This is a genomic window from Streptomyces sp. NPDC020875, from assembly GCF_040641415.1.
Lineage (GTDB): Bacteria > Actinomycetota > Actinomycetes > Streptomycetales > Streptomycetaceae > Streptomyces.
This window is the reverse complement of the sequence record NZ_JBFADP010000011.1, coordinates 1-56,537: the sequence shown is the minus strand read 5'-3', so window position 1 is coordinate 56,537 and position 56,537 is coordinate 1. Positions and strand designations below refer to the sequence as shown.

General features: G+C 71.8%; 54 protein-coding genes and 3 pseudogenes (1 of these 57 running past the window's edge). 44 read left to right on the top strand and 13 right to left on the bottom strand.

The window, feature by feature from the left end; translation table 11 throughout:
• From AB0G74_RS08685 to AB0G74_RS08670, 4 genes are all read left to right on the top strand, one after another.
• A protein-coding gene (locus AB0G74_RS08685; protein ID WP_361142112.1) for a hypothetical protein crosses the window boundary here: on the top strand, nucleotides 1–33 show its 3' portion. The gene continues 801 nt to the left of window position 1, outside the view; the window shows 33 of its 834 coding nt (coding positions 802–834); its start codon lies off the left edge, out of view; it ends in the stop codon at nucleotides 31–33.
• Between the two features lie 859 nt (nucleotides 34–892).
• A complete protein-coding gene (locus AB0G74_RS08680; protein ID WP_361142110.1) occupies nucleotides 893–1,042 on the top strand; it encodes a hypothetical protein in 150 nt (49 codons plus the stop codon).
• A gap of 217 nt (nucleotides 1,043–1,259) precedes the next feature.
• Nucleotides 1,260–1,466: a hypothetical protein gene (locus AB0G74_RS08675; RefSeq protein ID WP_361142109.1), complete on the top strand. Its 207-nt coding sequence runs from the start codon at nucleotides 1,260–1,262 to the stop codon at nucleotides 1,464–1,466.
• Between the two features lie 380 nt (nucleotides 1,467–1,846).
• Entirely contained in the window at nucleotides 1,847–2,833 is a 987-nt protein-coding gene (locus AB0G74_RS08670; RefSeq protein ID WP_361142107.1) for an aminoglycoside phosphotransferase family protein, read from the top strand.
• On the opposite strand, the gene AB0G74_RS08665 is transcribed toward AB0G74_RS08670, so the two are convergent.
• From AB0G74_RS08665 to AB0G74_RS08655, 3 genes are all read right to left on the bottom strand, one after another.
• Nucleotides 2,794–3,324 (bottom strand): hypothetical protein, encoded by a 531-nt coding sequence (locus AB0G74_RS08665; RefSeq protein WP_361142105.1) that lies wholly within the window; start codon nucleotides 3,322–3,324, stop codon nucleotides 2,794–2,796. The genes AB0G74_RS08670 and AB0G74_RS08665 overlap by 40 nt on opposite strands.
• 293 nt (nucleotides 3,325–3,617) lie before the next feature.
• Nucleotides 3,618–3,857 (bottom strand): DUF397 domain-containing protein, encoded by a 240-nt coding sequence (locus AB0G74_RS08660; protein ID WP_361142103.1) that lies wholly within the window; start codon nucleotides 3,855–3,857, stop codon nucleotides 3,618–3,620.
• Entirely contained in the window at nucleotides 3,854–4,744 is an 891-nt protein-coding gene (locus AB0G74_RS08655) for a helix-turn-helix transcriptional regulator (RefSeq protein WP_361142101.1), read from the bottom strand. Before AB0G74_RS08655 ends, AB0G74_RS08660 begins: the two co-directional genes overlap by 4 nt.
• Before the next feature lie 212 nt (nucleotides 4,745–4,956).
• On the opposite strand from AB0G74_RS08655, the gene AB0G74_RS08650 reads away from it, so the two are divergent.
• The 5 genes from AB0G74_RS08650 (at nucleotide 4,957) to AB0G74_RS08630 (ending at nucleotide 9,999) form a co-directional block, all read left to right on the top strand.
• Nucleotides 4,957–6,459, top strand: coding sequence for a transcriptional regulator, XRE family protein (locus AB0G74_RS08650; protein WP_361142099.1), 1,503 nt, complete (start codon nucleotides 4,957–4,959; stop codon nucleotides 6,457–6,459).
• A gap of 77 nt (nucleotides 6,460–6,536) precedes the next feature.
• Nucleotides 6,537–7,538 carry an asparaginase gene (locus AB0G74_RS08645; RefSeq protein ID WP_361142097.1) on the top strand — a complete coding sequence of 334 codons (1,002 nt, stop codon included), beginning with the start codon at nucleotides 6,537–6,539 and terminating at the stop codon, nucleotides 7,536–7,538.
• Nucleotides 7,539–7,556: 18 nt separating this feature from the next.
• Complete coding sequence (locus AB0G74_RS08640) at nucleotides 7,557–8,024, top strand: DUF296 domain-containing protein (protein WP_361142095.1); 468 nt, start codon at nucleotides 7,557–7,559, stop codon at nucleotides 8,022–8,024.
• Nucleotides 8,025–8,026: 2 nt separating this feature from the next.
• Nucleotides 8,027–9,259, top strand: coding sequence for a hypothetical protein (locus AB0G74_RS08635; RefSeq protein ID WP_361142093.1), 1,233 nt, complete (start codon nucleotides 8,027–8,029; stop codon nucleotides 9,257–9,259).
• The gene (locus AB0G74_RS08630) at nucleotides 9,256–9,999 is read left to right on the top strand and encodes a creatininase family protein (protein WP_361142091.1); all 744 of its coding nucleotides are present in this window, start codon (nucleotides 9,256–9,258) and stop codon (nucleotides 9,997–9,999) included. The genes AB0G74_RS08635 and AB0G74_RS08630 overlap by 4 nt, the downstream gene beginning before the upstream one ends.
• A gap of 91 nt (nucleotides 10,000–10,090) precedes the next feature.
• Here the strand turns inward: AB0G74_RS08630 and AB0G74_RS08625 are convergent, their stop codons facing one another.
• From AB0G74_RS08625 to AB0G74_RS08615, 3 genes are all read right to left on the bottom strand, one after another.
• Nucleotides 10,091–10,357, bottom strand: coding sequence for a hypothetical protein (locus tag AB0G74_RS08625; protein WP_361142089.1), 267 nt, complete (start codon nucleotides 10,355–10,357; stop codon nucleotides 10,091–10,093).
• 108 nt (nucleotides 10,358–10,465) lie between these two features.
• The gene (locus AB0G74_RS08620) at nucleotides 10,466–11,395 is read right to left on the bottom strand and encodes an aldo/keto reductase (RefSeq protein WP_361142088.1); all 930 of its coding nucleotides are present in this window, start codon (nucleotides 11,393–11,395) and stop codon (nucleotides 10,466–10,468) included.
• An 11-nt stretch (nucleotides 11,396–11,406) separates the two neighbouring features.
• Complete coding sequence (locus AB0G74_RS08615) at nucleotides 11,407–11,871, bottom strand: ATP-binding protein (protein ID WP_361142086.1); 465 nt, start codon at nucleotides 11,869–11,871, stop codon at nucleotides 11,407–11,409.
• A gap of 610 nt (nucleotides 11,872–12,481) precedes the next feature.
• Between AB0G74_RS08615 and AB0G74_RS08610 the strand changes: the two genes are divergently transcribed.
• From AB0G74_RS08610 to AB0G74_RS08535, 16 genes and pseudogenes are all read left to right on the top strand, one after another.
• A complete protein-coding gene (locus AB0G74_RS08610) occupies nucleotides 12,482–12,793 on the top strand; it encodes a hypothetical protein (RefSeq protein ID WP_361142085.1) in 312 nt (103 codons plus the stop codon).
• Between the two features lie 359 nt (nucleotides 12,794–13,152).
• Nucleotides 13,153–13,314: pseudogene (locus tag AB0G74_RS08605) on the top strand (DUF5999 family protein); the annotation flags it as partial.
• A gap of 36 nt (nucleotides 13,315–13,350) precedes the next feature.
• Entirely contained in the window at nucleotides 13,351–13,908 is a 558-nt protein-coding gene (locus AB0G74_RS08600) for a DUF6302 family protein (RefSeq protein ID WP_361142285.1), read from the top strand.
• Nucleotides 13,909–14,118: 210 nt separating this feature from the next.
• Nucleotides 14,119–16,449, top strand: coding sequence for a nitrate- and nitrite sensing domain-containing protein (locus AB0G74_RS08595; protein WP_361142083.1), 2,331 nt, complete (start codon nucleotides 14,119–14,121; stop codon nucleotides 16,447–16,449).
• Between the two features lie 14 nt (nucleotides 16,450–16,463).
• The gene (locus tag AB0G74_RS08590; RefSeq protein WP_361142081.1) at nucleotides 16,464–16,871 is read left to right on the top strand and encodes a roadblock/LC7 domain-containing protein; all 408 of its coding nucleotides are present in this window, start codon (nucleotides 16,464–16,466) and stop codon (nucleotides 16,869–16,871) included.
• Nucleotides 16,868–17,236, top strand: a complete 369-nt coding sequence (locus AB0G74_RS08585) for a DUF742 domain-containing protein (RefSeq protein ID WP_361142079.1) — start codon at nucleotides 16,868–16,870, stop codon at nucleotides 17,234–17,236. The genes AB0G74_RS08590 and AB0G74_RS08585 overlap by 4 nt, the downstream gene beginning before the upstream one ends.
• Nucleotides 17,226–17,780 carry an ATP/GTP-binding protein gene (locus AB0G74_RS08580; protein ID WP_361142077.1) on the top strand — a complete coding sequence of 185 codons (555 nt, stop codon included), beginning with the start codon at nucleotides 17,226–17,228 and terminating at the stop codon, nucleotides 17,778–17,780. Before AB0G74_RS08585 ends, AB0G74_RS08580 begins: the two co-directional genes overlap by 11 nt.
• A gap of 20 nt (nucleotides 17,781–17,800) precedes the next feature.
• Nucleotides 17,801–19,024, top strand: a complete 1,224-nt coding sequence (locus AB0G74_RS08575) for a cytochrome P450 (RefSeq protein WP_361142074.1) — start codon at nucleotides 17,801–17,803, stop codon at nucleotides 19,022–19,024.
• 128 nt (nucleotides 19,025–19,152) lie between these two features.
• The gene (locus tag AB0G74_RS08570; RefSeq protein WP_361142072.1) at nucleotides 19,153–19,575 is read left to right on the top strand and encodes an NUDIX hydrolase; all 423 of its coding nucleotides are present in this window, start codon (nucleotides 19,153–19,155) and stop codon (nucleotides 19,573–19,575) included.
• A 306-nt stretch (nucleotides 19,576–19,881) separates the two neighbouring features.
• A pseudogene (locus AB0G74_RS08565) lies at nucleotides 19,882–21,754 on the top strand (glycoside hydrolase family 15 protein).
• The gene (locus AB0G74_RS08560; RefSeq protein WP_361142070.1) at nucleotides 21,751–22,983 is read left to right on the top strand and encodes a helix-turn-helix transcriptional regulator; all 1,233 of its coding nucleotides are present in this window, start codon (nucleotides 21,751–21,753) and stop codon (nucleotides 22,981–22,983) included. The pseudogene AB0G74_RS08565 and the gene AB0G74_RS08560 overlap by 4 nt, the downstream one beginning before the upstream one ends.
• 224 nt (nucleotides 22,984–23,207) lie before the next feature.
• On the top strand, nucleotides 23,208–24,197 hold the full coding sequence (locus AB0G74_RS08555; protein WP_361142068.1) for an endonuclease/exonuclease/phosphatase family protein: 990 nt from the start codon (nucleotides 23,208–23,210) through the stop codon (nucleotides 24,195–24,197).
• Entirely contained in the window at nucleotides 24,194–25,489 is a 1,296-nt protein-coding gene (locus tag AB0G74_RS08550) for a hypothetical protein (RefSeq protein WP_361142067.1), read from the top strand. Before AB0G74_RS08555 ends, AB0G74_RS08550 begins: the two co-directional genes overlap by 4 nt.
• On the top strand, nucleotides 25,486–26,784 hold the full coding sequence (locus AB0G74_RS08545; protein WP_361142065.1) for an MFS transporter: 1,299 nt from the start codon (nucleotides 25,486–25,488) through the stop codon (nucleotides 26,782–26,784). Before AB0G74_RS08550 ends, AB0G74_RS08545 begins: the two co-directional genes overlap by 4 nt.
• Nucleotides 26,785–27,126: 342 nt before the next feature.
• Nucleotides 27,127–29,526, top strand: a complete 2,400-nt coding sequence (gene fxlM / locus AB0G74_RS08540; RefSeq protein WP_361142063.1) for a methyltransferase, FxLD system — start codon at nucleotides 27,127–27,129, stop codon at nucleotides 29,524–29,526.
• Nucleotides 29,523–30,086, top strand: a complete 564-nt coding sequence (locus AB0G74_RS08535; RefSeq protein WP_361142061.1) for a hypothetical protein — start codon at nucleotides 29,523–29,525, stop codon at nucleotides 30,084–30,086. The genes fxlM and AB0G74_RS08535 overlap by 4 nt, the downstream gene beginning before the upstream one ends.
• A 209-nt stretch (nucleotides 30,087–30,295) precedes the next feature.
• On the opposite strand, the gene AB0G74_RS08530 is transcribed toward AB0G74_RS08535, so the two are convergent.
• Entirely contained in the window at nucleotides 30,296–31,597 is a 1,302-nt protein-coding gene (locus tag AB0G74_RS08530; protein WP_361142060.1) for an XRE family transcriptional regulator, read from the bottom strand.
• 273 nt (nucleotides 31,598–31,870) lie between these two features.
• Here AB0G74_RS08530 and AB0G74_RS08525 point away from each other — a divergent pair, with 273 nt between their 5' ends.
• The 8 genes from AB0G74_RS08525 (at nucleotide 31,871) to AB0G74_RS08490 (ending at nucleotide 40,069) form a co-directional block, all read left to right on the top strand.
• On the top strand, nucleotides 31,871–32,020 hold the full coding sequence (locus AB0G74_RS08525; RefSeq protein WP_361142058.1) for a hypothetical protein: 150 nt from the start codon (nucleotides 31,871–31,873) through the stop codon (nucleotides 32,018–32,020).
• Complete coding sequence (locus AB0G74_RS08520; RefSeq protein WP_361142056.1) at nucleotides 32,017–33,264, top strand: class I SAM-dependent methyltransferase; 1,248 nt, start codon at nucleotides 32,017–32,019, stop codon at nucleotides 33,262–33,264. Before AB0G74_RS08525 ends, AB0G74_RS08520 begins: the two co-directional genes overlap by 4 nt.
• Before the next feature lie 126 nt (nucleotides 33,265–33,390).
• On the top strand, nucleotides 33,391–34,107 hold the full coding sequence (locus AB0G74_RS08515) for a uracil-DNA glycosylase family protein (protein ID WP_361142054.1): 717 nt from the start codon (nucleotides 33,391–33,393) through the stop codon (nucleotides 34,105–34,107).
• An 86-nt stretch (nucleotides 34,108–34,193) separates the two neighbouring features.
• Nucleotides 34,194–34,973, top strand: a complete 780-nt coding sequence (locus AB0G74_RS08510; RefSeq protein WP_361142052.1) for a nucleoside 2-deoxyribosyltransferase — start codon at nucleotides 34,194–34,196, stop codon at nucleotides 34,971–34,973.
• Nucleotides 34,974–35,140: 167 nt separating this feature from the next.
• Nucleotides 35,141–36,928 carry an AMP-binding protein gene (locus AB0G74_RS08505; RefSeq protein WP_361142050.1) on the top strand — a complete coding sequence of 596 codons (1,788 nt, stop codon included), beginning with the start codon at nucleotides 35,141–35,143 and terminating at the stop codon, nucleotides 36,926–36,928.
• Entirely contained in the window at nucleotides 36,925–38,061 is a 1,137-nt protein-coding gene (locus tag AB0G74_RS08500; protein WP_361142048.1) for a beta-ketoacyl synthase N-terminal-like domain-containing protein, read from the top strand. Before AB0G74_RS08505 ends, AB0G74_RS08500 begins: the two co-directional genes overlap by 4 nt.
• The gene (locus tag AB0G74_RS08495; RefSeq protein WP_361142047.1) at nucleotides 38,058–39,071 is read left to right on the top strand and encodes a beta-ketoacyl synthase N-terminal-like domain-containing protein; all 1,014 of its coding nucleotides are present in this window, start codon (nucleotides 38,058–38,060) and stop codon (nucleotides 39,069–39,071) included. Before AB0G74_RS08500 ends, AB0G74_RS08495 begins: the two co-directional genes overlap by 4 nt.
• Nucleotides 39,068–40,069, top strand: coding sequence for an alpha/beta fold hydrolase (locus AB0G74_RS08490; protein WP_361142045.1), 1,002 nt, complete (start codon nucleotides 39,068–39,070; stop codon nucleotides 40,067–40,069). The genes AB0G74_RS08495 and AB0G74_RS08490 overlap by 4 nt, the downstream gene beginning before the upstream one ends.
• A gap of 77 nt (nucleotides 40,070–40,146) precedes the next feature.
• Here AB0G74_RS08490 and AB0G74_RS08485 read toward each other — a convergent pair whose 3' ends face one another.
• Nucleotides 40,147–40,536 (bottom strand): hypothetical protein, encoded by a 390-nt coding sequence (locus AB0G74_RS08485; RefSeq protein WP_361142043.1) that lies wholly within the window; start codon nucleotides 40,534–40,536, stop codon nucleotides 40,147–40,149.
• 495 nt (nucleotides 40,537–41,031) lie between these two features.
• Between AB0G74_RS08485 and AB0G74_RS08480 the strand changes: the two genes are divergently transcribed.
• Entirely contained in the window at nucleotides 41,032–42,108 is a 1,077-nt protein-coding gene (locus tag AB0G74_RS08480; protein WP_361142041.1) for a phosphotransferase, read from the top strand.
• Nucleotides 42,109–42,800: 692 nt separating this feature from the next.
• On the opposite strand, the gene AB0G74_RS08475 is transcribed toward AB0G74_RS08480, so the two are convergent.
• From AB0G74_RS08475 to AB0G74_RS08455, 5 genes are all read right to left on the bottom strand, one after another.
• Complete coding sequence (locus tag AB0G74_RS08475) at nucleotides 42,801–42,986, bottom strand: hypothetical protein (RefSeq protein ID WP_361142039.1); 186 nt, start codon at nucleotides 42,984–42,986, stop codon at nucleotides 42,801–42,803.
• Nucleotides 42,987–43,292: 306 nt separating this feature from the next.
• Entirely contained in the window at nucleotides 43,293–44,417 is a 1,125-nt protein-coding gene (locus AB0G74_RS08470) for a hypothetical protein (RefSeq protein WP_361142037.1), read from the bottom strand.
• Nucleotides 44,418–44,466: 49 nt separating this feature from the next.
• Nucleotides 44,467–45,657: an MAB_1171c family putative transporter gene (locus AB0G74_RS08465; RefSeq protein ID WP_361142036.1), complete on the bottom strand. Its 1,191-nt coding sequence runs from the start codon at nucleotides 45,655–45,657 to the stop codon at nucleotides 44,467–44,469.
• A 191-nt stretch (nucleotides 45,658–45,848) separates the two neighbouring features.
• Nucleotides 45,849–46,385, bottom strand: a complete 537-nt coding sequence (locus tag AB0G74_RS08460) for a toxin-antitoxin system, toxin component (RefSeq protein ID WP_361142034.1) — start codon at nucleotides 46,383–46,385, stop codon at nucleotides 45,849–45,851.
• Between the two features lie 59 nt (nucleotides 46,386–46,444).
• Nucleotides 46,445–47,065 carry a helix-turn-helix transcriptional regulator gene (locus AB0G74_RS08455; protein ID WP_361142032.1) on the bottom strand — a complete coding sequence of 207 codons (621 nt, stop codon included), beginning with the start codon at nucleotides 47,063–47,065 and terminating at the stop codon, nucleotides 46,445–46,447.
• 712 nt (nucleotides 47,066–47,777) lie between these two features.
• Here AB0G74_RS08455 and AB0G74_RS08450 point away from each other — a divergent pair.
• From AB0G74_RS08450 to AB0G74_RS08405, 10 genes and pseudogenes are all read left to right on the top strand, one after another.
• Complete coding sequence (locus tag AB0G74_RS08450; RefSeq protein ID WP_361142030.1) at nucleotides 47,778–48,854, top strand: hypothetical protein; 1,077 nt, start codon at nucleotides 47,778–47,780, stop codon at nucleotides 48,852–48,854.
• Nucleotides 48,851–49,615, top strand: coding sequence for an ATP-binding protein (locus tag AB0G74_RS08445; protein ID WP_361142028.1), 765 nt, complete (start codon nucleotides 48,851–48,853; stop codon nucleotides 49,613–49,615). Before AB0G74_RS08450 ends, AB0G74_RS08445 begins: the two co-directional genes overlap by 4 nt.
• A gap of 139 nt (nucleotides 49,616–49,754) precedes the next feature.
• Nucleotides 49,755–50,426, top strand: coding sequence for a WhiB family transcriptional regulator (locus AB0G74_RS08440; RefSeq protein ID WP_361142026.1), 672 nt, complete (start codon nucleotides 49,755–49,757; stop codon nucleotides 50,424–50,426).
• Between the two features lie 104 nt (nucleotides 50,427–50,530).
• Nucleotides 50,531–50,944: pseudogene (locus AB0G74_RS08435) on the top strand (DUF2637 domain-containing protein); the annotation flags it as partial.
• 1,202 nt (nucleotides 50,945–52,146) lie between these two features.
• On the top strand, nucleotides 52,147–52,338 hold the full coding sequence (locus AB0G74_RS08430) for a hypothetical protein (protein ID WP_361142025.1): 192 nt from the start codon (nucleotides 52,147–52,149) through the stop codon (nucleotides 52,336–52,338).
• 86 nt (nucleotides 52,339–52,424) lie between these two features.
• Complete coding sequence (locus AB0G74_RS08425; protein ID WP_361142024.1) at nucleotides 52,425–52,661, top strand: hypothetical protein; 237 nt, start codon at nucleotides 52,425–52,427, stop codon at nucleotides 52,659–52,661.
• Between the two features lie 311 nt (nucleotides 52,662–52,972).
• Nucleotides 52,973–53,320: a plasmid mobilization relaxosome protein MobC gene (gene mobC / locus AB0G74_RS08420; RefSeq protein ID WP_361142022.1), complete on the top strand. Its 348-nt coding sequence runs from the start codon at nucleotides 52,973–52,975 to the stop codon at nucleotides 53,318–53,320.
• A complete protein-coding gene (locus AB0G74_RS08415; protein ID WP_361142020.1) occupies nucleotides 53,317–55,044 on the top strand; it encodes a relaxase/mobilization nuclease domain-containing protein in 1,728 nt (575 codons plus the stop codon). The genes mobC and AB0G74_RS08415 overlap by 4 nt, the downstream gene beginning before the upstream one ends.
• Before the next feature lie 82 nt (nucleotides 55,045–55,126).
• The gene (locus tag AB0G74_RS08410) at nucleotides 55,127–55,603 is read left to right on the top strand and encodes a hypothetical protein (protein ID WP_361142019.1); all 477 of its coding nucleotides are present in this window, start codon (nucleotides 55,127–55,129) and stop codon (nucleotides 55,601–55,603) included.
• A gap of 88 nt (nucleotides 55,604–55,691) precedes the next feature.
• Entirely contained in the window at nucleotides 55,692–56,414 is a 723-nt protein-coding gene (locus AB0G74_RS08405; protein ID WP_361142017.1) for a hypothetical protein, read from the top strand.
• Nucleotides 56,415–56,537 lie beyond the last annotated feature (123 nt).

Here is a 56,537-nt window from a genome sequence, read left to right as displayed (position 1 = left end):
CTGTTCGACGGCGTGTGGGATCCAGCAGCCTAACCACTATGAAAGCGATAGCAAGCAGTCCAAGCGGGGCCGGTCGCGCGGCCGGGGGTGTCACGAGATCGGCGGGACCGACGTTCCCTGGAGTATGACGAACGAGTCCCTGCCCCTGGCCCGGCACTTCTATGAGGTGCGCCGTGAGGTGCTGGCCGCGTGCGGTACGCGGATCACGCCCTGGTACCGGCTGAGCCGGGACGAGCGGGCCGCCGCGGTCGCGGAGGGTGCGATAGGCGGGCCACAACCCCAGCGTGCGCCTGTCACGGCTCGGCGGCATGTCGGTCACGTCGCTTTTCCTGGAGCACACCCGTGCTGGGCCTGAACCAGATCAACCTGGCGCGGCGGGCTTCGGCGGGTCTGCATTCGCGTGCCAAGAGAAATGCGGGACGCTCCCGGTATGACCGCTGCCAATGTACTGGGTCCGCTGACGCCGAACGAGGCTCGTGAGCTGACTGACAGGATCCGAAATGCGCTGGATGACGTGTGGGATTTGGTGCGCCGGGCGTATCTGACCCGGGCGTGGAAGTCACTTGGTTACCCGAGTTGGGCCGCCTACTGCGAAGCGGAGTTCGCTGGATCGCTTCGGCTGCCGCGCACGCAGCGGCGGGCTGTCGTATCGTCTCTGCGGGCCGCCGGACTGAGTACCCGGGCGATCGCCTCTGCGACGAATTCCCACCACTCGACGGTGGGGGACGATCTTCGAGGTGGAGGAAATCCGCCACCTGACCGACCGGTGCTCGGTATCGACGGCAAGAGGTACACGTCCTCCCCCGCCGCGCGGACGGAGCCGGCCCCGCTTCCAGTGCCCGCAGACGCCCCGCCGACGACGACGGCCCTGCCACACAGGGGAAGGCTCCCCATGGGCAAGGCCCTGGAGGCACTGCTGGAGGGTGTCCTGGTAGCCCTGGAGAGCACCACTGTTGACGACTGGCCGCTCCAGGTACGGCTGACCGTCGCGCGGACAGCCCGGGAGATCGAAGCCAAGGTCCGGCCGACCGGCAGGCGCTGACCGGCGCTCCATCGTTTCCACTACGTCCGTCGGTTCGGCATGCCCGGCAACCCGAGCCCGGCCCGTGGCCGCGACGGATCCGGGGCGGACCCGGGCAGGGATGCCGCCCGCGCGGATCCGACACGTGCGTCCTCCCGGCACACCACACGCCGGGGTTTCACTCAGCGCACGCCCCCGACGGCCGGGGAACACTGGCACGGTCCATGCCGTCAAGGAGTTGAGAAAGGTACGCCGTGGCCGACGCGCCCGTACTGCGCACGAGGGGATCTGGACGGCGCCGATCACCGACGTCCCCCTTATCGCTGCCCGGTGGTCCCTGCCGCAGGAGGCCCAGGACGAAGAGGAGGCCATGCTCCAGCGCCTGAGGAACGGCGACTTCACCGGCTTCACCGGCCTCGACGACCAGACGGGGAACGGCCAGTGACCTACCGGGTGCAGTACTCAAGCGAAGCCCAAGCGTCGGTCGACGCCCTGCCACAGCCCGTACGGCGGCACCGTGTCGATCCAGGCCGGGCCGGGACGACCTAGGGGCTTCGGGTCGGTGAACAGAACCTCACCGAGGCTGCCCCGGGGGGCGGCAGGCGGAGAGCAGCCGGGCGGCCCTGGCCGCGCCACCCGCGAGGGATACCGGCGAAGTGCCCCGGCGCGGCAGCGGGCCTGGTAGAGAGACAGTCGGGCTGCCGGGCTCCGGGCCGGGAGTAAGCGGGCGCCAAGGGCTGTGTCACCAGGCCGGATACGTTTCGGCCGGGCCGCCTAACGCGGTGTGCATGACGAACAGCCTCCGGGCGGGGCATCCTGAGCAGCATGGACTTCCATCCCGTTGAGCGTGCCTCGGAGTCGTTCCAGCAGTCACTGACGGCGGAGGAGATCGAACAGGTCTGCCGACGGGCCTTCGGCGGCGGCGCCGCGCCTGTGTCCGCTGTCGAGCTGGGCACAGGGATGTACAACAACGTCTACCGCGTCACCCTGGCCGGCCGGGCCCGGCCGGTGATCCTGCGGGTCGCGCCGCCGGAGGGCCGCCAGTTCCGTAGTGAGCGCCACCTGATGCGCAACGAGTTCGCGAGCCTGCCGTGGCTGGCGGTGATCGCGCCGTTGATGCCGCGGGTGCTCGCCGCCGACTGGTCGCACGAGGTGGTCGGCCGGGACTGGATGATCCAGTCCCACCTGGACGGCATCGCGGCTCCGGAGCACCTGGGAACGTATCCGCGTACCGCGTGGTCGGCGTTCTACCGGCAGATGGGCGCTGTCGCCCGCTTGGTGCACGACGTGCGCGGCCCGCGCTTCGGGCCTGTCAGCGGCCCGGGATACGCCACCTGGAGCGGGGCGGTGATCGCGTCGCTGGAGGAGATCGCCGCCGACCTGGACGGCGTCGGCCTGGACGCGGCCGACGTGCGGAAGGTCGCAGCGGTGGCCGCGCACGAGAGCGCCGTGCTGGACGAGGTCACCGAACCGAGGCTGCTGACCGGGGATCTGTGGACCGTCAACGTCCTGATGGACCCGGCGGCCCCCGAGCCGGTGATCACCGGGGTGCTGGACTTCGACCGCACGTGGTTCGGTGATCCGGCGGCTGGCTGGACCATCCGCATGGCGACGGCCAAGGCGGATGAGCGGACCGCTTTCTGGGAGTCCTACGGAGTGCTGGACCGCTCGTCCGCCGCGGTGTGGCGGGCGCGGGTGTACGAGGCCCGGCACTTGGGCGCGATCCGCCTGGAGCGCCACCGGCTGGCCAAGGCGGACGCGGTCCGCGAGAGCTACGGCGCGATGGCCGAGGTGCTCGCCGGCCTGACCTGACCGGACGCGTCCGCCGGTTCGACGTGGATGCGGATCTGCCGCAGGAGCGTGTCGGCCCGCTCCTCGACGCCGGCGGCGTCCGGGCCGGTGACCACGAACGACCCCAGCCGGTGGCCGTTGGCGTCCGGCTCGTGGACGAGAGCGCCGATCGCCGATCGCCGGCGGGCGAACGGTACGCCCGGTCCCACCGTCGGGAGCCCGGAGAGCGATGTCAGCCGTCCGGCGCGCGGGCTGGTCACGAACCGTACGGTCGCGTATCCGCGGGCGGTGGGGGTGAGTGCGGCCGGGCGGCCGAGGGCGACGTCGAGCAGAGCCGCCCATACGTCGACGCCCAGGGCGTGCTGGATCAGGAGGCCGATCTGCCCGGCGGCGAGGCGGGCGCCGATCTCGATGACCGCGCACCGCCCGTCGCCGCCGACGATGACTTCGGTGTGCGAGGCGCCGTGCCGGATCCCGGCCGCCCCGATGGCCGCCTCCGTCTCCCGGTACACGGCCGCCTCGACGGCCGGGGGCAGGTGGACGGGGAGGCTGTGCCCGCCGTGGTGAAGTACCAGGTCACTACCGGTCTGATCCTTATGGTGACCGCTCTGGAGATCGCCCACCTGTACTGACGACTCCACGTCCCGGACACAGGCCCGGTCGTGGCCGCGAGAAGAGGCCGGGATGACCACACCAGCGCGAAGACCGGGCGCGGGTCCGGGACGTGGAGTCGTCAGTACAGGTGGGGGCGTCGAACCCCTCTCGGCCGGGCGTAGTCCGGGAGGGGCGTGACGCGGTGAGATCCCTACGCGGTGGCCTCGGGCTGCTGGGCGGTCTCTTGGAGGAAGGCGTTCCAGGTGCTGCGGTGAATGGTGAGCGGCGGCTGGTGGGGCCGCTTGGAGTCGCCGAGCAGGATGAAGCCGGTCGTGGTCGGGTGGGGGGCTGCCTGGACGCAGTCGCCTCCGCCTCCGCTGTAGGAGGAGACCGTCCAGTGGACCTGGGTGAGATTGAGGTTGATGGGGTCGGGCTTGGGGTGGTGGGTCATGTCCGCAGCTCCTTGATCATGTGCTGGAGACCGATGCGCGGGTCGCCGGGCGGCAGGGCCCGGTCCCACAGTCCGGAGTGGACCTCGGTGTAGGTCCGGACATCGGCCTTTCCCTCGAAATACACCGAGTGGGTCATGGTTTCCACGCACACCAGGTCCGGGGTCGTGTCGTCGAAGTGGAAGACGACGAACGGCCCGGCGGCTCCGGGGTGGATCACGGGGTCAAACGGCAGAATGCGGATCTCGTGGCGTGGCGAGTCGGCGGCGGCCAGGAGGTGTTCGAGCTGTTCCCGCATGGCGGCGGGGTCGCCGACGGAGCGAGTGAGGGCGCGCTCGCAGATCAGTGCGCGCAAACGCTGGTCGCCCTGGGCGAAGGTCTTCTGCCTGCTGATACGCAGGGTGGCCAGGCCCTCGACCTCGTCCGGGGCGAGGTCGGGGCGCAGGAGGGCGATGAGGCGACAGGCGTAGCCGTGGGTCTGGAGCAGGCCGGGGATGAGGACGGTCTGGTAGCTGGTGATGTGGTCGGCGCGGCGTTCGAGGCTGAGGAACGGCTCGAAGTGCATGCTCGTGATGAGCGCGCTGTGGGTGCGCCAGAGGGCGGGGCGCCGGCGGCGGGTGGTGTCGACGGCGATGAGGCCAAGGACCTGGGCCGTCTTGTCGGGGCCAGCGCCGTAGTGGTTGAGGAGGACTTCGGCCAGTTCTCTGGTGACGCGGCGTTTGCCCTGTTCGATGCGGCTGAGGGTGCCCGTGTCGGACTTGATGCCGTGCGTCTGGAGGTGGGCGACCACTTGCGCGAGGCTGAGGTCGCTGGAGTCTCTCAGCTCTTTGAGCGCGCTGCCGATCTGGCTGCCCGGGAGGGAGGCGACGGGATCGTTGGTCTGCGGCATGAGCGGTAGTCTGCCCGGTCCGGCGGAGGTCGACAACCGGTCAACTGCGCAATTTGCAAGGCAGATTGCGCCATGTAGTTGCCAACTGCGAGGCGGAGGAGCATTCTAGCGAGGGTCACCGTGCGTGTTGTCACCATTGCCTCGTGTTGGCATATGCCGCTGATTGCCGCGCCGGTGACCGTTCCGGGCCCCTTGTTCGAGGAGGGCTGACGATGCCGCGCCCGACGCTGTTCCGTGTGCTGCTCCAGCAGCGGCACTGGGACGACTGGGGCGTGTTCGACACGCGTTTCCAGGAGACGGCCCGACAGGTGGGTGCGGAGCTCGGCTCGGCGGCGGTCGCGTCGGCGACGGTGCCGCAGCGGACCTTCACCCGCTGGTTCTCGGGCACCTGGTACGGATCTCCCCAGCGGCACGCCGTTCCGGTGCTGGAGCGGATGCTCGGCTTCCCGTGCACGATGCTTTTCCGTCCCGCTCCCGATGTCCTGCACGTGCCGGCCGCGGTCCACGAGCGGTGCGGGGTGGATGCCTCGGCGCGTATCGGCGAGCGGTGGGCGACATCGCGGGTATTCCTGTCACTGACCGCGAGCGCGGCAGACTCCTGGGAGCTGTGCGGCCGGGGAAGCCTGGACGGCACGACGATCGGAGTGACGTTCCACCCCGCCGTCCGGGACGGGACGGGCCGACTGCGGCTGCGCCCCGCGGACGAGGACGTGCTGCGCGGCTTCGTCCGCCCGGCTCGCCGCGGCGTCGTGGTGGGCGTCGAGGAGCGCGGCGACGGAGAGCTGGGCCTGTACGCGGTGGACGCGGTCTCGGCCCGGCGGACGCTCGCCGGGCCGAGCGGCAAGGACGGCGCGGTCGTCGTTCCCGGCGCGCACGAGCTCGATGACCTGACGTACGGGATTCTGTGGTCGCTGGTCCAGCTCGACGACGGACTCCTGGCGCACGACCGGGCCTTGGCCGAGGAGCAGCGGACGGTGGAGGCGTACCTTCCGCTGGAGCGGTCCGCGTTGAGCCGGGGTGCGTTGCCCGGTGTGACGGGGGCGGCGGCGGGGTGGATGGGGTCGGCGTTCTGTGCCCGGTACATCGGCCGGCGACTGGAAGGGGTGTCAGCGGCGCCGGTGTTCTGGACGCGGGAGCAGACCGGTGAGGAGTGCGCGCCGTGGCTGTTCTTCGCCCACAAGGTGGACTATCTGAGGGGTCTGGGGGCACGGTACGGCGGGATAGTGCGGGTGTTCGTGGTGCCGGAGGAGCAGGTGCGGCGCTCGCCCCGCTATGAGCGGGTGCTGCTGTTCCTGGCGGTGGCGTTGATGGAACGATTGGGCATCACGGTCCGGGTCGTGGTGGACCGGGAATTCGCCGGGGTGGACGGATTCGCTCTGGTCCCGGGCGAGCGGGTCGTGGTGGCGAACTGGGTCCGTACCGATGAGGTGTGGGCGGCGTGGACGATGACGGAGCGGCGGGAACTGGCGGCGTACCGGGACACCGTCGGCGAGGCGACGGCGCTGGACATCCTGAAGGGCGGCGAGGGTCCGGTCGGGCGGCTGCGGGCTCTGGCCGGTCTTCTCGGGCTGGAGTGGGGGTGGCTGGTCGGCCGCTGCCGGGACCTGGGGGCGAGCGGGGTTGCGGGCATGGTCGTACCCCGCAGCCGGCTGATCACCCTGGCCGCTCTGGAGGACACCCTCGACTTCGTCGGCGCCCTCGACCCGGCCCGATGACCACTTCTGTCCCGGTCCGTACGGCGCCGTACGGACCGGGCCTGACTTCTCTGCTTCTCGTGAAAGGCGGCGTGTTGATGAGTGACCGGTCGAGTCGTCCGGTGGTTCTGGTGCTGTCCCTGGGCGGCACGATCGCCATGACCCGTATCCCGGGGGAAGGCGGTGCGGTGCCGCGGCTGACGGCGGCGGACCTGCTGGGTGCGGTCCCCGACATCGGCCGGTTCGCCGACCTGGTGGCGGAGGACGTATCGCGTCTGCCCGGCGCGTCGCTGCCGGTGGAGACCGTGGTGGAGGTGGCCGGGCGGATCCGGGCCGCGGAGTCGGAGGGCGTGGCCGGGGTGGTGATCACGCAGGGCACCGACACGCTGGAGGAGACCGCGTGGCTGCTCGACCTCCTGTACGGGGGGCCGTTGCCGGTGGTGCTGACCGGGGCGATGCGCAATCCGTCACTGCCGGGCGCCGACGGCCCCGCGAATCTCCTTGCTGCCGTGCAGACCGCAGCGGCCCCCGGACTGCGGGGAGTGGGGGCGGTGGTGGTGTTCGCGGACGAGATCCACACAGCCCGCCGGGTGCGGAAGATCCACTCCAGCAGCGTCGCCGCGTTCGCCTCCCCCGGGGCCGGGCCGGTGGGGCATATCGTCGAAGGAGCCCCCCGACTGTTCACCACCCCGCCCCGGACCCCGGCCGTACCGACACCGGCCGGCACGGGAACAGGGGTGCGGGTGGAGGTCGTCACGGCCGCGCTCGGCAGCACCGGCGTCCTGCTGGAGGGCCTGGAGGAGCGGGTCGACGGGCTGGTGGTCGCCGCGTTCGGCGCCGGCCACGTACCCGCCGACTGGGTTCCGCAGCTGGAGCGGATCACCGGACGCATTCCCGTCGTACTGGCCTCCCGTACCGGCAGCGGCAGCACCCTGAGCGGGACGTACGCGTTCCCCGGCTCGGAGAGCGACCTGCTGGCCCGCGGTCTGATCGGCGCCGGAACCCTCGACCCGCTCAAAGCGAGGCTGCTTCTGCTCGCCCTCCTCGCCGGCGGGGCCGACCGTGCCGGGGTCGCCGGCGCCTTCCCCCGCTACCGCTGACTCCCGGGAGGACTTGCGATGCGCGCTGCGCAGTTCACCACCGGCCGCCGCTTCGTCCTGGTCATGGACCACGGCGAGGACTTCCTGCCCGCCCTGGAGAAGTTCTGCGCCGAACACGAGGTGACCTCCGGGCACATCCCGACCCTGATCGGCGGCCTCTCCCACGCCCGTCTGGTGGGTACCTGCGGGCCGCTGGAGCGGCCGGAACAACCGCTGTGGGACGCGGTCGAGGTCGAATACCTGGAAGCAGTCGGCGGCGGCACCCTCGCCCTCGACCCGGCGACCGGCCGCCTCGCCCCGCACATCCACCTTTCCACCGGCCTCAAGGGCAACGCCGCCCACGCCCGCACCAGCCACCTCCTGGGCGCCACCGTGCAGTTCGTCGCCGAACTTGTCATCGAGGAGATCCCCCTCGCCCTGACCCGGCCCCGCCACCCCGGCCTCTTCGACGTCCCGCTGCTCACCTTCGACCAGCCGCAGGAGTGACCGTGACGGTACGGGTGACGCTGTTCGCCGAGCTGGTGCGCGAGCGCGAGTGGACGCTGCTGGAGACCTTCAACCTCCACTTCACCAGCACCGCGAACGAGCTCGCCACGGCCACCGGCAACCCGCGGCTGCGCGGCATGGCCGTCCCGAGGCGCACCTTCGACCGGTGGATGACCGGCCGCCTCACCGGGCTCCCTCAGCGCGACACCCGCCTCGTCCTCCAAAAGCTGTTCGACGCACCGGCCGAACGGCTCTTCGCGACCGTCGAGACCGCCCCGCCGCCCACCTTCTATGCGGACGCCTCCCCGGCGGCCGGGGCGCGGGGGCCGGTGGACCCGCAACTCGCCCCACACTGGACCGGGCTCCTCGGCGTGCTCGCCGCCGCCGACAACACCACCGGCCCCGGTCTGGTGCACACCACGATCACCGGGGAACTGGTCGTGATCCGGGACTACCGCACCCGTGCGAGCGGTCCGGCCCGCGACGCGCTGCTGGGGGTGGAGAGCCGCTGGGCGGAGTTCGCCGGATGGACCGCCGACAACCTCGGCGACGGCAATGGCGCCCGGTGGCTCGGCCAGGCCCTCGGCCTCGCCCACGAAGCCGGAGACCGGCCGATGGAGGCGTACGTTCTGATGCGGCAGGCCCAGCGGGCCGCCGAACACAACCAGGCCCAGGTCGCGATCGACCTGGCGACCGCTGCCCTCGCGGTCGACGGCGCGGCCGACCGGGACCGCGCTCTTTCCGCTGTCCGGCTCGCCCACGGCCACGCCCTGGCCGGCGACGCCGCCGCGTGCGCGGCCACGCTGGAGTACGCCCGGCTGCTGGTGGAGCGGGCGGATACGACCGACACCGGCGACCCGACCGTCATAGGCCACCACTGCGTCCCCGCCTATGTGAAAGCCCACGCCGCGTACTGCCATCTCATGCTGAACCGCCCCGACCGCGCCGTGGCCATCCTCCAGCCACTCCTGTCGGGCTGGCCGGCGGCCTACCGGCAGGACGAACACCTCGCCCGTGCCTGGCTCGCCCAGGCCCTCCTCGCCCACGGCGAACCGGCCGAGGCCGCCGCCCAGGCCGCGTCCGTCCTCGCCCGCACCGCGGGCGGAGGCTCCGCCCGGCTCCTGAACACCCTCACCGTCCTGGAACAGCGGATGCCCACAGGACGGAGCGCACCGGGCGAAGTCGACCACTTCCGTACGGCCTTGGACCTCGCACGCGGCAGGATGAGCCCATGAAAATAACGACCGCGACCATGACCGACGAGGCCGAACGCGGCTCCGGCACGGCAGTGCTGCCCATCGGCAGCTTCGAACAGCACGCAGCGCACCTCCCGCTGACCACCGACACCCTCGTCGCCGCCGCCGTCGCCGAAGCGGTCGCCACCGAGTACGGGCTGTTCCTCCTGTCGCCGGTCACGATCAGCTGCTCGCACGAACACGCCGACTGGCCCGGCACGGTGAGCATCAGCGCCACCACCCTCACCGCCGTCATCAGCGACGTCGCCCGCTCCCTCGAAGGCTCCGGGATCCGCCGCCTCGTCCTCGTCAACGGTCACGGCGGCAACTACACCCTCGCCAACATCGTCCAGGAGGCCAACACCCACCCGGGTCCCGAAGGACCGAGGATGGCGCTCTTCCCCCGCCCCGAAGACTGGGACGCCGCCCGCGAGGCGGCAGGACTGCTGACCACCGCCCACGAGGACATGCACGCCGGGGAGATCGAGACCAGCCTCCTCCTCCACCTCCACCCCGAACTGGTCCGCGACGGCTACCAGGACGCCGACCACCTCGCCGACCGCCCCCACCTCCTCGTCCACGGCCTGCGCCCCTACACCCCCACCGGCGTCGTCGGCCGCCCCTCCCTCGCGACCCCGGCCAAGGGCAAGACCCTCCTGGCCGCCCTCACCACCGCGTTCCAGGACACCCTCACCGCCCTCACCACACCACCCCCCGCCCCCGGGGCACCGGGCCGCTGAGCAGGCAGTCTCCACGGGCGTGCAAGGCCCGTCCCGTACAACGGAACCAGCTCGCGAGCGGCCGGACTTGCTGTGCCTCGGCCGGGGCTGGCTAGCCGTGGAAAAACTTGCGCACGGTGTTGCGCGACAGGCCGGTCAGCCGAGCGGTCTCCGACTCGGAGATCCCGGCGCCGGCCGAACGGGCCAGCAGCCCGTCCCGCCCGCGGGCGGCGGTTCCATAGGCCGCCAGATCGCGGCGGACCACTTCGCGCACGCGCTCGGTGAACGCCGGACAGTCACCCCGTGCCAGCTCCCCCAGAGCCGACATGGGGTACCCGGCCGCCTCCAGGAATGCCTGCACCCGCTCGGGCCAGCACACATTGACATCGTGCTCGTCGCTGACGGCCGGGAGCAGCGCGGCGCATCTCGTCGGCAGGGTCGCCGTCAGGACCGCGCCCGCCGCCGCACCGCAGGACGCTCACCCCGTTCACCATGGCGCCCCGGCCCGCGCGGCAGCCTGGTCCCGGTCGGCGACGGCCGACCGGAGCGCGCCGTACGTCTCGTCCAGCAGCAGCAGATCGGCCCCGCTCAAAGGCTCCCCCAGCGGCACGCGGGTGCCGATCTCCAGCACGGCGACGCTTCCCGGGACGCGCGCGAGGCAGTACCGCAGCACCGCCCCCTCCAGCTCACCGGGCCCGTCCCCGAACCGCTCCCGCAGCACCCCCCACCCGGCCGCCTCCGGTGAAGGCCCCGGCAGGACGGCGGAGCGGGGAAGGCCGGGAGGGGCGAGCACCAGCCCGACCCCGTGGCGGCGGGCGAAGGCCAGCAGATCCTCCCCGCCCGCCCGCACCAGGGGAGTCAGCGCGGTCAGCCGACACCAGATCACCTCCGGCCGCACCGCGTCGAAGACCTGTACGAACCCTGGACCGTCCGCGGGGCGGGCCGCGCCGGGGTCCGGCGCGACCAGTCCGACCGCCCCGACCAACTCCATCTCCCGCAGGACCCGCATCTGGTCCGCGACACAGCCCAGATAGCGCCCGCCCGGGCCGAAGTCGAGCGACGCGAGGGTGTGGAGCGCCAGACGCTCGACGTAGAGGTTCTCGAGCGTCTGCTGGAACTGGAGCCTCACCCGCGGGCCCGCGTACGGGTGCGGCGCCGTGCCCCGCAGTGTTCCCACTTTGCTGCCCATCTCCAGCCCGGCGTCGGGGTACTCGCGCAGCAGACGGCCCAGCAGCCGCTCGCCGTGGCCATCACCGCAGGAATCGGCGGTATCGAAGAACCGCACCCCTCGCTCGACCGCCTCGCGCAGCCCGTTCAGGAGCCGGATGTCATCACGGGTATCTCCCGGCCAGGTGTCCGGCAGGGTGCAGTGCACCCCGATCCGAGCGCCGGGCCACCGATCCGGCCAGGCCGGCATCGTGCCCTCCATCAGCACGGGGCCCCCGCCGTGCGGAACAACGCGACCACGTTCTTGCCCTCCATCGTCGGCTCGACCCAGTACGAGGAGCTGACCGCCGCCACCAGCGCTATCCCCCGGCCGCCCTCCTCCTCAGACCCCGTCCCGGCCGCCAGGGCAAGCTCGGCAGCGGAGCGGATCAGGGGAACGGCGTCGATGTCCGCGCCGGTGTCCGCCACCACGACGAGCACCGCGCACGGGAAGAGGTCGACGGTCAGGGTGACCGGGCCGCCTACGTGGCGGACCGCGTTCCCCACGAGTTCGCTCGCCACCAGGAGGGCGCCGTCGAGCTGGTCGTCGGAAACCTCTCCGTCCAGGACCTCGCGGACACGGCGCCGGGCGACCGACGCGGCAGCAAGCCCGGCGAGCGCGACCACTATGTGACGCATCAGCACACCCAGGTCTCCGGGTCGCTGACCCGTATCCGTCGGCACCATCCTCGCCTCCACACGGTCACGACAACGTCCAGCTAGAAAGCTGCCGCACCCCACACTCCCCTCCCCGCCACGGCATCTCCACGCCAAACCATGGCCAAACCATGGCCACTTTGCCGCCGCGCCTCAAACCCCCCAGGCCGGACGCCAACTCGCCCCGGATCGACAGCGGCACCCCGCCCGGCCGCGCACGACCACGAAAACCCAGCTCAGAGAGTTGACACAGCCCTTCACCACAAAGACACGGCCCCTCGCAGCACCCGGAGACCGTGAGCGGTCCCGGACCCGCCATCCGGTCAAAGTGGCCATGGTTTGGCCATGGTTTGGCATAGAGATGCCAGCGCCCATCCGGAAGTCTCGTCACCACGCAGGAACGGCCGACCCGACCTGTGGACCAGCCCTGACTTCTGGAGTACCCGCCATGCCCGCACCGACCGCGCCCTACCCGGTACGCCGGTTACCCGCTGCTCCCCCGCAGGCAGCCGGACGGTTCGGTGCGTCCCCGGCGACCCGGCGCCGGTTCGGTACGTCACCGACAGGGAATGATCAAGCCCTGCGGAACCTTCCCGTACCGGCTCTGTGTGACCGGACTCTGGTTCTGATCAAGCGGATCATGGCCGACGACGAGCCTCTGCCCCCGGACGGGGGCGCGCTTGCGGCGCTTCGCCGGGACCTCGCCGCCTACACCCGGGCGCTGACCCGAGCACTGAAGGCAGAACGGGCGTTCACGGCGGAGGCTGAGGCCGCTTCGCAGCGGGCTTGGAAGTGCCTCCGCCGTTCCGGCGAGGAAACGGGCTTCCGCGCGGTGATCGCGATGCTCATGGCCGCCGAGTCGGTACACGAACTCGCCGCCCTGGCCCGACCCGCTGCCCCGGCCCCTCGACCGGTCCACCCGCCCGTGATCATGCCGGGAGGAACCCGATGAACCGTCCCGCTCCTCGCTTCGAGGGCCGCCAGCAGGTGCGCCCCGTCGCGCGGCCGACCGCAGACCACTCCAGCATCGTGTTGGGTCCCTCTCTGGAGCTAGCGGCTCGCGCCCTCGGGCCACAGGACCGGCCTGCCGGTTTGGCGGGCGTAGGCGACTACATCCGCTGTGCCGCCGTAGCCGCAGGCCGGGAGGCCGTCCCAGACGGCTACGAGCTCGTCGGACCAGTCGACGAGGTTCTCGCTCCCCCGCAGCTCCGCCTTCCGCTCTTATCGAAGGAGTCCGCCGTGCCGATGCCGTCCCGGCTCCCCGCCAGTTCCCCGACCGCTGAGGACGCCGGACCGGTCGGGTGCCCGCATCTGCCCCCGTGCCCGGCCGCCGACTCGACCGACCGGGGAGCTGCCCGTACGGTCGCTTTCCGCCCGGAGCAGGGGTGGAGCCTGCTCTGTAACGGCGTACTGCTGTTCGAGGACCAGGGGGAAGTCCTTCCGGACGGAGGATCTGTCGCGCCCCGCCGGGCGGCCTTCGCGAGGTGTGGTCCGTTCGGGCCGTTGCGGGTGTCGGTGCTGCCGGCGGCGATGGCGTACGACTACGAGTGGGTCGCGGGCCGGCTGCTGGATCCGGTGGTGCTGGGCGGGGCGGTGGCGCTCGCGTTGTTCCGGGCGCCGCTGCTGGCGGTTCCGGCGGGCGGGTGCCGGCTGGGAGGGTACGTGGACGCCGTCGACGAGCGGACCGCGCACGAGGTCGTCGCGGTGCTCGGCGGGCGTCCGGGGTTTTCCGGGTTGCGCCTTCGTACGGTGTCCGGCCCGGTCGCCAAAGTGCTGGTCGAGTGGGGTGAGCGGGTGCCGGAGGGCCTGGACGCGCGTGCCCGCGCCCGGTTCTACGGGTTCAGGGCACCGGCGGCCGGTGCTGGTGTTGCGCCGGGCGGCGGGCACCTGGGGTCCGGGCCGTCCCGGGCCGTTCGTGACCGGCTCGCCGGTGTCGGCCGCCGGAGGGGTTCGCCCGTCCGATTCCGGCGCCGCCCCCTGCCGGGGTCTTCCACGGGGGCGGTCCGGGATGAGGGCCCGGAGCGGAGACCGGAGGCGGCGGCGAGCGGAGCAGCCCCTGCCCGGTAGTCGCCGCTTTCTCCCCTGACCGGCCGCCGGGGTGCACGGACCACCCCGCCCCCGCCGCCTCTCCCCGTGGGCGCGGGCCCGGGGCGCACCCCGGCGGCCACCTCTTCCCTTTTGCTGCGCGTGTCCTGCCGTGTTCCGGGCCCGGGCCGGCGCAGCCCTGCCCCAGAGCTAGAGCTTTTGCCCTGCTTTCTCCCTTGTATTTGAGGACTGATGACGACGACACCGATAGATCCGAAGCGCCGTGGGAAGCGGGGCCGTCGGCGGGCCGTGTTGACGGTGCGGTCCCGGCTGGTGCTGGTCGCGGTGGTCTCGGTCACCGCTCTGGTCGCGCTGGTGGCGGTGAATGCCGTCCGGGACTGGTCGTTGCAGATGTCGTTGCGGCGGGATTCGGCGACCGGTGAGCTCGGCGGTGAGGCGTCGCTGCCGCTGTTCATCGGGGCGCAGGCGGAGCGGAAGGCGACGGCGGTTTTCCTGGAGGACCCGAGCGGGGCGAACCGGCAGGCGCTGGTGAAGGCCCGGGCGGCGACGGACGAGGGGATTGCCTCGTTCCGGCATATGTCCGGGACGAAGCTGGAGACGGATCTGCGGCACAAGTGGTCGTATGTGGAGCGGATCTACGGCGAGCTGGATGAGGTGGCCGCGGTCCGGGAGCGGGTGGATGGCCGCCGGGAGAGCCGGGCCGGGGCGACGGGATACTACACACGCCTGCTGACGTCGATGGTGGAGTTCTATCAGGCGCTCTCCGCGATGGATGCCGCCGAGCTCAATACCGAGACCCGGGCGCTGGTGGGTCTGTTTTGGGCGGTGGAGGGGCTGGCGCAGGAGGACATGCTGCTGTCCGCCGCGCGGGCGGCGGGGCGGATGAGCGCTGCGGACCGGCGGGCGTTCGCCTCCGCGTACGGGGCGCAGCATGTGATGTACGAGCGGTGGGTGGCTCCGTATCTGCCGCCGAAGGACCGTGCCCTGTACGACGCGGTGACCTCCAGCCGTGCGTGGGCGGTGAAGAAGCGGGTGGAGGAGGCGGTGCTGGCGGCTCCGGGCGGGCCGGGCGGGGTGCTGGAGGAGTTGCCGGCCGAGGTGGGTGAGTGGGAGGCCGCGTACCGGGAGGTGGCGGGCGGCATTACCGCGCTGAACGGGTCGAGGACGGCCGGGCTGCTGGCGAGCGGCTACCAGGAGGCCGATGAGGTCCGCTCGGATGTCGTCCTGCAGGTGGTGAGCAGTCTGGTGGCTGTGCTCGCGATCGGGACGCTCATTGTCGGGGTGGTCCGGTCGGTCGCGCGGCGTGTGCGGCAGGTGCGGGCGGCGGCGGAGGGCACGGGGCAGTATCTGCCGCAGATGGTGCAGCGGCTGCGCGCCGGGGAGCGGCTCGATCCGAGGGCCGAGTTCCCCGATCCGCGGGGGCGGGCGGACGAGTTCTCCGACCTGGAGCGGGCGCTGGCCGTCTCGGGGCGGATGGTGTTGGAGATCGCCGCGGCGCAGGCCGGTGACCGGCGCGGGTTCGCGTCGTTCGTGGCGATGACCACGACGCGGGCGCTGAACGGCGTGGAACGGCAGCTGAGCGAACTCGCCCGGCTGGAGGAGCACTACGGGCAGGACTCCGAGGTGCTCCGCGCGCTGATCGGTCTCGACCGGACGGCGGTGGGTACGCGGCGTCATCTGGACAACCTGCTCACCCTGACCGGTCGTCGGCACGAGCCCTACACCGAGCCGATGACGCTCGCCGACGCCGTGCTCGACGCCGGGGCGGAGACCTCCGGCCCGGAGCGGATCGAGAACCGGGTCCACGGTGAGGTGTGGCTGTCGCCGCGGGCGGTGAACGGCGTCGTCCACGTGATGGGGGCGCTGCTGGAGAACGCGCTGTCGTTCTCCCGCGGCCGGGTGGGTGTCGGGGTGTCCACGGCGGCGCGCGGGATCGCCGTGGAGATCGAGGACCGGGGCACCGGGATGACGCCCGAGGCGTTCGAGCGTGCGAACCGGGCGCTTACGGAGCCCGCCACGTTCGAGAGCATGGCGGCCGGACGGCAGGGCCAGCTGGGGCTGTTCGTGGCCGGGCATCTCGCGGCCCGCTACGGGATGCGGGTGCGGCTGCGGCCCTCGGACTACGGCGGTGTGACGGCTGTGATCTTCCTCCCCTACGGCCTGACGGTTCCCCCGCCCGAGCCGGCCCCCGCGCCGTCCCGGCCGGTCACCGCAGTTGACGACGCCCCGGCAGGCAGTCGGGGGCCCGGGACTCTGGGTGGTCTGCCACAACGGGCCCCGGGAACAAGCCGGCCCACCGCCCCCGTGGCAGCGGCGGGTCCGGAGGTTGCGTCGCGGGCCGGGCAGGTCACCGACCCGTCGGCCCCGCCGCTTCCCCGGCGCGAGGGCGGACGGCACCTGGCCCCGCAGCTCGCCCGCACCCCGGCCGCCCCGGCCGCGCGCCCCCAGCTGGAGGACGACCACCGGTCGCCCGAGTCGGTCGGCGCCTCCTGGGGCGCGTTCCAGCGGGGCTCCCGCACAGCAGAGATCAACGGCACATCTAACGACAAGGGCGTGAACTGACGATGCGGCAGCACGTGAAGAATCCCGTGGTCCAGGAGCTGCTGGACGAGAAGGTGAGCGAGATCGCCGGGGTCCGGTCGGTCGTGGTGGTCAGCGAGGACGGCCTGACGACGTACTGGAGCGGCACCACCCAGGACTCGGCGGACAAGCGCGCCGCTATCGCCTCGGGTCTGTCGTCCCTGGCCGCGAGCCTCGCCGCCGAGGACGACGGCGGCCACGTGCGGCGGGCGATGATCGAGATGGACCACAGCCTCTTCATCATCGTCCGCGCCACTTCGGACAGCTTCCTCGCCGCGTCCGCGCAGGCCACGGCAGACCTCGGCACCGTCGGCTACGAACTGACCCTGCTGGCCCAGCGCCTGGCCCCGGTGCTCGAAGCGGGGCCGCGCCGTGCGGGGGCCGAGGGGGGTGCCCCTGCGTGAACGAGCCGAGCCCGGGGGCGGACGGGCGCCGGTCACGGCCCTGGTCGGCCACCGCGGGGCGGGTCGTCTCCCTGGAGGACGCCGAGATCCGGCTCGACACCCAGGTGAGGACCCTCGACGGTGCGGCCGGCCCCGTTCCCCCGGGCACCCGCCACCGCCGCGTCCTCGACCTGTGCCGCTTCCCCCGGTCGGTCACCGAACTGGCCGGGACGCTGCGCCAGCCTCTCGGCGTCACCGCCGCGCTGATCGCCGACCTCCGCGACCGCGCGCTGGTCGAGACCCAGATCCCCGTGGACCTGGCCAACGACGACGTCGTCACCCACGCCCTGCTGAAACGAGTGAGAGACCGACTGCATGCGCTCTGACACCACCAAAGCCAAATTCCTGATCGCCGGTGGCTTCGGTTCGGGCAAGACCACGTTCGTCGGCGCGGTCAGCGAGATCGACCCCGTCACGACGGAAGCCGAACTCACCGCGGTGAGCCGCGACGTCGACGACACCCGCCGGATACAGGACAAGACCACCACCACCGTCGCCCTCGACTTCGGGCGCCGCACCCTCGACGACATCGTCCTCTACCTGTTCGGCGTCCCCGGGCAGGAGCGGTTCTGGTTCATGTGGGACGACCTGCTGCGCGGCGCGGTCGGCGCGGTCGTCATCGCCGACACCCGCCGCATGGAGACCTCCTTCGCCTCCGTCGACTTCTTCGAACGCCGCCGGGTGCCGTTCGTCGTCGCGGTCAACCAGTTCCCCGACTCCCACACCTACAGCACCGCCGACGTCCGCTCCTCCCTCGACCTGCCCCCGCATATCCCGGTCGTGGACCTCGACGCCCGCAACGAACCCGCCTGCCGCCAGGCGCTCATCACCCTCATCGACCACCGCCTCACCGCCACCGCCGCCGTGTGACTCAAGGGAGACCACCGCTCATGGTTTCGGACTACGCCACCAGACCCGCCGCCAGCTCCGACCTCGACCTGTTCTCCGACAAGGTCCTCGCCGACCCCCACCCCTTCTACGAAGCGCTGCGGGCCACCGGACCCGCCGTCCGCCTGGAGCGGCACGGCGTGTGGGCCATACCCCGCCACGCCGACGCCGCCGCCGTCCTCCACGACACCGCCGCCTTCCGTTCGGAAGGAGGACTCGCGCTGACCGGGCTGGCCAACGACGTCCTCCTCGCCGGAACGGTCCTCGCCGCCGACGGCGACCGGCACGCCCGGCTGCGGCGCGTCCTGTCCCGCCAGCTCGCCCCCCGCGCCGCCCGCGGCCTCGCCCAGGAGATCACCGCCCGCGCCGACCGGCTCGCCGACCAGCACCTGAACAACCCGGGCGGGGTGTTCGACGCGGTGCACCTCGCCCGGGACCTGGTCACCGGCACGGTGATGAGCCTCATGGGCCTGCCCCCCGGACACGAACAGACCGTCATCGACGGGGCCGGGGCCACGTTCAACGCCTTCGGCCCCTCCAACCCCCGCTACCAGGCAGCTCTCCCGCAAGCCACCGCCATGGTCACCTTCCTCCACGAACACGTCACCCGCGACACCGTCACCCCCGGCTCCTGGATGGGCGCGATCTTCGACGCGGTCGACGCCAGGCAGATACAGGAGTGCGACGCCGTGCCGCTGGCCGCCGCCTACACCGCCGCCAGCATGGACACCACCATCTACGGCATCGCCGAGATGCTCGTCCAGCTCGCCCGCCACCCCGCCCAGTGGGACGCCCTGCGCGCCAACGTCGACGGCCTCGCCGAAGCCGCGTTCCACGAAGCACTGCGCTACGAGGCCCCCATCCAGGGATTCGGACGGATCGTCACCCGCCCGGCCGACATAGGCGGCACCCGCATCGACGCGGGCGAACAGGTATGGCTGCTGTACGGGTCGGCGGGACGCGACCTGGAGCGGTGGGGACCGGACGCCGACCAGTACAACCTCCACCGGCCCGGGAACGGCCACCACCTCGCGTTCGGACACGGACCACACCTGTGCGCGGGCATCCCGCTCGCCCTCCTCCAGGCCACCGCCCTGCTCCACGCCCTGGCCACCGGCTGCACCCGCCTCACCCTCGCGGACGAACCCACCCGCCTCGTACACAACATCCTCCGCGGCTGGCAGCGCGCCCCGATCCGCCCGACACCCGCCCGGGACCGTTCATGAACACCGACTCCGCCCCGCCCGGCACCGCCGGGACACCGGCCACCCCCGCCGAGGTGCCGGCGGTGAGCGCCACCCGCGAACCCCCGCCCCGCCCGTCTCCCCTCGTCCCACACCCAAGGAGCCCCGTCGTGACCGTGACCACCGATCCCCCCGGTCTGTCCGGCCCGGTCCGGGTCTCCCTCGCCGTGATCGTCCGCGAGCGCTGGACCCTGGTCATCCGGCCGCGGATCATCGCGGGCGGGCCGCGCTGGCGGTTCGCCGGAGGCAAGCAGGAGCCGGGGGAAACCCCGGAGCAGACCGCCGCCCGTGAGGTCCGGGAGGAAACCGGCCTCACCGTCGCACCGGTCCGGCGGCTCGGTGAACGGCTCCACCCCGACACCGGCACACACCTCACCTACATCGCCTGCACCGTCACCCACGGCACCGCCTACCGGGCCTCCCCCCGCGAAGTCGCCGAAACCACCTGGATATCCACCACCCCCGCCGTACTCGGCACCTACCTGCCCGGCCTGTACGAGCCCGTCCACGACTACCTCGTCAACGCCTTCTGACCAGCACCCCCTGCTTCTCCCGAGCCCATCCCGCAAGGGCCCGGTTCCCGCAACCCCACCCCAATCGGTCCCGTACGCCGCCGCGCGCCCCATGACGAACTGGTCTGGCAGTTCCCTCCGTGCGCGTCGCGGACGGGGAGCAGCCCGCGCCGGGCTGCGGTCGGCACTCCTGCGCCGACGAGATCCGTATCGGGCCTGCGCCCCTGGAGCACATCCGCGCGCTGACCGGCCACCTCTCCGCTCCCTCCTCTTCATTCGTTCACCACGGCGCCGTCCGTCCCGACCCGGAAAGAAGCACCACAGCCCATGGCTCTGATCGAGGACTACGCGATCGTCGGCGGAATGCGTACCGCCGCCCTCATCTCCCGCACCGGCACCGTCGAGTGGCTGTGCCTGCCCCGGTTCGACTCGGCGGCCGTCCTCGCGGGACTGCTCGGAGGCCCGGCGCACGGCGGCTGGATCCTCGCCCCCGCCGGCCGGGACGGCGCTGCACCCCCGGTCGCGTCCCGGCGCCGCTACCGCGACGACAGCCTCGTCCTGGAAACGGAATGGGACACCCCGGACGGCACCGTACGCGTCACCGATTTCATGCCCCCGCACACCGGCGACCGGACAGGGCCGCCGCGGCTGGTGCGGATCGTCGAAGGGATCTGCGGCCTCGTGCCGATACGGTCCGAGCTGCGCCCGCGCCCCGGCTACGGCCAGGTCGTGCCCTGGATCGTCCCTTACGGCGACCGGTTCGCGGCCGTGGCCGGCCCCGACGCCCTCTGGCTGGACGCCGAACCCCCCACCGAGCAGGACGCGTCCGGGGTGCTCGTCTCAGAGTTCACGGTCGCCGAGGGGGAGCGTTTCGCGTTCACGCTGACCTGGCACCCCTCCCACGCCGGCAGCGCCCCGCCGCCCGATCCGCACGCCGAACTCGCCGCCACCATGGCGTACTGGGAGGACTGGACGGCCCGCTGTACGTACACCGGGCCGGACCGGGACGCGGTGATCCGGTCCCTGATCACCCTCAAGGCCCTCACCTACGCCCCCACCGGGGCGATGGCCGCCGCCCCGACGACCTCCCTGCCGGAGGAAATCGGCGGCACCCGCAACTGGGACTACCGCTACTGCTGGCTGCGCGACAGCGCCCTCGCCGTCACCACCCTCGCCCGGAACGGATACCTGGACGAGGCGCGGGCATGGCGCACCTGGCTGGTGCGCACCGTCGGCGGCAACCTGGACAACCTCCAGATCATGTACGGCATCGGCGGTGAGCGGGACCTCGCCGAACGGGAGCTGGGGCATCTGCCCGGATACGAGGACTCCCTGCCGGTCCGGGTCGGCAACGCCGCCGCGGGCCAGTTGCAGCTCGATGTCTTCGGGGAGGTCGCCGACGCGCTCGACGTCGCCCGCCGCCATGGTCTGGAGCCCTGCCCGCGCGCCTCCGCTCTCCAGGTCCGGCTCGCCGAAATGCTGGAGGCGCGGTGGGCCGAGCCCGACGAGGGGATCTGGGAAGTCCGCGGGCCCCGGCGGCACTTCGTCCACTCGAAGATGATGACCTGGGTCGCCCTCGACCGGACCGTCCGGCTGATCGAGTCCGGCGACGCCACCGGCCCGGCCGACCGGTTCCGGAAGCTGCGGGACAAGATCCACCGAGAGGTGTGCGAGAAGGGCTTCGACCCCGTACGGGGGACGTTCACGCAGTCGTACGGCTCCAAAGAGCTGGACGCGTCCCTCCTCCTCATCCCGGCCATGGGCTTCCTGCCGCCCACCGACCCGCGCGTCGTCGGCACCGTGGACGCCGTACGGCGCGAGCTGGCCACGAAGGCGGGCTTCGTCCTGCGCTACCCCACCGCCGGCCCCGGTACCAGGGTCGACGGCCTGAACGGCGACGAAGGCGCCTTCCTCGCCTGCTCGTTCTGGCTCACCGACGCCCTGGCCGCCACCGGACGGCGGAACGAAGCCCGTGCCCTGTTCGACAGGCTCCTCGCGCTGCGACGACGTCGGGCTCCTGGCCGAGGAATGGGACCCGGAACTCGGACGGCAGGCCGGGAACATGCCGCAGGGCTTCTCGCACTGGGCACTGTGCGACAGCGCCGCCGTGCTCGCCCGGGGGACGGGGCCGGTCATCCCCGGCCAGCGCGCGCCCCGCCCGGCCACCGCCGCCATGACCGGTGCGGGGGCGACCCGATGACCGAGGAACCGCCCCCCGCACAGGAGGGGACCGCGTCGTACCGGCCGCCCGGCCCGATGGTGCTCGGCGCGTGGCTGCGCCAGCGCCGTCAGGCCGCGGGTCTCACCACGGACGCGGTGGCTGCCGCGGCCGGGCGGGGCTGGAATGCCCGGCGGGTGGAGCACGCCGAGAGCGGGCGCGCCGCCCTCGACGGCGAGGACGCGCTCGCCCTCGCGTCCGCCGTCGGCGTCACGGACGAGACCGGGCGAAAAGCCGTGGCCCGCCTCGCCGTGAGGAAGGACCCCGACATCACCGACAAGCTGCCGGGCGCCCAGGAGCGGCTGGAGGCCGTCGAGGCCCTCGCCGAACGGATGGTGGCGGTGGCTCTGGGGCCCCTGTGGCCCCGGCAGTGGGCCTGGGACCCGCCCGTCCCCGCAGCCCCCGGACAGCCCGGACCACGGTCCTGGCCGGCCTGCCCGGTGACCCTCGTGATTCAGGACCAGGTACTGGAACACCCGGTCGGCTGCCGTGCGGTCAGCGCACGGCGGCTCACCGCGCTCGCCGACCGGGCTGAAGCCACCGGGCTAGATGTGCGCGTCGTGTCCTACCTGGCCCCGGCGGTGACGGACGCCGCCCGTATCTTCGGCCCCCTGGGATCGGCCGTCACCCTCCCCGGCGGGCGCGAGCTCTACGTGTCGGAGGGGTACGACCCCTTCTACCGGGCCCCCCACCACGCGGACCGCGGCCTGCTGGACGCCCTCCTCGCCGTCTCCGCCGACGGTACGGACGCCACCACCGCGCTCCGAACGGCCGCCGCCCGGCACGCCGCCGCCCGCTGCCCGCGGCCGGGGCCCGGATGCGCCTGCCCGGCGGCGCCCCCGGAGCGCCCCGTTCCCGGGCCGCGAAAAGTGATCGCTATCGTCCGCCGCGCCGACGGCCAGATCCTGCTCGCCCCCGGCCCGGACGGGATACTGCGACCCCCGACGACACAGATCCTTGAGGACGAGTCCCCCGCGCAGTCTGCCGTCCGCGCCGTATGGCGCGAGACCGCGCACGCGGTCGTCATCACCCACGACCTCCCCGCCCCGGCAAAACACTCAGGGCACTACGTGCTGTGCGCCGCGCCCGGACCGGGGCACCGCTGCGGCCGCGTGTTCCGGTGGGCGCCCGCCGACACGGTGCCCGGCCTGCCGTCCCTTCCCCCCGGCGACGCGGACGACGACAACCACGCAGCGGGAGAAGGCGTATGACCGGGGGGACCTCTGCTGTGCCCCCCCCTGCCCGGCCGGGTCCCGGTGGCCGTCCGGGGAGCGGGACAGCCATCTCCGCCTCCGGCCCGTGGGCCCCGGCGCGGCCGTCCGGCGGGAGGAGCGGCCCGCGCACCGCCCTCGGGCCGGGCCCCTCGTTCCTGTGGACCGGCCCCGGCGCAGTCCGGGGCCACGAGTGATACGACCGACCACCCTCGAAGGAGACCATGTCCATGCCCGAGACCCTGCCGGACGTCACGCTGATCGCGATGAACCTGGAGCACGACGGAGGCCCGGAACCCACTCCCGGGGTGCTGCCGGAACGGTGGCTCCGCGCGATGCGGGAGGTTCTGGAACCGCGGAATCCGGACCTGCTGGTCTCCACCGAGATGACGTACTCCCAGGCCCGGCCGGGCGCGGCGCCCGAGGTCGTGGCCGCCGCGGACCGCCGCTTCCGCACGGCCCAGGAAATCCTGGGAATGACGGGGTTCCGCGCGCCGATGGGCGACGGCCGTAACCCGACCGGAGCATACGTCCGCGACAGCGTCTTCAAGGTGGTGGCCCGGCACGAGCACCCCAGCGGGTTCCGCACCCCGCCCACCAACCTCGTCCTGGAACTCGACGGCTGCCCCGGGGTGCCGATCATGACCATGGGCGTGCACCTCTCCCACTGCTCCCTGCGCGGACGGCGGATGGAAGCCGACCGGCTGACCACGCTTGCCGACAAGCTGAAAATCCACCGCCCCGGCCATCCGGCGAGGGCGGCATGGATCCTGGGCGATTTCAACGAGTACCCCGTGCCGCAGGGGGAGCTCGTGGAGCCGATCGACTGGACCGCGGTCGCCGACGTCACCCACCGGCGTCACCGGGCCGAGCTCCTGCCCGACGGCTCATGGCGATCGGCCACATACGCCGACGAGTTGCTGCACGACTGCGGGCTCCACGACCCGGCCCGGTGGGCAGCGCGCCGCCTCGGACAGCAGGAGGCGCTCGCCGGAACCGCCGGGGTCGCCGACCCGGACCAGGGCGGAATCCGCCGAATCGACAGGGCTTATATGGACCCCTGGACCATCCAGGCGGTCACCGGCGTCGAGGTCATCGACATGACCGGACTCAGTGACCACCACGCCCTCCGGATCACCCTCGACCGCGCCAAGCTCATCAAGGCGCTGCGACGGCAGATCAGCCCGCTCGACCGGTGGGAGCTGGTGAAGTGACCATCCCCGCCACGAACGGCACCCCTGGGCAAGGCCGGTTCGACCGGTTCGACGCCGCGTACGACGTACTGGAGCCGACCCCGCGACGGGTGCACCGGATCCTCGGCACACTGCCTCTCCCGGTGCTCGACGCGGACATCACCGCCGCGGCGTGCGCCCTGCCCTGGGCCGAGGCCGACTGGTTCTGCCAGGTACTGGAAGAGGAGCAACTGATCCAGCGCTCCGGGTATTTCGGCAGTGACGAGGACCGGTCACCCCTCTACCGGGTCGGCGTGGCGGCCCAAGAGCACGCCGCGACGCTGTCCCACGGGGAGGAGGTCGCGGCGCTGGACCGGCTGGCCGCATGGTTCCTGGTCTGCGCCCGCTCTGTCCAGCGCCGTCTCGCCCCCCACCAGCACCAGCCCCCTCTCCCCTCGCCCGGTCCGCAGCTTGAGGGCCCGGGGCTGGATCTCCCCTTCGACCCCTTCCACGAGCCCGCGATGCTGGAGTGGCTGGAACACCAGAGCGCCAACCTCCCGCCGCTCCTCGGGGCGATGGAGGAGCGGGGACGGCCCGACCTGATCTGGCGCACCGTCGACGCCTTCTGGCCGCTGTTCCAGCAGCGCCGCCCGTATCCGCTGTGGGCGGACGCGCACCGGGCGGGACTGGCCGCCGCCCGCTCGGACGGCGACCGCGCCGGGGAGCGGCGGATGCTGCTGTCCGGCGCACTCGGCCTGCTCAGCTCCGGCCGGCACGGCGAGGCGGCCGACTGGAACACGGCCGCACGGGACGCCGCGCGGGCCGGGAAGGACGGGCGGGACGAAGGGCAGGCCCTGTACCAGCTCGCCCTGCTCCGTCTCGCCGAACGGCGGGTCGAGGACGCGACGGCGCTGGTCGCCCAGGCACTGACCCGGTGGGAGTCGGAAGGCTACCGGCGCGGGGAGGCGCTCGCCCAGATCGTCCTGGCCCAGTGCGTGACGCCAGACAAGCCCCGGCGGGCCGTCGACCTGCTGTCCTGCGCACGCAAAACCCTGCGCACCGAACCGGGCTCCGACCACCACCGGATCCGGGCCCGGGCACTGCGCGGCCACGCCCGTCTCCAGCTCGGCGACCCGGCCGGCGCCGTCACCGACCTGGAGACGGCCCTTACCGAGTACCCCGAGGACGACACCTCGCCCTGGCCCGCCCGCACCCGGGACTGGCTGGCCCGGGCCCGCACGACGCTGTCGGCGAACGAACCCCCGCCGGCGGCCGGGTCGGCGCCGGATGCCCCCGCGGCACCCGGGGGCCTGACGGAGCGGAGCGGGCGGTGACCTCCTTTGGCCTTCTGGACACCGAAAGGCCCGCAACCCGGCCGGGGCGGGACCATGTCCTTCTCGCGTACTGCTCCGGGCAGGCCGCCTCGTGGGCGGGCTCGGCGGTGCACGCCGTCGCCCTGCCGGTGATCGCCGTCGTCCACCTCGCGGCCACCCCGGGCGAGGTCGCGGTGCTCGCGGCCCTGTCCACCACGCCCGCGTTCCTGTTCTCGCTGCCGGCCGGGGCACTGGCCGATCACAGGCCCAAGCGGACGATCATGATCGTCACCGATCTCGCGTCGGCGGCCACCGTCACGATCGTCCCGGTCTGCTGGGCTCTCGGCATCCTGACCGTGCCGGTGCTATGCGGGGTGGCAATGGTGCTCGGCACACTCACGGTGTTCCACCAGGCGGCCGCGTACGCCGCGGTCCCCGAGCTCGTCACCCCCGAGCGGGTGCCGGAGACGAACTCACGCCTGGTCGCGGCGATGTCTCTTGCCGATACCGCGGGTACCCTCGCGGCCACCGCGCTGATCCCCCTGGCCGGAGCGGTCCGGGCGCTCGTCGCGGACTCGGTCTCCTATCTGGTCAGCGCGTGGTGCGCGACCCGGCTGCCGCGCACACAGCCGGCCGATCCGGCCGCCGGGTCGCGCCCGGGAACGATGGCCTCGATCCGCGGCGGGTTCGCCTTCGTGATGTCCCATCCTCTGCTGCGGCCCCAGATGCACGCCCTGATCGTCTACGCAATCGCCGAAGGCACCATGGCCACGTTCTGGGCGTACTGGCTGCTGACTCAGGCCGGCACCGGCAGCACCGGGCTCGGTCTGATCATGGGCGCGGCAGGCGCCGGGGGATTGCTGGGCGCGCTGGCCGCGCCCCGCCTCGCCGACCGGCTGGGGCCCGGCCCCGTATTGATCGCCGGACACGCCGCCTATCCACTGAGCGGGCTGATACTCCTGGCCGCGGGACAGGGCCCGTACTGGACCGGAGTGCTCGCGCTGGGGGCGGCGGCGCAGACGGGGATCGCGCTCGCGGCCGGGACGACCCAGCGCACCCTGCGCCAGCACCTCACCCCGCCGGAACTCCAGTCCCGGGCCCAGCAGGTGTTCATGTGGGTCACCTCCGGCACCCGGCCGCTCGCCGCCCTCGCGGCCGGGGCCCTCGCGTCCGCCACCGACGTGCGGACGGCGCTGACGGCCGGAGTCGTGCTCCATGCGATACCTGCCGGGATCCTCCTGGCCTCCCCGCTCAGGGGTCTGACGGCGGTGCCGGCGGCCCGGGCGTCCGGCGGACCCGGGCCGCCGGGTGGGTGACCGGACCGCCGGGCTGCGTGGAACGCGGTCGGCAGCGGGATGACGTGGCGCGCCCCACGTCCGGTACCGGATCCGCCCGCTCCGTCCCTGCCGAAGAACCGATCACGGCCGTCGGCGGCCGTGATTCGGCCACGTCTCGCCCCGGCACAGCCCTCGTCCCGCCCGGGTCGGTGGCCCCTGCAGCCCTGGGATACCGCGTGTTCACGCGATATCCAGTCCGACTGAAACACGTGCGTTCGGGAGGGAGGCCCGATCGTTGCCCCGGATACCGCAGCACCCCCGATCCGCCCGCACCGCCTGATCCCCACCCCCGCATCACCCCGGACGAAGGAGCTAGCCAACGTGTACGAGACACCGGACGAATGGGATGCGCACTACCGCGAGGGAAGAGGCTTCCGGCCGCTCGGGGAACGCGAGCGGGCCCTGCTCACCGAGCACGTCCCCGCGCCGGACGGAGACGGCCGGGCGCTCGACGTGGGCAGCGGCACCGGCGAACTGGCCGCCCATCTCGCTACCTCCGGGTACCGGGTCGACGCCGTGGACTACACCGCCAGTGCCCATGACCGTGCCCGCAGCGAGCACCCCGGCAGCGACCGGATACGCCGGATCCTCCTGGACGTCGAGCACGGCGACCCGGACTGCCTCGACCCCGGCGGGTACGACCTGATCACGCTCCGGCTCGTCTATCCGTTCCTCACCTGCCGGACAGGGGTGGTGCGCGGGCTCGGGCAGCGGCTTCGGCCCGGCGGCGCGCTGGTGGTCATCACCCCCACCGCTGCGGACGTCCCTCGGGACCGGCGGGACATCGCGCTCGACGAAGCCGAGATCGCCCTGCTGGCCGGGGACTGGGAGACGGCCGAGCGGCTGGACGCGGACGGCCTCACCCTGCTCATCCTGCGCGGCCACCGCCCGCCGGCGACACGGGCGGTGGAGAAGGGCACGCCCGCGGGGCACGCCCTGATCGGGGCGCTGGCCGTCGTCACCGACGACGCCGGCCGGGTCCTGCTCGGGCGCTCCGCCCAGGGCATGCTGGAGCTGCCCGGAGGGAAGAGCGCGGGCGCCGAGGATCTGGCCGCCGCCGCAGTACGGGAGCTGGAGGAGGAGACCGGGCTGGTCGCCGCCCCGGACAGCGCGGTGGTGGTGACGATGCTCCTCGACGCCGTCGTCGGAGTGCCGCGGCTGACCGCCGTGGTCCGCGTCACCGCCTGGTCGGGGACGCTGTCCAACCCGGAGCCCCAGCTGTTCGCCAAGTGGGAGTGGCACACCCTCGCCTCCCTCGCGGCCCTGGGCCCGGTGTTCACCCCGGCCGCGCACGCGCTGAACGAGATCTGGCCCGGGACCCTTCCCGGCCTGCCACCGGTCACCTCCTACCCGCTCGCCGCCGGCCAGCCGCCCGTCCCCGGAGAACCCGCGGAAGCGGTACGGCTGCGCCGTGCGATGGCCGACGCCGTGACCGCCGGCGGCTGGGCCGCCTCCGAGCCGGTCCAGACGGCGCTGCGGACCGTCCCCCGCCACCGGTACATGCCGGAGCAGGATCTGCGCACCGCGTACGACGACGATGCCGCCCCGGTCACCCGCCGCAGCGCGACGGGGCGGGCGACCAGCTCGGTGTCCGCGCCGTGGCTCCAGGCCGACATGATCGAGAGCCTGCGGCTGCGGCCGGGGGCGGTGGTGTTCGAGGCGGGGTCCGGCGGCTACAACGCCGAACTGCTCGCCCAGGTCGCCGGACCTGGGGGCCGGGTCGTCACCGGCGACATCGACCCCTACGTCGTCCAGCGCACCCGCCGCTTCACCGCGGAAGCCGGCAGCGGGCGGGTGACCGCCTTCCAGGGCGACGCGGCCGCCGGCGCCCCCGCCCGCCTGGCGCCCCGGGACGGCTTCGACGGCATCATGATCACCTACAACGTGCGGGACATCGCCCCGCCGTGGCGGGAGCAGCTCGCCGACGGCGCGATCCTCGTGCTCCCGCTGGAAATCCACGGCTACACCCGGGCGATCGCCTTCGAGCGGCGCGGGGAGGTGCTGCACGCCAGGAAGTTCACCCACTGCGGGTTCGTCCGGGCCCAGGGCGCCCACGCCCGCCGTGCCCCGGCCGTGGAGTTGCTCGACGGGGAGCTGCGGCTGCGGTTCGAGGACGGGCCGCCCGCCGGTACCGGCGGGCTGGAGGCGGCGCTGCGCGGACCCCGGCACGAGATCGCCACCGGGGTGACCATGGGGTCCGGGTTTTACTTCGGCTCGCTCCAGCTCTACACCGCAACGACCCAGACGGGGTTCTGCCGCCTGTCCGCCGACCGAGCCCGGGACAGCGGGACCGTGCGGCTCGCCCCGGGGGACGCCGCACCCGCCATCACCGGCGAAGGGTCTCTGGCCTACCTCACCTACGAGCAGATCCGCCACGGCGACACCCCCACGGAGAGTCTGTGGGAGTGGGCCGTCCACGCCTTCGGCGACCAAGGCCCCCGGCTTGCCGAACGCCTCGCCGCCACGGTGCGGGCCTGGGACCGGGACGTCCGGAACGGCGCCGAGGACCCCGCCCTGTCCGTCCACCCGGCCGGTACGCCCGATGACCAGCTGCCCGCGGGCGACATCCTCGACAAGGCGCACTGCCGCCTGGTGTTCCAGTGGCCGGGCCGACCCGCCACCCGCCCGGCACCCGCCGAATCCGGATCCGCCCCCGCGGTGCGGACCGGGAACCCGCCCGGATCCGCCACCGCCACCGCCACGGAGGTGCGCACCTCATGAACCTGCGCTTCTTCTTCCACCGCCACTACGGTGATGCCGTCCAGGCCGCCGGAGTGGTCATGATGGCCCTGGGCCTGCTGGTCCTGCAGTCAGGTACTGCCGCGATCCTCACCAGCTCGTCCGGAGTGGTGCTCCTCGGCGGCGCCATTGCCCTCCAGACCCGGCACCGCACCGGACCGCTGTGCGAGGAGTGCGTCCGGGTGGTCACGCTCAACGCCAGTGAGGAGATCGAGAACAACCGCCGCTGGCGGCTGGCACTGACGGTCTTCCACCGCGCCTTCGCCACCCCGGCACGCATGCGCTTGGTGTACGGGACGCAGACGGTCCTGCTGCTGTTGGGCCTGCCGCCCCTCTACTCACTCGCCGGCCTGGAGAACGCGCTCCCCGTCTCCCGGGTCTTCCTCATCGCGGGACTCACCACCGTGGCCGGCGTCCAGTGGCTCCTGCGGACACACAACCGTTTCAGGCCGTGGTGCCCTCACTGCCGCCACGGCGGCCGCGGGCCGCGCCCCTCCACCCCGGTTTCCCCGGACGGTCCGGGGCCCCTGGCGCCGGTGTAGTCCGCCCCGGGCTCCGGGGTGGCAGCCGTTCGGGAGTCGGAAACGTGTGCCCCCTTGTGTGCCTCCCCGGGGGGGGGCTGGTCGGTGGCGGGCTGGCGGTCCGATGAGCTGCGGGTGCGGGAGAAAGGGGGCAGGGCGTGGAGGGTGTCCGGTTACGGGATGCGGTCGGGGTGTCGTGTGGGGGCGGGGTCATCCGTGGGGGCCGTCGTTCAGGCGGCCCGGGCGCGGGTGAGGAGTTCGGGCACGCCCTCGCCGGTGGCGTAGGCCGTGAAGCGGGGGATGAGGTCTTGGACGAGCTGGACGCAGCGGGGGGCTCCGATGGCCTGGGCGAGGGTGAGGGCTTCCCGGGCGGCAGTGGCCGCGCGTTCGGGCTCGCGCCGGTCGAGGTGGGATGCCGCCTGGTAGGCGAGGAAGACTCCGCGGGTCTTCGCGCGGGCGGCGGGCAGCAGGTCCTGTCCTTCCCGGATCAGCCGGTGCGCACCGGGGTCGCCGAGGTCGCCGAGGGCCTGGCCGCTGTCGACGGCGAGGTCGGCGTCGGAGAGCCAGGTGCAGAACGCGGGCCGCTGGCGGGTTGCGGCGGCGCCGAGCTGGTGCTCGGCCGCTGCGAGGTGGCGGAGGGTTTCCTTCTTCTCTCCTTGGGCGGCGAGTGCCCTGGCCCGGCGCAGGTGGAGCAGGGCGCGGGCGGCGGGGTGGTCGGCCCGGGTGAGGGCGTGGTGGAGGATCGCGGCGGCGGTGGTGTGGTCGCCGCGCCAGGTGGCGCCGTAGGCGAGGTCGCCGAGGGCGGCGGCGCCGAGGTCGCGGTCGCCCGCGGCGTGGGCGCTGTGGAGTCCGGCGGTCCAGTAGGCGGTGGCGTCCTGGTGGCGGCCGAGGTCGAAGCGGTGCCATCCGGCGCTCTGGCAGAGGCTGGCGGCGAGGGTGTGCAGGCGGAGCCCGAGGGGGCGGGTGTAGCGGCCGTGGGCGATGAGGTCGCTGACGGTGGCCAGGTGTGCGTCGAGGAGGGGTGCGGCGTGCTGGCGCTGTTCGGTGACGAGGGCGGTGAGACGGCTCGCGGTGTCTTCGAGGAAGTCGACGAGTTCGCCGCCGACGGGCCGGCCGGCGGGGGCGGGTGCGAGGGGGTGGGTGTCGGCGTGGGCCCAGTCGGCGGCGAGGGCGGTGAGGGCGGCGCCGGGAACGGTGAGGAGGAGGGCGCGTCGGTCCACGGTCAGGGCCTCTCGGATCGCGGGAACGGTGCTGAAGGGGGTCAGGGGGATCACCCCGCAGGGCAGCCAGCGGGGCCACGGCCGGGCGTCCACGGCCTCCTGGGGAATCCCGAGCGCCTCGGCGAGGTAGCTCTGGGAGTGTGCGTCGGGGATGACCCCGTTGACCTCCCACTTGCGGATCCGGTGCCGGTCCACGCCCGAGCGCAGACCGCGGCGCAGGGCCGCGGCGCGGATCGCCCGGGCCAGGTCGGCGCGGTTCATCCCCCGGGCTTGGCGGGCGAGGGTCAGACGATGTCCGGTGAGCTCGGTCACACCCTCCATCCAACACCCGCAGAGGTCCCGCGCGCAGGGGTCCCGGGAACGGGACCCCCGCCGGGACCCCCTCCAACTCCTGTACGAAAAGGCGTGGTTGCTCCGACTATTGGCTTCTTCCCCGCTGCATCCGGTCCGCCGCTCGTACTCCCACGCCGTCGCTCCGGAGGCCCGGGAGGGCGATCGGCCCGCTCCGGCGCGGCCCAGCCGGGGGGTTCCCACGCTCAGGCGGGCTGCGGCAGCTGTCCCTCAACGGCATTGGACGGTGGTGTGATGACGCGTACGGGATCCGGCGCGCGGACAGGCGGCTTTGGTGAGGAACTAGTCAGGCTCCTCCAGGAGCTGGGATGGCGGGCGGACGCCGTCTCGGCGTCGCTGGAGTACCGCGACCTCGCCCACGTCGAGGGGCACAGGGCCGCATGAGCCTGAACAGTGCCTATTGGATGAAATACGCCGTTGGCGTCGCACAGAGGGCGTCGCCGTCAGGCCGGCGGGTCGGTGTTGCGCTCGTCTCTGAACGTGACGAGCTGATTTGCTCCGCTTTCGAGGGAGAAGTGCGAGGCGCATCCTGGTATCGCACTCTGCGGAGCAAGGTGCGAGAGCTCGGAACACGCAGCGCGCACAGCGCATATCTGACGGTCAACACCCTGTCAGCGGACCGCGCGTTCGAGCTCGGCGAACTCTCGAAGGCAGTGCGCATCGACAGGGTCTATGTGGGTCTGCCGGACCCCGCGTTGACGAGGTACCTCGACGAAGATCCCGTCATCGGGCGAGGGCCTGTACACCGCTTCCCCGACGATCTGCAGCGTGAGATCCTCGCTCAGAACCAAGGCGCCTACGCAGCGAGTGGGCAGAACATCGAGTGCAACCCTCACTACTCGACGCATCGCATCAGTGAGACAGTTTCTTCCAGGTTGACGTCGAAGGGATTCGCGCTTTCCAGGAGCGATGTCCACGCGAACAGAGGGAGGGCCGCACTCGCTTCGCTGCTGTGCCGAATGTACGGAATCGAGCCTAAAGAGGCCGATCGCGTCGTTGGCGAAGCATTGTCCGAGGCGTTTGACGCGAAGTACGGCGCCTACGAATACGCTTTCGATGCCCGTGCCGCCAACCCGAAATGGACTGACGACTTCGCGTCGGTTCACAAGAGGTCGTCCGCAATTTCTCTGTCTGCCGCCACCATCCTCAACGTCGGCGTCGGAGGGGGTTACGAAGCAGCGGCTCTGTTCTCGGATTGCCCGCAGATCACCTTCGTCGACATCGCGGAGCGTGGTCTCGCAAACATACGCGGGCGCATCCCCTCGTCGAGAACCGTCACCTCCAGCGCCGAAGACCTGTCGGCCCTACCGGAGAACGGTTACGATCTGTATGTCTCCCTGAGGACGTACAACTCATCGTTCTTCGACACGTCCGCAGCCGCCTCGGAGGCGCACAGGGTACTGAAGCCGGGCGCGGTGATCATCGTCTCCGTGGCCAACGGATTTCTGTACACTCAGCGGGGTCGTGTTGTGCCGGGATTGATAATCCCGGGTACGGACTTCGTCGACATCTATCGCGGGATGGACACAGCGAGCCTGGTCGGCATGGAACTCGTTCGTGCCGGATTCAAGGACATTCGCACGTTCCCGACCAGTACCGAGATTTACCTGTCGGCTGTCGCCGCCTGACATTTCCGCCGGTCCTTCGGCGGCCGCGTCCGCGGCTTCCGTCAGATCTGTGGGGCGGCTGGATCGCAAACGGGTGGATGCGACTGGAGTGTTCAGAGTGACAAGCCTGAAGGAAGGACTTCTGCCATGAGCGGGCCAGTGACCGTTGCCCAGCGGATCCTGCGGTTCAACGAGGAACTCGCGGGAACTGTGCTCGAAGTGCCTCCCGGGTTCGCGGTCATCAATCCGTTCAGCGGCCCCCGGAAGGAACGCGTCCGGGAGGTGACGGCGGCGTTCTACGGCAAGTACTACGACGATGGCAAGCCGCGGCGCCTGGTCCTGGGGAGCTCGCCCGCCCGGCGCGGCACGGCCGTGACCGGGGTCCCGTTCGAAGACGCCAAGCTCCTCGAAAGCGAAACGGGAGTCGACGTCGATGGCTATGCGGTCAGCCGGCCCTCCGCCGGGTTTCTGCACGACGTCATCAGGCGCTACGGGGGCCGCGACACGTTCTACGCCGACTTCGTCATGAGTTTCGTGTGTCCCCTCGGTCTCGTGAGAACGAAACCCGGAGGGAAAGAGGTCAACTGCAACTACTACGAGAACAAGAAGCTGCTGGAGCTCCTGCGCTCCTTCCTCGTGGACACGCTGGAGCGCCAGTTGGCGTTCGGTACCGACACTTCGGTGTGCTACTGCATCGGCAGCGGCGAGAACTTCAGATTCCTCACGAAAGTGAACGAGGGCCAGCGCTTTTTCACGAGCATCGTGCCCTTGGAGCACCCGCGGTTCATCACCCAGTACAACGGGGACAGGAAGGAAGAGTACGCCCAGAAGTACCTCAACGCCCTCCGTGGACAACACGCGTAGCAGGCGTGCCTCTGGAACGCTCGTCCACTTTTCAGCTGAGGCAGTAAACCCCAACGCGTTGGAACGGGAAGAAGGAGAGCAACACATTGGCGGCCTTAGACAGGGTTCTGGTCCACTTCGACTCGGAACGCGTGAGCGTCTTCCACTCCCGGAGCGGTGAGCTGGAACTGCTCAAGAGGGAGCGGATCGCGTTCGGGGGAACTCTCGCCCCCGACGTGCTGGCCGAACGAGTCGGCGAGTTCTGCTCCGGCCTCAACGAGTTCCACGATGTCGTCGACAACAGGGGAACACGGTTGTACGCCACCGGGGCGTTCCAGCAGCTCTCGCAGCCGGACGCGGCCACTCTGGTCAACAGCGTCTACGTCGACACCGGCCTCTACTTCAACATAGTCGCCTCTGAGCTGCAGCGGTTCTACCTGGAAACGGGCATGTCCGCCTGCGGATCGGACGACATGGTGGAAGGCGTGATCCGGCAGGAGTTCCGGAATGCTGTCGTCTGCGGCAGTTTCCAGCAGTCCCTGGAGTACATCGAGGACACCGTCGCCCGGCTGCGCGGGAGTGGCGCCGATGTGCTCAGCCCGCTGAGCACCAGGATCAAGCCGGAGACCGTGGGCACCGACTTCATTCTTTTCGACTATCAGGATCTTCTGAAGAACGAACGCGATACGTGGCGGCACAAGTGCGTACACATGGACGCGTTCCGGGAAGCCGATGCCGTCATCGTGTGCAACCCCGGCGGGCTCGTCGGGAAAGGAACGATCTTCGAGCTCGGCTTCATGGCCGCACTGTCCAAGAGGGTCATCTTCACGGAGGAGCCCCGGGGCGTCTCCGTCTTCTTCCCCTGCGAGGTCGGCCTGGGAGTCTGAGCGCTCCCGTTGAGCGCTGCGGCATTCCGCCCCGGTCCTTCTTTCCCGGTCAATACCACGCGATGGTCCGGCCGGGGCAGCCCCGGGAGCAGGTCTCCGCTCCCTCGGCGCTCTCGTTATCACCTGAACTCCCGCTCGGACATGACGATCCGGAAAGGACCCCGCCGGTGCGCGACTTAGGACCCTTCGACACAGTGCGCGACAAGCTGCGAGAGATCGTGGCGTCTGTCCTGGAAGTGGCAGAGGAAGACGTCGATTCTGGCGCCCTGTTCTACGAGGACCTCGGCATGAGCTCCCTGGAGAAGGCCGCGGTCACGGCCGCGGTCGAGCGTGAGTTCGGAGCCCTGTCCGCCGAGGAAGGCTCTGCCCTCACCAGCCTGGACGCCGCGGTCAGCGTGCTCGGTGAGCGGGCGGCGAACCACTGCACGGTCGACCTGATCGACCGCCTGGTGGCGGGTCATGTCCGCGCCGGCCGGGGCGATGGGGCCGCCTACCTCGACCCCACGGCCGGGGAGGTCACCTACGCGGGCCTTCTGGAGGCGGCACGCGGGTACGCGGGCGCCCTCAGGGCCGCGGAAGTGCCGGAGGGTACCCGCGGCCTCCTGGTCACCGACGACTCCGTGGCGACCGTGGTCGCCGTCCTCGGCCTGTGGTGGCACGGCTGCGTCCCCGTGCTGATCAGCCCGGTACTCACGGACGACGAAGTCCGCTACATCGGCGCGGACTGCGCCGCCGCGATGCTGCACCTCGACGCGGCCCCCAAACGGCAGCGAGCCCTGGAGGAGCTGTTCCCCACCACCACCCGGTTCTCCGGCGCGGACGTCCGCGCCGCTCTGGCCACGGTCGAACCCGGCCCCGCACGGCACCCGAAGAACGCCGGCCCCCCGGCCGCGTGGAATGCGGGGCGTGAGGCCCTCGTGCAGTACACCTCCGGAAGCACCGGCATGCCCAAGGGGGTACGGCACTCGGCGGGAGCGATCACGGCCATGGCCGACGGCATCGGCACCGTCCTGGCGCTGACTCCCGAGGACACCGTGCTCTCCAGCGCCCGGATGAGCTTCGGCTACGGCTTCGGCGCCTCCGTCCTGTGCCCGCTGGCGGCCGGCTCCCGCGTCGCGCTCATCAGCGGCCCGGTCGACGTCCACGCGCTCGCCGCCGCGATACAGCGACACCGGCCCACCGTGCTGTTCTCCGTCCCGCGGCTGTACGCCGCACTGCTGAACGCACCCGGAACGGCGGCGGACGCCTGCGGCCCTGTGCGGCTGTGCGTGGCGGCGGGCGAGAATCTTCCCGCGCCGCTCGGCGAACGGATACGCACCGCCTTCCAGGCCGGGCTGCTCAACGGCCTCGGCGCCACCGAGGTCCTCCACATCGTCGTCGGCACACCGCCGGAGGGCGGGCGTCCGGGCACCTTCGGCGTCCCGGTCCCCGGGACCACCGCGACCGTCCGCGCCGCGGACGGCACGCCCGTCGCCGACGGCCTGGAGGGCCGGCTGCACATCGCCGGCCCGACCGTCGCCCTCGGATACATCGGCCGCCCGGAGGCCGATGCGGTCACCTTCGCCGACGGCGGCGCCTACACCGGCGACGTGGTGCGCCGTGCGCCGGACGGCACGTTCACCCATCTCTGCCGCACCGATGACCTGCTCAACCTGGGCGGCTACAAAGTCGCGCCGGGCGAGATCGAGAACGTCATCCGCAGCGCTGAGGGGATCCAGGACTGCGCGGTGGTCGGCGGCCGCGACGCCGACGGCCTGGAGCAGGCCGTGGCGTACCTGGTGGCCCGGCCGGGATGCGACGAAGCCGTGGTGCGCCGCGCGGTGATCGCCGCGATCCGTAGCGCTCTCGCCGCCCACAAGCGGCCCGCCCGCCTGGAGTTCCTCGCCGGGCTCCCGACGACGTCGACCGGGAAGCTGGCCGCCTTCGCCCTGCGGAAGGCGGCCGGCCAGCCGTGACCTGGGACATCACGGGCATGGCCGCCGTCGCCAACATCGGCGCCAGCCTCGAAGACATATTCGCCGCACTGTGCGCGGGCCAGGAGAGCCGCGCACCCCTGAGAGCGTTCGACCCCGGCAAGTACCGGGCGGCCTACGCCTACGAGATCGACGACCGACCCGCGGCCGGAGGCGACATCCCCCGACGCGCCACCCGCTGGCTCACCACCGTCGTCCGCCAGGCAGCCGCCGACGCGGGCCTGGGCGAGGACCTGTCGCAGATACCCGTGCTGGTCGGAACCACCATGCGCGAGCAGCGCAGCCTCGAGCTGTGGTGGCGCGAGAACGCGGACGTCACGCTCGAAGAACTGCACTTCGGCACCGCCCTGAAGCAAGCCTTCGGGGCATCCAACACGTATACCTTCGCCAACGCCTGCTCCGCCACCCTGTACGCGCTCGGCCTGGCCACCGACATGATCGAGTCCGGCCTGGCCGACACGGTCGTCGTCGCGGGCACCGACGCCGCCACCGAGAGCGGCTTCGGCACACTCGACCGGGTACAGAACGACATCCCCGGCGCGCTGCGCCCCTTCGACACCACGCACAAGGGCATGCTGATGGGCGAGGGCGCGGCGGCCGTCGTCGTCCAGCGCACCGGCACCGGACGAGTACCTGTGCACGCCCGGGTGCGCGGCGTGTCCCTGAACTGCGACGCCCACCACGCCACCGCCCCCGACCCCGACGGCATCACCCGCGCGGTGAAGGACGCCTACCGCAGGGCGGGGGTCCGGGCGCACGACATCGACCTGGTGATGCTGCACGGCAGCGGCACCCCCCTCAACGACGTGACCGAGGCGAGCGTCCTGAACCGCATCTTCCACGGCGTACGGCCCGGTCCGCGGATGACCGCCATCAAGGCGATGACCGGCCACACCCTGGGCGGTTCGGGACTCCTCAGCCTCCAGATGGCGCTCCTCGCCATGAAGGAAGGGACGGTCCCCCCGGTCCTGGGCCTCACCGATCCGATCCCCGAGGCCACGCAACTGGGCCTGGTCCAGGGCGCCCCCGCAGCCGGCGACCTGGCCATCGCGCAGATCGACGCCTTCGGCTTCGGAGGGATCAACGCCGTCGCAATCGTGGAGGCATCCCCATGAGCGGAACGAGCACCGCACGAACGAGCGACCCGAGCTCGCGGACGGTCGTCGTCACGGGCATCGGATTGGCGCTCCCGGGTGTCGCGACGTACGGCGACCTCCTCGGGCCGCTGCCCGGCGAGGGCGGCTTCGACCCGGCCACCGGACTGACCGGACGCGAGCTGCGCCACAAGGACCGTGCGTCCCGGCTCGCCCTGCGAGCCGTCGAGTCCGCCCTTGACGACGCGGGCCTGACCGACGCCACCGCGGCGTTCACGGGCGCGGCCGATGCGACCGCCGTCGTGGTCAGCACCAACCTGGGCAACGCGGACAGCGTCTGCGACGCCGCCGACACCATCGCCGCAGAGGGCGTCAGGGGCTTGAGCCCGCTCGGCCTGCCCCGGACATCGAGCAACGTCGTCGCCGGCTGGGTGGCCATCCGCTACGGCCTGCGCGGCCCCAACCTCACTGTCTGCAACGGCGCAACGAGCGGGCTGGACGCCCTCGCCTGGGCCCGGAACCTCATGCTGGCCGGGCGCGCCGAAGCAGCCGTCGTCGTCGGCGTCGAACCAGCAGGCGCCGTGACAGAGAAGCTGCTCGGCGAGCAGTCCACCGACACGGCGGTCGCCGTCGTCCTCGAACCAGCGGACCCAGCCGGCGATCGTGGCGCACGGCCGCGCGCCACGATCGCCGGGCACGCACGGGCCCAGGACCTCGCCGAGGCACTCTCCTACGCCGGTATGACGCAGACGACAACCATCGGACTGTGGCTCGGGGACGAAGCGAGTGCCGGAGCGGGCCATCTGCTCGCAGCCACGCGCCGGATCGACCTGGAAGCCCAGCTGGGCCCGCTGTCCGGGGCACTGGGCGTACTGCAGTGCGCCGCCGCGGCCGCCCACTTCGAGACCGGCGCCACCGGAAACGTACTCGCCACGGTCGGCGGCCCCCGCCACGACGCGACAGCCGCTCTGCTGCTCACCCCGTGGCCGACCACTCGTCCATCCACCCAGGAGCCGGGGGAACACCCATGACCACTGCGACCGTGAGCATCGAGGAACTCCGCGCCCTGATAGCCGGCGTCCTGGAGATCGAACCCGAAGAGGTCACCGACCAGGCACACTTCACCGAAGAACTCGACATCGACTCGCTGCTGATGCTCGAGATCTCCACCCGCCTGGAGACCTCGTACGGCGTCCCGGAGAACACGGTGGCCGTCAGCGGGGCCCAAAACCTCTCCCAACTGCACGCCCTTCTCCTCTCCAAGCTCGTCGGCGAGACAGCCGCCGGGCCGGTCATCCGCCCGAGGCCGCTGAGCGACCCGGCGGTGCGCCTGTTCCTGTTCCACCACGCCGGCGGCTCGCACCTGCTCTACCGGGGCTGGGCAGAGCACTTCCCGAAGGGATGGGAACTCTGCCTCCTGGAAGCGCCCGGCCGAGGGCAGCTGCAGGCGCTGCCGCTGATCGACGACTGCGACCGGTTGGTCGACTACTTCCACACCGCGATCGAACCGCTCCTCGACCGGCCCTTCGGGTTCTTCGGCCACAGCATGGGCGCCGCCATCGCCTACCAGCTCACCCGCCGACTCCACCACGACCAGGACCCGCTCCCTGCCTGGCTGGGGGTGTCCGCCTACGGCGCCCCACGGTCAGAGGCCGGCACCGAGGGGCGCCCACACCTGATGTCCGACGACGAGCTGCGCGGCTGGCTGCGGAACGTCGGCGGCAGCACACCGCAACTCCTCGACAACGACACCGTCTGGCGCCAGTTCGCCCCGGTGTTCCGCAACGACTTCACACTCCTGGAAAACTGGACGCCGCCTCACGGCCGCGAGCCGCTGCCCGTTCCGCTCTCCACATTCGGGGGCCGCCACGACAAGCTGACCGGCGAGGAGTATCTGCTCTCCTGGCAGGCGTTCACCACGCACTTCCGCGGACTCGAAAGCTACGAGGGCGACCACTTCTACCTAATGAACCACCAACAACCACTCGCTGCCGCCATCACAGCCGCGATGCGCGCCGCCGCAGCATGAGCGCGCCCCCACCACCACGTCACCCGCTCGATGGTCAAGTCCAAGAGGGCGCCCGGACAGGCGTTAGGGGCGGGCGCTCAGGCGTCGGGATCGACTTCGGGGTGCGTGAACCGCACCGGCCTGCCCAGCGACCGGGCGTGCGCGATCTCGGCCCGGGTGCTGTCTCCGATGTAATCGCCGACCACGAGCACCGTGTCGGCGAGCAGGATCTTCGACCGGTGCAAGGCGTCGAGCCGAACCTTCAGCGCCTCAGCCTCGACAGGATCGGACCAGAACTCATGCGACGACTTCAGGTCGCAACCCGGCTTGACCACAATCCGTCCGGCCATGGTCTCCCGCACATCAGCCTCAGCCATCTCCGCCATGAAACGAGTGGAGCCGCAAATCACAACAATTTCCGGGCAACCCACCCGCTTCTTCGCCTCGGCGAGCTGCTCCTCCGGGGTGATCACGTGCGGGGACGACACTGGTTCCTCCTGGTGGTGCGGCCCGAGGGCTGGCTGCGCAGACGAGAACGAAGGCATCCACGATCACCGTACGGTGATCGACACGAACACCCCGCGCCAGCACTTTATGCGACGAGCACCCCTGCCCGGCGCCGTAGCGCCGCCGGTCGGCGCTACGGCTCGCCGGTGCGATGCCGGGCTGGTCGCCATCGCCCTGAAGGGCCGATAGCGGTTGCCGCGTCCATCATCTCGATCAGCCGGTTCACGCGGCACGGGGGCCGCCGTGTCGCTCTGACCGGCCGGGCGCCTGCCGGCAGCCGGTGGCGATGCCGGGTCGCGGGCCCGGGCACCGCGACGCCCGAACGAGTGATGCTCCACCAGATGGCCGCACTGACGCGGCGCCGTCCGTCGGCGACCTGGAGGCCACGGTCCGCACCCGCCACCGGATCGCCCCGAGCCGCATGGCACCCCCCACGGCATCTGTCCGCTGGCTCCGTTCGCTTCGACGAGGAGACCATGTCCACCCCATCTCACCGACCCGCCCCCAAGCCTGTCTCCGCGGAGGAGGAGCAGATCACGGCCGTCGCCGCCACGCTGATGCTCGCCTACGGACTGCACCCGGCAGACATCACGCGCATCCCGGAAGGCACCGCGACGGACAACTACGCCGTCGTGGACCAGGAGGGCCGGCGGCACTTCGCCAAGGTCTACCGCACCCGCGAACACCTGCATCCGGAGCGGACGTCGGTCGAACTGTCCGAATACTGCGCCGACGGCGGCGTCGCGACCGCGCGGGCCACCCGCACCCGCGAGCACGAACTCATCCAGGCCCACGGCCCGCTGCCGATGTCCCTGTGGTCGTACGTGCCGCACACCGCGAGCGCCGAAGGCGGCCTGGCGGGTGCACGGTGGGCAGCGGCCGGCACGGCGATGGGCCGCCTTCACAACAGGCTCGCCTCTCACCCCGCCGCCGCACCCAGGCGGGAACCCGGCGCCGCGGTATGTGACATGGCTGCCTCGCGGGACCGCTTCGAGCGCCTGATCCATGCGTACCAGCACAAGTCCAGGCTCGGGGAATTCGAGACGTGGGCCCTCCAAGCCTCGCGTGAGCGGCAGGCCATCCTGGAAGACGTCGAGCGCGCCCTCGCATCACTTCCTCAGCTGACCGTCCAGGTCCTGCACGGCGACATGGCCGGCCCCAACGTCCTGTTCAACGACAACGAGGTCGCCGCGATCGTCGACTTCCGACCGCCAGCATCCGGGTACCTTGCCTGGGAGATCGCGCGTCTCGGCTGCGACCCCAAGAGCGTGCTGGACAACAGTGCGGAGAGCTGGCTCACCGGATACACAGATCTCACCTTGGCCTACCGGGACGCCAACCCGAGCGCGTCCCCGGACGATCTCGTGTCCTCGCTGCGTGTCGGTTGTGCAGCCATGCTCTGCTCGGCCTTCCCGCTGTCGGTACCAGTGGAACGGCCCCACATCGTCGACGCCGCGATGGAAGCCTACGGGCGGGTACGGCATGAGGCGGCCCTGATCCTGCTGGACCGACTCCCAACCATGGAGGAGGCCCTGCGCGACGCTCTTCGCTGAATCCGGCCCCCACGCTGCGGCATAGCTCACGCAAGCCTCAACCCGGACACCGAACTCGCATGTCCGGACCTGCTGTGGACCGCTGCATCCACACCGGCTCGATGCCGGGCACGCCCTCCACGATGGTGTCGCCGAGATGATCGCCCCGCCCCACCACGCAACCACCCCGGTTTCCCCGGACGGTCCGGGACTCCTGGCGCCGGTGCAGTCCGCCCCGGGCGGCATTTACCCCGGCCCGACCAGTGCTCGCCGGACCCCTCCGAAGCCGCGACGCAGTACCCGGACAGGGTGAAATCGTCACGATCGACTTCAGAACCGTCCGTCGCCGCAATACGCTCCGAGGGCGTGCTGAACTCTCGCTGGGAGACGTGCGTCGGTGCCGTCGGGCTGATCCCTCGGCGGCACCACCCCCAGTAAGTTCCAGGTGTTCCGCACCCTCCTCCCGGACCAGCCAGGTCGACCAAGGGGCCCACCGTAGACGGCTCCCGTCGGCGGGGCCGGGCAAGATCGTCTGATACCGCTCCGATGGCGACGGCCCCGAGACTGCTCTCTCTCCCCCCGGGACCGTCACGGTCGGCGTGGTGGTCAGAGGTCCAGGAGGCCGGGGCGGTGCCGGTACGGCGGAGGATGTGGGTGCCGCAGGCGCTGACGGTCAGGGCGTCGGCGCCGGGTCCGGGGCGTCCGGCGGTGATTCACGGTGCGGTGAGGCCGAGGCGTTCGGTCCACAGGTCGCGGGGTCCGGAGTGGGTGATCGTGGCGTGGTCGCAGTGCTGGGTGATCCTCGTCCAGGATCCGGTCGGCGGGTGCCCCAGGCCGTGGACGGGCTGACCGCCGGGACTGAAGGTGATGGCGAGCACGCCGTCGAGATCGACGCACACCCGGGTCAGGTTTTCGGCATGGCCCTGGCCGCCACCTCCGTGGCCCTGTGGCAGGCCCGGAGCACCCTCCGTGAACTCGACACGCTGTGGGCGCGACGATGACAGGACGGCGTCGCCCAGTGGGAACGCACCCACATACCCGTACCCGTACCCGTACGCCGGCACATCGTCGCCGTGGAGGACATGCTCAGCGATCTGGCCAGCGTGTGCTCCGCCATGACCACGGACCCGGACGAGCCCGGGTAGTCATGTGTCTGATCTGCTTCCGCGAGGTCGCCGGTGAGCCGGGGCCGCGCTCACGGCCGGTCATCTGAAGGCGAATCCCGAGCGGCGGCGCATTTCTTGTGCCCTTTCGCCGATGCTGGGCCGATTCCTTCGTGCGGGTCGTTTCGCGGGTATGCCCCATGCCCGTGCGTTGAGGTAGTTGGCCGCGGCCTGGGTTCGTTCGGCGAGGGTGGGGTGGGCGATTCCTCCCCGGCAGAGTTCCTGGTGGAAGAGTTCGACCGTCGCCTGGGCGATGTCGCCCGCTCTGCCGTGCAGGGGGTGGTGGGTGGCAACGGCGTCGCCGAGGACGGCGAATCCCCGCGGCCAGTGCGGCTGTTCGCCGTAGTGGTGGATGTGGCGGGGCGGAAGCCGCATCGTAGTGGGTGCGCTGACCGGCTCGGCGCCGGCTATGTGCGGGATGCTGTCGATCACGGGCCGCCGTAGGGCTGCCGGGTCCTCGTCGCCCGGTGTTTCCGTCGTCCGCGCGAGGATCCACTTCCCGTCTTCCACCGGGGCCAGGATGGTGGAGTGATCCCAGACGATGTGGGGCGGTGTGCCGGGGATTTCGTATTCCTGCTGAATGTAGGCGAGTCCGGCTCCCCGGGTTGTCCGGCGGGTGGGCGGGAGCCCGAGGGCGGTCAGCCAGTCGCGGGCGGCGGATGCCCTGCCGCTGCAGTCGACGACGAGCGGTGCGTGGACGTCTTCCATCGTGCCGTCGCCGGATCGGACGCGTACTCCGTTGATTTCGTGACGGGAGCCGAGCAGTCCCGTGGCGGTTCCGGCACGGACGGTCAGTTGGCCGTAGTAGTTGTGGTCCGTTTCCGCGTTCGCGCGCAGGGTGGTCCGGAACAGGTGCCGGCTGGAGCCGAATACCTTCAGGTACGACGCGTCCCAGCGGTTCACAGGTGCTCCGGGGGTGACTAGCCCTTCCGGCAGAGGAACCGTTCTGGCACCCGCATCAGCGAGTTGGGCCCCCAGCTCGGGCACCCACATGTCGATGTCGTGGAGGCTCCCCCAGGGCAGGAGGTGGGGGGTGGTCCCGTGCCGGTGCTGTCCGTCTCGTTCATCGCCGGTCAGCAGCAGTACGTGGTTACCTCCCCGGATGGAAGCCAGCGCTGCGAGGGTCCCCGTGAATCCGCCTCCGATGACGACGCCGTCGAAACTCATACCGTTTCCTTTCCGCCGGCCGACTGATTGAGCATGGTTTCCGGCCCGTTCACCGGCCCGGGCCTTTCATCCGGTGTGCCGATGTGCGCCCTCGGCGTGTCTTGGCGACAAGTGGTGAATAGCGCACTACCAGGGAGAGACGGATCAGGCCGACCGCGTTTGCGGCTGACTCCACGGTCCACCGGTCGGGGGGCGAGAGCGGTGGTGTGGTGCGGGTTTTGGCGATCATGGCGGCGGTGACCACGGCCGCGTCCGCTTCGAGGCGGGAGGCGGCGGGCGAGCGTCCGGCGTCGAGGGCGGAATGGTAAGCGCGTTCTCCGGCGGTGCGGTCGCAGTGCGGTGCCAGCCGGAGCAGGGCATCGTGGATGTCGCGTTCGCGCTGGAGCAGGCGCAGGTCCGGGGGCGACCACCACGGCAGCGGGGCGGCGCTGGCCGGAGGGATCTCGGGGCGCAGCTCGTTCCACAGCGGCCTGAGGGCGTGGTAGCGGCGGCCGGTGTGCCAGCGCGACATCAGGCCCTGGCCCACCGTGGGCACGAGGAATCCGATGCCGATCAGCACCGCCGATACCCCCGCGACCGCGAAGGCCGCCTGTGTGGAGAGCCAGTCGAGGTCGTGGCCGGTCCAGCGGGCGCCGATGGCCGTCGTCTTCAGGACGTCGTAGCCGAAGGCGAGGACGGAGCCGGCGGCGATCGTGAGCAGTCCGGCGCGGAGCGCGCCGCTGACCTGCCGGGACCAGCGCCAGCACAGGAGCGTCATGGTGACGGCGGCGACGGTGTGCGCGAGGAGATAGAGAAGGATCATCTCGCGGATGAACGGGGTGCTCGCGTAATAGGTGTCGAGGTCGCGCAGGCGTTCGACCGGCGCGTCCCCGAGGGCGAACAGGACCCAGATGGCGACGGCGACGGCGGCGTACGTGCCCAGGCACAGGCGGGTGGACCGCCGGGTGGCGGCGGTGTCGCCGTCGCGCCAGTGGATCAGCAGGACGATGCTGGATCCGGAGAACGCGGTCAGGATGCAGTAGACGATGGGGGCCGCGATGTTGGGCACCCCGGTCAGGCGGTTGACGGCGGCCAGCATGGGCGGGGCCCCGGTCGCGAAGACGAGAAACGCGACCGCCAGCACCGCGCAGGTCGAGCGCAGGAAGACGTCGCGGGGATTCCTGGCCAGGTCGGCGACTTTGATCAGGGTGGCGACGAGCAGGACGCCGGCGGGGACGGCGAATGCCGTTTCAGCAGTCATGTGCATTTCCGGGGATTTTCTTCAGGAGCATGGCGATTCGTATTGTTTGATTCTTTCGCAGCAGGCCGGATGGGGAGTGGGGTCCGGTGCTGTGGACCGCAAGGCGGAGGGCGGGGGGACTCCCGGGCCGCCGGGCCAAGGGGGGCGCGAGCCAGCGCCACGCGGGCCCGGCGGGACCCCAACGGGACGTCTCAGGCTCCGCGGTGGCCGAGGCTGGCCTGGATACGGGCGGCGACCCCGTCGGAGGCGGGACGGACTTCGAGGTAGGGGCGGAACGCGTTGCCCAGCAGCAGGCCAAACGTTTCTGCATCCGCCTCCTCCTCCGCCCCGGCGCTGTCGGCATGGGCGCGGGCGGCGAGACTCCTGATGGCGCCGGCGTCGAGGTCGAGCCTGGCGGTGAGGCTGCGCGCGGCGACGGCGGCTTCACGGACCGGGTGCCCTTGGCACTTTCCCTCCAGGGCGTGCCAGATCTCGTGGGCGAGGATGACCAGCTGGTGGAGGGTGGTGGTGTGGCGTTCGACCACGATGATCACGCGGTCGGCGAGGCGGATGGTGAGGCCGCTGGCGGTCCGCTCGGGCATGGGCTCGAAGTGCAGCTCGACGGGCAGCCCGGTCCGGGTCTCCAGGTAGGCCCGGATGGATTCGAAGAGGGCGTCGGCGTCGGACGGCACGGGCTGGATGCCCGCCATGATCTGGGCGCGCAGGCGGGTCATCTTGCGTTTGCTCATGAGGGCTCCACCGGGAGAAGCTCCGCGGACTCGGTCGGTAGTCGGCTTCGCTGGCGCGGTCAGGGGGACTTCGGCGACGCGGCGATACGGTCGATGAACAGCAGGAGCGCCGCTTCGGCCTCCGGGTCCATCTCCCTGTCCCCGAGCCGGAGGGCGATCCTCATCGCGGCGGGGGTGGCGACGGTGTCGGCAGAGCCGCCGGCCAGACCGCGGAGCCGGGGGATCACGTCCGCGTTCAGCACCCGCGCCAGCGCCTTCGGGGGCTCGTCGGTGAGGAACTCGACCGGAACACCGAAAAAATCCGCAATCGACTTGGAATGCGCCAGTTTAGGAATTTTCGGCTTGATCAGCAGCTGGCTGAGCCATGCCGTGGTGATGCCGCACCCCTTGGCGATCTCCCCGCGGGTGTAGGTGCGGCGCCCGACGGCCCCGTCCTCGGTCTCGTACTCGCGCTGCCGCGTCTCCGCCAGGAACCGGATCCGCCGCTGGACCTCCGCGCCGAACCCGGGCAGGGGGATCTTCCGCCCCGCGAGCAGGACCCGCAAGTCCTCCTCGGACAGCGAGGTCTCGTAGGAGAGGTGCCCGAGATCGAAGACACCTCGGCGGTCAAGTCCAGTTTGAGGCAGCAAAGTTGAGATGACCCGGAGGCTCTCAGCCAGTTGCCGGTACCCGTCAGTCACGGACACTCCCAGCGGTATCGAAGGACAACCAAAGGCCCATCAACAATCATTGACGACTGCATGGCCTTTGACCTGCGAGAACACTAGATCACGCACCGACGGTTGACGCAATCACTCGACTGTTGACGCACACGGGAAGTGCGGGCAAGATCGCACTGTGCAACCACGAAGCCATCCTCCGCGCCCCCCGAATTCCCGACCGGAAACACCCTTGCCCACTCGGACAGGGACCGAAGGGCGCCGTGCCGCGCCCGGCCGGCCGACAGCGCGACGGACAACGGGCTCGCGGCGCAGGGAACGCGGAAGTACCAGCGTTTCAGAGGTGTACAGAAGTCAAGAGCTATGTATGGACTTCCGGACCGGGTCTGTGGTGTGTTGCTGACCCGGGCGGATCCGCCCGGGAACCGAACCAGCCCGGCAACCCCGAAACGACGAGACCACCCGGCGGTTCACACGCCGCCGCAGAGGTGGGCCCAGAACGACGGCGGCGCCTGAGAGCGCGAACTCTCAGACGCCGACCGACCTGAATCAGCGGCTTGTGCCCCGGCAAGGGCCGAGCCGCCCACCGCCGCACCGAACCCTTCCACGGGACACCCGGTGCGGCATTCCTCGGAAGAGAGTTTGGCATGCCTCCCGCTCTGCGCGGAAGGCCGGGGCTCCCGGCCACCACGAAACCCCTGTTTACGACGTCGGCCGCCGGGGGTGCTGCCTGATGGCCCGGATCCGCACCATCAAGCCCGAGATATGGGAGTCCGAGGACATCGCCACGGTTTCCGTGACGGCGCTGGTGACGTTCGTCGGGCTGCTCACCCAGGCCGACGACGAAGGCCGGTTCCGGGATCACCCGGCGATCATCGCCGGGCGTATCTGGGCCCTGCGGCAGGACCACACCCCCGCGCACGTCGCCCGGGACCTTGACGAGCTGGCCGCTGCCGGACTGATCTGCCGCTACACCGGGTGCGACGGCCGTACGTATCTCCATATCGTGACGTGGGAGCGCCACCAGAAGATCAACCGCGCCAGCGAGTCGCGGCTGCCGCGGTGCTCCGGGCACCAGGCCCACCGCAACTGCGGCCGGTGCGAGGGAGGCGTCTGTCCCAACCGCACCACTTCTTCCACCCTCGTGCCCGCCGCCGCGCCGACGGCCCCGTCCACTTTCTCGGACGCTTCCCTCGCCGAACCGCTCGACGTCCCCGACACCGCCGCTGCGATCACGGAACCCTCCTCCGGCCCCGTGATCGCCGACACCGTCCCCGAGCCTCCCCCGTCCGGGCCGGTGTCGCCCCTGCCCGGACCACGGGACGCCGTTCGCCATGAAACCCCAGGTCAGGGCATGTCTGCCACGGAATTCAGTGAAGGCTCACGGCCTGGATCTGGGATCTTGGATCCTGGATCTTCCCGTAGGGGGCGCGAGGCGCCCGCACCCGGCGCCGCCCCGGGGACGGTCTCCGCGCAGGACCTGGTGGCCGAGTATGTGAAGGGCTGCCCCGCGCCGACGCCCCGGGACGTCCGCGGCCTTCTGGGCCGGAAGATCAAGGGGCTGCTGGACGAGGGCTTCGAGGCCGCCGACATCCGCACGGCGATGGACCGGCTGCGGGCACGGGCCTTGCATCCGAGCGTGCTGCCGAGCCTGGTGAACGAGGTCGTCAACCCGCCCGCCCTGGTCGGCGCCGGGGCGCCGAATGCCGCCTCCGGCGGGGCCCCATGGGCCAGCACCACCAGCGGCTACCAGCCGTACTTCAACCCCACCCCACCGCCGGCCAACGCCGTGTTCGGGAGGCCGCTGTGACCCGCACCCTCCACCGGTCCGCCGACCCGCAGCCCGCCCTGCCCGACCGGCTCCGCCGGCGCCTCGACGCCCAGCTCGCCGCCCGCGGCATCACCCCCGCCCCCGGCACGTCGCTGCCCGACGACCCGGCGCCCGAGCCCCTCCCCGCAGTGGAAGCGGCCCAGAAGCGGATCCCGTACGACTACCGAGACGCGGTCGCCGACCATCCCGCCGTCGCCGCCTGGGTCCGGACCGTCGCCGCCTCGGCCACCGCCCCCTACGCCGGAGAACGGCACGCCCACTACGGCCGTACGGGACGCCGGGAGATCCGCACCGGCCCCTCGCTGCTGCTCTGGGGGCCGACCGGTACCGGCAAAACGAGGCAGGCGTTCGGCGCGATCCGATCGCTGACCGCCGACGGATGCGCCGTACGCTGGCACGCCGTCAAGGCTGCCGACCTCTACGGCCAGATGCGCGCCCAGAGCACCGATACCGAAGCCGTCCTCCGGCACGCCATGCGCGTTGCGCTGCTCGTCCTCGACGACCTCGGCGCGGCCAAGACCACGGCCTGGACGGAGGATGTCACCTTCCGCCTCCTGGCCTGGCGCGGCGAGAACCATCTGCCGACCGTCGTCACCACCAACCTTCCCCCGGCCCCCCAGCCCGGGACCGGAACCCAGCAGCTGCGTACCGCGGTCGGCGACCGTGTGCTGTCCCGCCTGTCCGGCATGTGCACCGCGGTCGAACTCACCGGCCCCGACCGCCGCTACAGCCACCGCTGACGTTCCCGCTGCCCGCTCTCCTCCCGTCCGGCGCGGCACCTGCCCCCGCGCCCCTTGCCCGCCTCCTTCACCCGGCCATGCCCGCAGCCCGCGCGGTGACACGTGTCCACGGTCCGTGAGGCGTACCCGGAGAACCCCCATGCGCTACATCACCACCACCGACGACCGGCCGATCCTGCGCGGGATCGCCGACCACAGCTGGCACGCCCGCAGCGCCTGCCGCGACCTGCCCCCGAGCGAGTCCGACCGGCTGTTCTTCCCCCTGCCCCGCGACCACAGGTCCATCGCCGAGGCCAAGTCCCTGTGCGGCGGCTGCCCGGTGAAGAAGGCGTGCTTCAACGCCGCCCTGGAACAGGGCTCCAAGGAAGGGATCTGGGGCGGGCTGACGGAGAAGGAACGCCGACCGTGGCGGGCGAAGATCAGCAAGCGGCTCGACTACGAGCGGGTCCGCTCCGCATTCCTCGGCCGCGACGTCCACCTCTCCGACGCCGAGCGGGAGACGGTCACCCGTCACGCCTACGTCCGCGGCTGGAGCCCCGAACGCCTCGCCCACACCCTCCGCCTCGACCTGGACTACGCCCGGGACCTGATGCGCGAGGCCGCGCACGCGGTCGCCGACCGGGATAGGCACTGGGGCCTGTACGGAACCGCCGGGGACCAGGACGACGACGGGGAAAGGCCGGAGAACTCCGGGAGCGACGGCGAGACGTCGGACGACGAGCAGGACGAGAAGCCCGCGGAGGAGTTCTCCCCGGTCGCCCGGCACATCCACACCAAGGCCCTGATCACCGCGCTCGGAAAGGCCGCATGATCCCGCGCACCACCCCGCCCGACACCGCCGCATCCGCCGTCCGCGCCCCTCACCCCCCGGCTCCCGTCTCCCCCGGCCCATCCACGGCGGCGGGAAGCCGCACGATGAGCAGCCAGTCCGCCGAGCAGTGGACCCTCGTCACCGCGGGGATAGTGATCGTCGCGCTCACGGGCGCCGCGTTCTGGCTCTCCTACGCCCACCTCGCGGAAGTCGCCGGGCAGCACGGGCTCGGTCACTCCCCCGCCCGGCAGTGGGCCTGGCCCGCGACCCTGGACGCCGCGATCGTCGCGGGCGAACTCCTCATGCTCCGCGCCGGACTACGCAAGGAGGTCGACTGGTGGGCCATCGCCCTGACCGCCGCGGGCTCGGTCGGCTCGATCGCCCTCAACATCGCTGGCGTCAGCAGCACCGGCCGGGGCGGCTCCGTCCCCGTCCTCGACTACGTGGTCGCCGCCGTCCCGCCCACCGCCGCCCTGGTCTCCTTCGGAGTCCTCATGCGCCAGATCCACCGGCTCGTCGCCCACCCCGGCAATCCCATCGAGACGCCAGCAGTCGCCCCAGCACCGGCCGCCATACCCGCCATGGCCACCGATACCCATGGCGCCCCGGAGCAGCGGACCAAACCCGCCACAGGACCGAACCCCAGCACCGGGCCGGACGATTGGCCCGGGAGCGCGGACCAGACCAGCAGCAGTGCGACGGACCAGCCGAACACCGGTACGGACCACCACCCGGCGCCCGTTCCCGAGCGGACCAACCCCGCGGACCGTGCGGACCACCACCCGGCCCCCGGTCCGGTGCGGACCGACACTGCGGACCAACCGCTCGCGGACCAGAACCAGAAGGCCGCGGCCCAGGCGGACCACCTGCCGAAACGCCCCCGGACCAGCCCGGCGGACCCGACCACGACTGCGGACCAGACAGCCGCGGACCAAGAGATGGCCAGGGACCATGCCCGGACCAAGCCCGCGGACCAACCGCTCACGAACCAGGACCAAAGGGCGGCGGACCAGGCGGACCACGGCCCGGACCGGGTGCGGATCACGCCCGCGGACCAGGCCCGGCCTGCGGACCAACTGGCAGCGGACCACCGTGAGAGCAGCGCACGGACCAGCATCTCCGCAGGTCACGCCGCAGATCAGGCCGCGGACCACCAGCGGACCATCCGGCAAGCATCCTCCGGACCAGCCGCGGACCAGCCGGTGCGCGCACCTTGGTCCGGCGAGCGGACCGCGGACCACGTGGCGGACCGGACCAGCGAAACCCCTGCGGACCACCCGGCGGACCCGGTGCGGACCAATACCGCGGACCGAGACCGGACCACTGCGGACCGACCGCGGACCAAGGCCGCGGACCAACCGCCGGACCAACGAGCGGACCAGGGGCGGACCAGCCGTGCGGACCAGAGTGGTCCGGTCCGCGACAGCACCCGGACCACGGGTACGGACCAGACCTCCGTGGTCCGGGAGCACGTACGGACCACGGGCGGGGACCACGACGGCCTGGAGGAGGTGGTGGTGGTGCCGATGGAGCGGCTCGTCGAGCTGGCCCGCACCGCGGCTCTGGCGGAGGGGCGGATGACCCGCCGCGTGATCCGCCCCTACCTCCGCGCCCAGTCCATCCAGATCAGCAACGAACGCTTCACCGAACTCCAGTCTCGGCTCCATCAGGATCCGGCTCTCGCCCATCTGCCCCGATCCCAGCGAACGACCCGACAGCCATGAAGACCTGCCACCGCTTCGCCCGCATCCGCGCCAGCCACGAGCGCGACATCCGGGGCCTGCTCAACCACGCCGACCGCAACTCCGGCCGGACAGCGGGGAAGGTCAGCGCGACACGGGCCCTCGGCGCCAAACACGCCATGGCCAAGGCCCTGTCCCGCCATTTCGAGCACTGCCGCGAATGCGGCTGACCGCCCGTCCCTGAAACATCCCTGTTCGTTCGCGGTGTCCCGGCCCCGTGCCGGGCACCGCCCCCTCCCGCCACCGGAGATGCGTAATGTACCCCCCAGAACCCCGTACCAAGGCCGTCACGGCCGCCGAGGCGAGCGCCTGGACCGAAACCCTGGTCCGCCACGCACTGCTCCACGCCGCCATCCCCCTGCCGACCGGACAGTGGCTCGTCCAGCGGACCCCGACCTCACCGGTCCAGGTTCTCGCCGGACCGGCCGACGTACTGCACCTCGCCGCCCAGCTCCAGGCCCTCGCCCGCACACGCGGGAGCCGGATCCGATGACGAACCCGCCCACCGCACCCGCCCCCGGCCAGGGTTCGCCAACCACCAACTCGAAACGAGGACGAGCAAGTTATCCCATAAGTAGCACTCCCGTCGGGAGTGCTACTTATGGATTCCCCGCCCCGGGGGTGGCGGGGCCGGACCCGCGCCGGGGGGCGCGGGTCCGGGCGGATGAGGCCGGGGGCGGACCTCATCCGCAGGGGGAGACGCCCGAGTCGTGTCACGCGTCCACCTGCACGCACGCAGACAGCGTGCCGCGCCCGCCGCGCCGTAATCGTGCGCGCAAGAAGTCCGCCGACAAGCGCGTGCACATGATCGCCAGCCGCTTCAGCGACGACGAGAAGAAGCGTCTGCTCGCCGCCGCCGAAGCGTGTTCCATGACGCCGTCCGGCTTCCTCGCCCACGCCGCGCTCACAGCCGCCCGCGATCTCGACCGCACCGCCGCCGAGGTCGCCGAAGAACGCGAGATGCTCACCGAGCTGTTCGCGCTGCGCCGTCACCTCGGCCATATCGGCAACAATCTGAACCAGGTCGCCAAGACCCTCAACTCCGGAGCCGACGCCCCTCAGACCGAAGCAGTGCTCCAGGCCGTCCGCCGGGCAGCCCGACAGGTCGAGGAGTTCACCCAGCAGCGCGTACGGCAAACGGGCCCGGAATGATCCCCCGGGTCCACAAACGCGGGACGCGCACGATCGGCCTCCTCTACTACCTCTACGGCCCCGGCACCCACGAGGAGCACGTCGACCCGCATCTGGTCGCGGCCTGGGACAGCCTCGCCCCCGACCCCGGACGCGACCCCGACGCGACGTACGCCGATCTCCAGCAGCTCCTCGACCAGCCCGTCGAAGCAGCCGGAGGCCGGCGCGGGAAGCCCCACGTCTGGCACCTGTCGGTCCGGGCCGCACCCGAGGACCCGGTCCTGACGGACGAGCAGTGGGGCGAGATCGCCCGCCGGATGGTCGCGGCCACCGGCATCGCCCCGGTCGGCGACGACGCCGGGTGCCGCTGGGCAGCCGTCCGGCACGCCGACGACCACATCCACATCATCGCCACCCTGGCCCGCGAGGACGGGCGCGCCCCCCGGCTCAACAACGACGCCGCCCGCGCCCAGGCCGAGGCCCGCCGTATCGAGGCCGAGTACGGACTCCGGCGGCTCAACGCCGGTGACGGAACCGCAGCCCGGCGGCCGACCAGCGCCGAACGGCACAAAGCCACCCGCGAGCGGCGGGAGCGCACGCCGCGGGAGGAGCTGCGGGAGACGGTCCGCCGGGCGGTCGCCGGCGCCCAGGACGAGACGGAGTTCTTCGACCGGCTCGCCGCCGCCGGGCTCCTCGTACGGCGCCGGGTCGCGCCGTCGGGGGACCTGCTCGGGTACACCGTCGCGCTGACCGACGACCGCAACAAGGACGGTGAACCGGTCTTCTACTCGGGGTCGAAGCTCGCCCCCGACCTTTCCCTCCCCCGGCTCCGCGAACGCTGGTCGCGTACCGAAACCACGGTGGAGAGTCCGGAGGAGCAGGCGCCGGTGGGACACCGGCCGGTGGCCGCCGGTCCGGCGGGGGCGCGGCGGCGGGCGGCGGAGGCGGTGTGGCAGGCGGTTCTGGTCGTGGACCAGGGCGACGACAGCCTGGTGGCAGCGCAGCTGACCGGGGCCGGGGAGGTTCTCGACGCGCTGGCGAAGACCTCGGCCGCGCACACTCGCCGACAGCTCCGAGACGCCGCCTTCGCGTTCGAGCGGGCGACCCGCTCGCACGTCCGGGCCGCCGCCGGGCACGACCGGGCGCTGCGGCGGGCCGCCCGGGAACTCGTCCACGGCGGACCGGCGCTGGGCCGGGGCGAGGACGGCGCGACCACGGCGATGGTCATCGATATGGCGTTCTTCCTGGTCACCGCCGCCGCGCACTGGCACGCCCGCAAGGGGCACGAGCAGCAGGCCGCCGCCGCCCGCGAGGCCGCCGTGCATCTGCGCGCCGCCTACCGCCAGGCATCCTCATACCCGCTGGGCGTTCTCCACGAGCGGGGCCGCCGCCTCTCACTGGCGGTTCAGCGGCGGCAGGCCGCGGTCGTACGGGCCGCGCTGCCAACGGAGCTGACCGAGCAGGTCCTGGGCGAGGCGGCCTGGCCCGCGCTGGCCGCGACCCTCGCCGACGCCCAGGCCGCCGGCCACGACCCCGCCCGCCTTCTCGCCGAAGCCGCCGGACGCCGCGAACTCGATTCCGCCGAGTCCGTCAGCGAGGTACTGGTGTGGCGGCTGCGCCGCATGGCGGACCTGCCCGCCGACACCACCGCGATCCCGCCGGTCGGCAGCAGGAACACCGTGCCGTCGCAGGGCCCGGCCACCACGCCCGGCCAGCGCTCTGACCAGCAGCGGAAGGCGAGGTGAGTACACGGATTTCAGAGTTGAAGCATGACGCGTGCATAGGGCACGCTCTCGGTGTCCGCACGGGGCGAGGAAAGGGGAACGGATGTTCAATCGCAGGCGCGAGGCACGGGACCAGGAGGAGCTGCGGCGAGCCGGGCGGGAAATGTGGGACTACTTCCAGAGCATCCCGAGCCCTCTGGAGGAGCTCGACCAGGAAGAGGCAGGGGCCCTGGCAGCCGCGACAGCCGCGGTTCCCGAGCCGGACCCTGCTGAGCCCACCGTGGTGGCCGACTTCCTGCCGCCGTCGTTCGTCGCTCCGTCGCAGCGGGAGACGGCCGGGCTGATGATGCCCTGGCCCGGACCCCTGGTCGTGGACGGCGAGATCGTCACCTGCTCGCGGTGCGAGACCTACCGCGACTGGATCGTCCTCAGCACCCAGGGCCGGGTGTGGCTGCGGTGCCGCGCCGGCCACGAGACCCACGAAACCCGTCTGGACACCGCCTGGTTCAACCGCAACAGCGGCCCCATGACCGAGGAACACGGCAGCTACGAGGACGGAATCCGCTTCCTCGGCCACTAGTACCGGTCCCACTCAGCCCGCCCGCCTATCGCTCGCGCCCTTCAGCGTTACGACACCGATTCCTGTCTGCATCACCCCTGGGAGACCCATGCCCCGCCGCTCCACCTCCGCCGTCCTCACGATGACCGCCCTGTGTCTGCTCGCTCTCCCGGCCTGCTCGGCGAACACCCCCTCCACCTCTCCGGCAAACGGAGGCGTGTCCGCCCCGGTGGCCACGGCGCCGGGGAAGAGTGAGGCGACCACGGACGGCCCGGTGCTCTCCTCCGGGCAGTTGCGGGACCGGCTGCTGACCGCGGAAGACCTCGGCGAGGGCTACGTCCCGAAGCCCCAGCGGGTTCCCGGGCAAGGGGCCGGGCGGGACGATGTGACCGTGATCGGCTGCCCGGCGCTGGAGAAGCTCGGGGGCGAGGCGGGTGCCGGTGGTTCGCTCGACTTCCCCCGCCGCGCGAAGGCCGCCTTCACCTACACCGGCGGCCGGGACGCGGAGCTTTCCACCGAGCTCTACAGCGACACCACCGCCCGGCTGTCGACGGGGACGGGGCGGATCTTCGCCGCCATGGCCTCGTGCCCCGTGTACCAGGTCGTCCTCGGCAGCACGCCCGTGAAGGTCGCCACGCAGAAGCTGCCCGCCCCGGACCTCGGCGACGAGGTGTGGTCGCAGCTGCTGACGTTCACCGCCGCCGGACGCGACAGCGTCGTCAAGCAGACCGCGGTCCGCGCGGGGACGGTGCTGGTCGTCGTCTCCGGCTCACCGGCCCTGGTCGATACCCACGTCGAGAAGGCGCTAGCCAAGGCCGCCCCGGCGGCATGAACGCGAATGGGCCGGCCCCCGCAATCTGCGGGGGCCGGCCCATGGGCGGTGGGGATACCGGGGGTCTGTCGTGGGGGTGGAGGGGGCACGGCGCGGGCCGGCAGCGGCCGCGGCGCACGGGGC

Bases quoted from the DNA above. Each gene is read 5' to 3' on its own strand.
- AB0G74_RS08610 (WP_361142085.1), top strand. From the start codon at position 12,482: ATGGCCGACGACGAGCCTCTGCCCCCGGACGGGGGCGCGCTTGCGGCG.
- AB0G74_RS08425 (WP_361142024.1), top strand. From the start codon at position 52,425: ATGTACCCCCCAGAACCCCGTACCAAGGCCGTCACGGCCGCCGAGGCG.
- AB0G74_RS08560 (WP_361142070.1), top strand. From the start codon at position 21,751: ATGACCGAGGAACCGCCCCCCGCACAGGAGGGGACCGCGTCGTACCGG.
- AB0G74_RS08410 (WP_361142019.1), top strand. From the start codon at position 55,127: ATGTTCAATCGCAGGCGCGAGGCACGGGACCAGGAGGAGCTGCGGCGA.
- AB0G74_RS08450 (WP_361142030.1), top strand. From the start codon at position 47,778: ATGGCCCGGATCCGCACCATCAAGCCCGAGATATGGGAGTCCGAGGAC.
- AB0G74_RS08520 (WP_361142056.1), top strand. From the start codon at position 32,017: ATGAGCCTGAACAGTGCCTATTGGATGAAATACGCCGTTGGCGTCGCA.
- AB0G74_RS08640 (WP_361142095.1), top strand. From the start codon at position 7,557: ATGCGCGCTGCGCAGTTCACCACCGGCCGCCGCTTCGTCCTGGTCATG.
- AB0G74_RS08515 (WP_361142054.1), top strand. From the start codon at position 33,391: ATGAGCGGGCCAGTGACCGTTGCCCAGCGGATCCTGCGGTTCAACGAG.
- AB0G74_RS08430 (WP_361142025.1), top strand. From the start codon at position 52,147: ATGAAGACCTGCCACCGCTTCGCCCGCATCCGCGCCAGCCACGAGCGC.
- AB0G74_RS08580 (WP_361142077.1), top strand. From the start codon at position 17,226: ATGCGCTCTGACACCACCAAAGCCAAATTCCTGATCGCCGGTGGCTTC.
- AB0G74_RS08615 (WP_361142086.1), bottom strand. From the start codon at position 11,871: ATGGTGCCGACGGATACGGGTCAGCGACCCGGAGACCTGGGTGTGCTG.
- AB0G74_RS08490 (WP_361142045.1), top strand. From the start codon at position 39,068: ATGACCACTGCGACCGTGAGCATCGAGGAACTCCGCGCCCTGATAGCC.
- AB0G74_RS08470 (WP_361142037.1), bottom strand. From the start codon at position 44,417: ATGAGTTTCGACGGCGTCGTCATCGGAGGCGGATTCACGGGGACCCTC.
- AB0G74_RS08415 (WP_361142020.1), top strand. From the start codon at position 53,317: ATGATCCCCCGGGTCCACAAACGCGGGACGCGCACGATCGGCCTCCTC.
- AB0G74_RS08595 (WP_361142083.1), top strand. From the start codon at position 14,119: ATGACGACGACACCGATAGATCCGAAGCGCCGTGGGAAGCGGGGCCGT.
- AB0G74_RS08645 (WP_361142097.1), top strand. From the start codon at position 6,537: ATGAGTGACCGGTCGAGTCGTCCGGTGGTTCTGGTGCTGTCCCTGGGC.
- AB0G74_RS08655 (WP_361142101.1), bottom strand. From the start codon at position 4,744: ATGCCGCAGACCAACGATCCCGTCGCCTCCCTCCCGGGCAGCCAGATC.
- AB0G74_RS08465 (WP_361142036.1), bottom strand. From the start codon at position 45,657: ATGACTGCTGAAACGGCATTCGCCGTCCCCGCCGGCGTCCTGCTCGTC.
- mobC (WP_361142022.1), top strand. From the start codon at position 52,973: ATGATCGCCAGCCGCTTCAGCGACGACGAGAAGAAGCGTCTGCTCGCC.
- AB0G74_RS08495 (WP_361142047.1), top strand. From the start codon at position 38,058: ATGAGCGGAACGAGCACCGCACGAACGAGCGACCCGAGCTCGCGGACG.
- AB0G74_RS08405 (WP_361142017.1), top strand. From the start codon at position 55,692: ATGCCCCGCCGCTCCACCTCCGCCGTCCTCACGATGACCGCCCTGTGT.
- AB0G74_RS08440 (WP_361142026.1), top strand. From the start codon at position 49,755: ATGCGCTACATCACCACCACCGACGACCGGCCGATCCTGCGCGGGATC.
- AB0G74_RS08680 (WP_361142110.1), top strand. From the start codon at position 893: ATGGGCAAGGCCCTGGAGGCACTGCTGGAGGGTGTCCTGGTAGCCCTG.
- AB0G74_RS08630 (WP_361142091.1), top strand. From the start codon at position 9,256: ATGAAAATAACGACCGCGACCATGACCGACGAGGCCGAACGCGGCTCC.
- AB0G74_RS08670 (WP_361142107.1), top strand. From the start codon at position 1,847: ATGGACTTCCATCCCGTTGAGCGTGCCTCGGAGTCGTTCCAGCAGTCA.
- AB0G74_RS08460 (WP_361142034.1), bottom strand. From the start codon at position 46,385: ATGAGCAAACGCAAGATGACCCGCCTGCGCGCCCAGATCATGGCGGGC.
- AB0G74_RS08535 (WP_361142061.1), top strand. From the start codon at position 29,523: ATGAACCTGCGCTTCTTCTTCCACCGCCACTACGGTGATGCCGTCCAG.
- AB0G74_RS08525 (WP_361142058.1), top strand. From the start codon at position 31,871: ATGACGCGTACGGGATCCGGCGCGCGGACAGGCGGCTTTGGTGAGGAA.
- AB0G74_RS08555 (WP_361142068.1), top strand. From the start codon at position 23,208: ATGTCCATGCCCGAGACCCTGCCGGACGTCACGCTGATCGCGATGAAC.
- AB0G74_RS08620 (WP_361142088.1), bottom strand. From the start codon at position 11,395: ATGCCGGCCTGGCCGGATCGGTGGCCCGGCGCTCGGATCGGGGTGCAC.
- AB0G74_RS08660 (WP_361142103.1), bottom strand. From the start codon at position 3,857: ATGACCCACCACCCCAAGCCCGACCCCATCAACCTCAATCTCACCCAG.
- AB0G74_RS08575 (WP_361142074.1), top strand. From the start codon at position 17,801: ATGGTTTCGGACTACGCCACCAGACCCGCCGCCAGCTCCGACCTCGAC.
- AB0G74_RS08480 (WP_361142041.1), top strand. From the start codon at position 41,032: ATGTCCACCCCATCTCACCGACCCGCCCCCAAGCCTGTCTCCGCGGAG.
- AB0G74_RS08650 (WP_361142099.1), top strand. From the start codon at position 4,957: ATGCCGCGCCCGACGCTGTTCCGTGTGCTGCTCCAGCAGCGGCACTGG.